A 57,671-nucleotide genomic window follows, 5' to 3' on the forward strand; every position below is an offset into this window, starting at 1 on the left:
CCCGATCAAATATCGAAATCGTGCATTGAGTCTTGCGTAATATTAAAATGTCTAACTTTTTAGTTGCACTTCATTTTGCAATGTACCAATTTTTATGCCTGTTTTCTGTTCGGCTTCTAACCAACTAGAATATTTTTTGCCAGCAATTACTATTTGATGAGATTTAGTTGAATCAATTTTTATGCCTTTTTTATCTAAAAATTCAGTTAATGATGGACGATTAATAACCTTTTGATTACTTTGGTTGATCAAAAAATTATTAATACGTGAAATAGTTAGGCTTTTATCATTGGATGCAGCAACAACATTTTTAAAGCTTATTGTTTTACGTTCTTTGATTAATTTTTGAGCAGCTAAGATAATATCTTTTTCGACCTTTTTTTTTCGATTTTCACGTTCCGTCTGCAGATCAAATTCTTTAGCAAAATCATCAATACCTTTCCAGTACTTCATTATTTGATTAGCTGGGAAATGATCTTTATACATTTCTTTCCAAGTTGGCATACGATGATACTTCTCAATTTCTTTTCTGCCTTTATAAATGACCTCTTGTTTGCTAATAATTGAATTTCCAACAAAAGTAGCATTTATGTGACAGCTTTTTAAGGCAGCCCTCCATGATCCACCTAATCTTCTGGCTGCAGTACGTGAATGTTCATATTGATTTTCTTTAGGAGGATAACCTAGTCTATGATATAAGTCTTGAATTTCTGAAATCAGTTGTATGGTTGAAATTCCACGATCACAGTGTTTGATTACACCTACCTTGTAGTCATCCATTGACTGTAAAAAGTAACGATATAAGCCATATTTTTTGATAATAATGGTTTGAGAACTAGTAGATAAATCTTTCTTCAAAGGAATTCTTTGAAGCTTTTCCTTTATTTCTTTATATTCCATAATAGCCGTATTTAAAGTCTTTTCTTCCATCTGTTTTTCCTTTCTAATTAGTCACAATTTAGCATTTGCTTTTTAGCTAGAATAAAATGTAAAAATTTTAAAAAAACTAAAAACAGGTGATGTATTATAATATTTTTAATATTTATCAAATAAAAAAGCCCAGTTATTTAAACTGGACTTTTTCTTTGAGCGAAAAAATTTTGATCTTGTGAATTGATCATAAACAAATATAATAAAATAATTACTAATTCTTCTAAAACAACAATAATTTGATTGAAAGATAAAATCAAAAAAATACAATAAATATTGATTTTATCCAATCATCTAATCTAAAACAACTTTTTTAAAGTCTTATCATAATAAAACCTCCATACTAAAAAAGATCAGTTATGCTGATCCTCACTTGTAGTATTCAATTTTCTTATTTAACTCAACGCAAAAAAGGCTTTAAGTACATACTTAAAACCTTAATTTTAGTTAGCGATAAACAATAAAAATATCTTACGATAGTGATAAACAATAGACGAATTTCAACAATGAAATTCAACACCAACGCTTAATGATAAATCAAAAAATCAAGCAAAATTAAATGAATAAAAATAAAATTTATTCACATGATTATTATACAAAATTTTTATCCAATAGTAACCCTAGATTATCTTGAAATATTATATCGTACTTGATAATATTCCAAGATTTTCCTACATATTAAAACTATCAGGATTTCCAAATTGGTCTTTTAAAACCTCTGACCAATTAGAAATATCATCAATATGATCGGGATATACACTTAATAAAGTTCCAAGTAATTGTATGAAATAATTTGAAACAGAGCGCTTTTCATCAGTGCTTACTCTAACTAACCGAGCAGGGCCATTAGCAGCTTCTGCAAATACGCAACGAATGTTAGAATAATTGATCTTTTCTTGAATAAGACTATCAATAGGTAGAACTTTTTTTTCTTTAACTGTATTTTTTTTTGTTAAATAGACTGTATTGGAGAAGGCATCCCATTTTTGGCTTGGATAAAAGAAATAATTAAGTTCTTCACCTTTAACATTTTCAAAGAACTTATTATAGAACTTAATTGCACCAGGTAACTGTTCTGGATATTTAGTATAAATTGCTTGATTTAATGATTTGAGACCTTTAAAAGTATCATCATAATTTGAATAAGTTAGAGATAAGAAATTGGTGTGTCTAGTACCCACGAAAAGGCAATGCCAATCATATGACTCATTCTGAATGTATTGTGCAACATCTATCACGTCTTGTTCCACTTTGTGTTCACTTAGAGACCTATCACAATCATAAGTGCCAAAAGTAGATAATCTTAATAATAAGGAATTAGTTTGGCTTCGCCAATCTGCACTCCTAAATAATAAATGTGTCCGCAACGTTCTTGCTTTTTTTTCAATAGCTTCCAAATATTTAATAGGATCCAAATTATAAGTACAACAAAAGCTAAAGACTAAATTAGCATATTCAGATATATTATTGAATGATGATTCGTAATACATAGTATTATTGTCATAATTTACAAATAAAGTATAATCAAGAATTTCATCATTCTTTTTTAGAGTCTTAAGACTAAGATTTAAATCCTCAAGTTCCTTTTCAATTGATTCAATTTTAGAAATATTCATATATTTACCGATGTGAGTAAAAGTATCAGTAAGCTGAATATAATCAAAATCTTCATTAATTTTCTCTACAGGATTTTTTCGATAGCAAATATCTTTAATGCCACTAGTTATTCTCTCAAATAGGTAATCTTTTTTAAATTGAGATTGTAGTAGCAAGTTAAAAATCAAATCTGATTGTCCCTGCATAGAATTACCACAAGTAAAATTGGATACAGCTTGGTCTTTATAATATACTGTGATTAATCCTGAGTAACAAGTTATATCATCTAATTTTTCTACCATGTTTTTAATTTCGTTAATTTTCATGTTGTTCTCCATCTGATCTATAATTAATTTCTGATTCACTTTCAATTGTACAAAAATTTATTTGCCCAAAACGAAAGTTAAACATCCAAGAATTATTAAATATTTATCTTTAAAAGCATAATTTTTTCGATGCTGAGAAGGCGATTTTAAGACCAAGTTCAGTTAATTTAATTAACAATGACACAGAATGCTTAAAAATAGCAAAAGAAAAAAGCCCTTTTTTGAATGAAAAGAGCCTTTATAAATTTAGAAAATTAAACTCTATTAAAGTTAATTTGATCTAGTAATGCTTCCTTACGTTCTTCTTCAAAACCTAAGTATCTGAAAGTCATTGCTTCGCTACTATGATTCAACAAGTGAGATACGAAACCAATATTATGTCCTGTCTGTTCGTAAATAATGAATGCTCCAGTCTTTCTCATAGTATGTGAACCAATCCAATCAACACCTAATTTAAGTCCAATTTTGTGACAGATACGATAATAAGTGTTCTCTGCAATCGGCTTATTTTCACCTAAGTATCTTGAACTTGGAAATAACCATTCACTAGATGCTAATTTTTTATAGGGATGCTTTTTTTCATAGTCTTGCAACCACTCATAGTAGTCTTCCAATACATCTCTTACTGGAGTGAGATATAGTCTGTTCTGCTTTTTTGTTTTCTTATCTTTGGTAAAGACTTCTTTTTTTACTCTGCCCCTCTTATCGAAAACTTGATCTTTTTTTAAAGCCAAAACATCACTTACTCTTAAGCACGTAACTTTACCTGTCTGAAAAATGGCATAGTTCCTTTCTCCCATTTCTCCTTCGCTTTTTAATTTGTCTAAAAACTTTTTTAGCATAATTGAGTCCGTAATTGGTCGTGTATCTTTATGTTTTCTCGGCATTTTTTGTTCCTTACTTTATGTTATCTTTTAAAGCCTTGCTATATGGTTATTTTAACGTATTAAGTAGAATAATTCTATTATATTTATTTATTCTACATAGTTAAATAGCTCAAAATTTTACTATCAGTAAGAATGCACCTTTTAGCATACTATGTAGAAAAAGTATCTTTTTCTACATAGTTTAAATTTGAAGATGTTTAATCAAAACAAAATATACGGCTAAGTTTATTAATTAATAGTCAAAAAAGATGAACTAGGCCTTAGAATCGCTCTCTCAGCATAACAAAAAACAGAAGCAAGGTATAAACTTACTTCTGTATATTTAATCTGTAGAAACCTTTTTCCGAAAAAGTACAATATCTTTTAAGTTATAAGGATCATAATCTTTTATAAAAATTGGTATAACCTTCCAAGGACTATTAACCAAACATAAATATTATTTTTCTTGCAAAATTGCATTAGTCAATAAAGATGAAAAATTCAATTTTAATTTTTTCGCTTTACGATCAGCCCACTGGGGAATGGTTAAAGTCTTTTTTACCAACTTATCGTTGTCTAAGTACTTTGATACATTTGCTCTAATCAAAGTTGCAAAAGAACCATCCGGGACTTTCAGCTTATCTATTTTTGAAGGAGAGTTAATTGAGTCACCACTTTCAATATAGTCCGCCAAAGTTAATCCTAGTGCTTCCTCAGCCATCTCAATTCCATAAGAAATATTATCAGTATTGATTCCAGTAAAAGCACCTTGAATGTCAGGAAATTCGATTAAATAACCGCCATTAGTTTCTGGTGTAAAAATTGCAGGATAAACTAAATAAAGCTTAGTTTTTTTACTCATAAAGCATTCTCCTTTGAAAAACGCAAAGTGATTAAATTATCAACTTTGCGTAAAATTTCAGGGCTTTTTAAGCCCTGCTTCCTTAAGAATTTTACGCTCAAGGCCATTACCAAGATCTTGATTGCCATGAATAGGTACCGTTATTCTTACACCATCTTTATATAAATGATGATGTGAGCCAGCAACTCGACGTTCAATCCAGCCATTTTCGAGTAATAGCTTGAGCATCTCCTTTCCTGTAAGTGGCATGTATACTTACCTCCTTACGTTTTTAATTGTAACACGTATTACACGTGTAAACAACAAATAAATTAGTTAGCGTCTTTTAGTCACTAGCCACTTCATTAATCCTAGAATACTAAAAAGCAGTTAGAGGGATGTTTACGTGCATCCATTGAATAGAGCCATCATTCAACCTAAGAGAAGTTGTCAAGAACTTTATAACTTAGCACAATACTTACCTAAGAAAAATTTTTCAAACCAGCTTTAGTCAAACGAAATATCATTAGAGCTTTACCGCAATTTAATTAATCGTTGGCGTCCTGGAACATACACCTTACCTGTTATCAGTCATTTACCATTTGAATTTATCTAACAGCAGGCTTAATTTGTTTTTAAAAACTATTAGGTAGTCGAAACAAAAAGAGAGCTTAAAGCTCTCTTTTTTACGTATTTAGACTTGCTGATATTAAGACGGTATGAATTCTATCCTATCCTTACCTTTTGCTTAGTTGCTTGGGCAATTTTACTCAATAACTTTGTGGAAGTATTCATTGAACCACTCTTTATCCGTACAATTGTTGATTGTGGCTTATCTATTAGTTTTGCAAATTCTCTTTGGCTTAAGCCAAGATTACTTCGTAAATTCCTTACCTGAACAGCAATTTCAAAATTTATATTATTTTGACTAACTTCTTTGGCAAATTCAGGATCACGCATACTACGTTCACGTGCATATTCATAAATTTTTACCTCTTTTCAAATTCAATCTTCTTTTCTTTGCCTTACTTATTTCTTTGATTGGTGTTTTTTGTCTTTTTTATTAAAACCATGTGTCATAACATAATGCCCATTTTTAAGTCGTAATTGTTTTAAGAACCTCTACGATAAAGAATATGAACTAACAAAGTTTGCTACCTTTAATAATTAAAATGGTATTATACTTCCTTTATAGCATCTTTATTATCATTTATAATAGACATATAAAGATTTGGAGATGAAACTACTTGGATGCAAAACAATATTCAAAATTAATTGATAAGGAATTACAAAATTTACCAATTTATGTGTTTTATTATTCACAACAACCTAATCTTTCTTTGACTACTGTTTACCAATATTGTCTAGCTGTCCAATTATTTAATATAGCCCAAATCTATTAATTATGCATACTCTCAAATATTTACTTATCAGTTATTGTGTCCTGACACATGAACTTGTTGGTTATTAATTTTTGATCTAAAATAAAAAGTTAGCTTGACAATCACTTATTTCATATAACTGACTTCCTTGTTAATGCACTTTTTCAACACATGGACCCTAAGTGTCCAATACTTTTCAAACAGATTTAAGCAAGGAAATAACGAAGCTGCCAATTTTTATAACGACGTTAATTACTATTAGGATAAAGCGTAAAAAATGCTTACAACTCAAACCCACTTTAGCACAAAACAAAAGTGGTAAAGGCAAAATTGAGCTAGCCTCATCTCCATCACTAACGTTAGAATGTTTATATATAAAAAATCATAATGAGACTAGTGTGCAAGAGAACCGTTTAACTGGTAAAGACCACACTGCTATCAAAACCTAATCAATAACCTAAGTGTGAAACTTGTGTTAACTATCATCAAAAAAATTTATACTTAATTCTTGACATACTTCATATTTTTACTTTTGATTTTCACTGTACTTAACAATTTAATCTTAAAGTTTTATTTTCAAGTACATAGTGTGTAAAATGTGCATGTTTAAATTCAATATCGTCATAATAATGAGCAACCTCAATCACTGTACAATCTAAATTTTGAATAATTTTATTTATTTTGTCCGACATTTTTGGATCTAAACTAGAAGTTGCTTCATCAATTAAAATAATTTTTTTATTAAAAAGAAGAGCTCTAGCAATTTCGATTCGCTGCCGTTGTCCACCAGATAAGTTTTTCCCACTTTCACCATAATATCTATTTAAAGCATCGTTACCTAGTTCATTAATCAATCCTACTTTTTCAAGAACAAATAAACAATCTTTAGTTGAGAAATCCTCGCCTAAAGTTAGATTAAAACGCAAAGTATCATTAAATAAGTTGGGATTTTGTCTTATATAAGCAATCCTACCAGATTCGAGAATATTGTTTATTTTACTATTCTTTTCCCTCAAATAAATTTTTCCGCTACTTGGTTTAATAGAACCCTGAATCAAATTAAGTATTGTCGATTTACCAACACCAGAAGCTCCTGTAATCAAAATTTTTTCTCCAAAAGTAATATTTAAATTCAAATTATTGATAATCTGTTTACCATTTGAGTACGTAAAATAAACATTTTCAAAACAAATTTTTGGCTTAATATCTTTCGATATTTTTTTAGGAGCTTTAAATTCAATCATATGTTCACTATAAGATTTTCGAATTTCTTGAGTAGTTTTTATCTTACTAAGATACTCTGAAACTGTTCCTAATGGACCTACGACTCTGTCACTAGCCATAAAAATACCAATCAAAGCTGCAGAAGATATCTTTCTTTGAATAACTAAAAGCAAGCCAATACCAATAGGTAAAATATAACTAACAACTGAAAGAATTGAAGCGACAAAAAAAGTAACAGCTTGCCAGTTATTCATAAGTAAATAAGAATTTTCGGATTCATTTAAATACTTATCTGTATCATTGTACATATACTTTTCAGCTAAATAAGTTTTGATAGTATTGGCTCCATTAAATAAATCAGTTACCTTACTTAAAAATCTACTACTATCTTCCTGCCACTTTGAAGAAGTGGCAGTTAATTTTTTACCAAAAATCTTTGGAGTTATCATAGGTAATAAAGAAAATAAAATAAACAAAATTCCAATAGGTATGCTTAAACTTAAAATATAAATTCCAGAGATTAATGCCATTAACAAAGACGCAAATACTTCAAACATCAGACTAAAGTAATCTGTTTCAACCAATTTAAAATCATTAAATATTTTTGAGACATTATCCGCAGTATCACTACTAAAAGTTGAAGTATTAATTTGCCCATAAATAAAATTACTTTTGAGCTTTACATTAAGCTTTTTTATTGCTAAATTTATTAACATTTTTCTTAAAGTCATTGAAAAATACACAATAGCCATTGCTGAAAAGCTTTTGACAGCATAAAACATTACTTCTAAAAATGTTGAGTTATGATTAAAATTTGCTATAGAAGAAAGTACCTGTGCCAAAACTACTCCATCAAATGATGAAATAATTGTTGTTATTATTATTGAAAATACGAGCCAATTAGGTAACCATCTAATTATGTTTTTTATTTTCATTTTTATCACCGTTGTATATTAAATTAATATATAATACTTAATTGATTGATATTCTATTTTTGGAAAACAAATACCAATACCACCACTTTTCAGGAGTCTTAACTATTATACTGTTTATCAGTCTGTGAATATTATTATTAATCTGTCCTACTGTCATATCTTTTATATTTATCTTGGAATAAAATCTTAATTCATAATGAGGAAAATCATCTATTCTTGTAAAAGTAACTGGTTGTATATTTGAATTATTTCGTTTAGCTAAGGCTGCTAATCCGTACGCTACGGGAAAGAAATTATCTAAATACTTAGTACGATACTTGGGTTTAGGACCTAATGTATATTCTGGAAATTCAAGTATATTTTTTGAATTTTTTAATAAATTATCCAACTTAAAAAGAGCATTAACTGGGTTAGATGTGTCTAAAACTTCTGTTATGTACTTTTTTAAGCTCGATAACATTACATCTAAAATGGACCGCATATGCTCCCCTTCATCACCATTAGCTAATGGAACATTTTGAATTCTTAAACTCGCCAATATTATTGGTATAGAATAAAAATCTCCCCAATGTGGACTAAAAATTATCGTATTTCCTCTCTTAATATCATTTAATTTTTCTTCATTTATAATAATTAAATTATTTTTTAGAAAACACTTTGTCTGAGAAAATAAATAAACAAATATAGCATCAGTTTCTTGAAACAAAATATAGTTAGCCCATTTTTTGCTCAGTGACTCTTGGTTTTTTAAATTAGTAAACTTCATGGCTTTACTTGCAATTGTCACAAGGTCTTGAATATTTTCTTTTTTTTCGTTTATTTCAATTTGTCTAATTAAAGAAATTTCTTTCCAAATCAAATCAAGTTGATTACTTTTTTTTAATACTTGGAAAAGACGTTGATCATCTAGATCACTCAAATACATAGAAAAATCATAAATCATTCTGTTGACTCTTTTCTTAAACAATCAAATCTTTTTCATTAACAATATTACCAATCATGTTTACATTTGTACTATGTCCACCTACTTGTACAATGGAATCTTCCGTACCTAAAAATTGTGCAATCGCATGTTCTAAATCTTCATGAATTTTTAGCTCTCCTCCTAATAGCCTACTACCAGACACAGATGTTCCATACTTGTCTATAGCAACTTTAGCAGCTTCTTTTACATTACTATCACCATTTAATCCCAAGTAGTTATATGTAGAATAATTTATATATGTTTTGCCTCCTTCATTTATATAATTAGTAGGCACTCCTTCATCCTAATAAAATATGGCACCTTATCTCCATACTTCTTTTGTATTTCGTCAAATTTAATTATTTCAGGAAATGAATTTATACTTGATACGTTTTTTTCATATTTTGATACATTAATACCTAATTCTTTCTGAATTATACTCCAAACCTCGCCTACGGTAATTTCCTCACTAAGTTCTTTATAATCAATGGATTTTTCAGATAATCCATATTCAAACTCAATTGTCTGAATTAAATCAATCATCATTAATGAGTCAAAATCCATATCAACAATTAACTTATCACTCTTTTTTATTGTTTCTTTATTTTCTCCAGATATCTCAGAAATTATATTGAGCAACTTACTGAATTCTTTTTCCATAGTTAAATCCCTTCTAAATAAATTTTATTTAACACAATGATTATAACATTTTTATTATTTATATTAATAACAGTTAATGTTAATTGTTAGCGTCAACTTTTTGTGTGTAATAAACTTTTAGCCCTTACCTGCTGCTAGTTGCAGGTTTCACTTTTTAAATTATTTGCTCAGATAGTTCTAATATTTTACCGCCATTAATAATTCTTTGATGCCAGTAATGTGTCTTAACTGCTTCGTCAAAGTTTGCTTGAAAATGCTCATAATACTACATTTTTTACCTTAAAGTGCTGATCTTCACGCTTAATTTGCTACTCTTTAATAATTTTTATTTACTTTTCAAGCAAATACTTAGTTATATTACCACTTATATGACCTTCACCGCTGATAAGTAGTAGTCTGCGTATTTAAAATAGCTTGCCAGTTGCCTAAGATATAAGTTTTGACCTTCTTTAACATCTCGATTTGGGTAATGTTAAAGCTCGATCACTATAACGCGTTTTAAAATATAATTCTACTTTGTCGCGTTGACTGTTTAAAGCCCCAAGTGATATAAACAATAAGTGGCGGCTATTTTAGTATTAACAGCAGCCTTACGACAATATTTCAATAAGTGAAAGCAATTTAAAACAAGCTTACAATTAGGTAATATTTAACCCTTTCTCTAATCCAAGGTGCATCATCACTAGAAAGATAAAATTGCTTTGCTTGTGGCACAGTACTTGATCTGGTTGGTTAGGCAGCCGTCGAGCTTTGAGGTGCACAATATTGGCGTAGCTGCTACATAAATAAATCATCAAATAATGCAATAAGCCTTTTTGCTTGTCTTCTTTCCCTTCTTTCGTCATCTTAGTAACTATCCTTATTTTAAAATTGAATTGTTTTTATTGTCCTATGCTATTAATTTAAGAAATAAGCTGTTTTCTGCTATTCAAAGTATCGAAAATTATGATGATGACTTATCACCTAATGATTAATCATAAACGTGTCCAACGCTTAATGCGTGAGAACAATTTAGGAGCTAATAAATATAATCTGAGAGCCGATAAATATGATTCTTCAAAGGGTCCACAAAATAAGAAAGCTAAGAATCGGTTCCATCAAAAGTTTAAGACTGATAGACCATATCAAAAGGTCGTAACTGATATTAGTGAATTTAGATATGGTAACATGACTATCCGTGATCGTGTATATTTATCGCCATTTAAGGACTTATTCAATGGTGAAATTATTAGTTATACGATCACCGATCGTCCATTAACAAGATATGTTCTAGAAGGATTAGAGGGAGTGTTTACTGCAAGACAAAAGCTATTAAATTATCGAATGATAATCCATAGTGATCAAGGAATTCAATATTAATCTAATCCATATCGACATGCTTTACGAAAACATAAAGTATTTCAAAGCATGTCACGAAGAGCTACATATCATGATAATGCAGCTATGGAAAGTTTCTTTCACATTATGAAAGTTGAAATGAATTATTTTACACATCACTTTGATACTAAGAAACAATTGGTTAAGGCAATGAAAGAATGGCTAAGTTATTACAATGAAGATAGAATTCGGCACAAACTAAAAGGCTTAACTCCGATTCAATATCGGAATCAAGCCTTAAGTAAAATGATATAAAACTAACGTCCAGTTTTAGGGGTTAGCTTCAGAATCTGCTGTTTTTATTATTTGATATTTTGAAAGCGATCAATGTCCCTAGATTGAATAACTGCAACAGTTCCTTTTTTAAATGATAATTCAAATTGATCTTTATTAGGTAAAAATTCATTCGAACTAAACGAGACAGGATTATTCCCGCTAAAATCTGTTAAATTATATTTAGCTCCCGTAATTTTTAAATTTTGAACAGCTGTTAATGGTATTACTCCAAAATATTTATAAGTTGGTAATTTTTCTATCAAATGTTGTCCGTTATTGTAGAATCTGATTGAATTTTGTTGGTCAATAAGTTCGATGCTTTCAGCAAACTGGTTAAATCCAGGTTTAAGAACCATAAATAAATTAGATAGAAAATGATCTAATCGCCCTCCAGTTGCTCCAAAAAGGCTTAAATGAGAAGCATGATAATCTATAAAAGCACATCTAATAACCATTTCAGCATCCGTCAAGTCTTTTTCTGGAAGAGAATACCTGATATCATTAACATTTTTTTCAATTGCAGCTAATTCATTTTTTTGCAATGAATCAAAATCTCCTTCAGCTAAATCGGCCTTTATACCCATTTCTTCTAAAAGATAAGTCCCACGATCAACTCCGATTATTAAATCGCCGTTTTTTTTGGCTGCTAAAAGCTGCTTTTTAAGATCATTAGGCCATAACTGTTTAGGAGCGCCTAGCAACGCCCATGCTTTCATTCTAATATACCTTTCAGTTCAGCAATTTGTTGTTCAACACTATTTTGACAAAAAAGGTATGATCCAGCTACAAAAATTTCTGCTCCTGCATCTTTAGCTTTTTTAGCAGTTTGTCCGTTGATTCCTCCATCAACTTCAATAGGAACTTTTCCATTTACTAAATTTGATGCTTCTTTAATTCTAGAAAGAGAATCTGGAATAAATTTTTGTCCACCAAAGCCAGGAAAAACTGTCATTAATAAAATTTGATCTATTTTAGAAATAAATTTGGAAAGTACAGATACGGAAGTATCAGGGTTAAGAACCACACCAGCTTTAACTTGATTTTCATTTAAATAATCTAACCAGTAATTTAGTTTCTCTTCAGTCATTGCTTCATAATGAAGCAACATTATTTGAGCACCGGCCTTAGTAAAAGCTGGTACCAAATCATCAGGATTGTTACTCATCAAGTGAATCTCGGCCACAATAGATGGAAAAGCTTTTTTGAAATCTGAAACAAGTTGTGGCCCAAAAGATAAATTAGGTACGAAATGCCCATCCATGATGTCAATGTGAAATCGGTTAATGCCTGCATTCACAGCTGTTTGAATGTCTTTTTCTAAATTTAAGTTATTAATATTTAGTATTGATGGTGCTATCACTGTATTCTCCTTACTTTAAATATTCTGGTAATTTGCCATTTTCTATTTCTTTGCGCAATAACAAGTAATCATCATAGCGGCTTTTTTTTATTTCGCCTGTTTCAACTAGTTCTTTTACTCTGCACTTGGGTTCATTAAGATGTTGGCAACCACGGAATTTACAGAATTTACTTGCTCTTCTAAACTCAATAAAATAATTGCATAATTCATTTATTTTAATTGGAGTTAAATCAATTGCTGAAAACCCTGGTGTATCCGCAAGGTAACCCTTACCTAAAGGAAAGAGGTTTACTGTTCTTGTTGTGTGCTTGCCACGATTTAAGGAATTTGAAATAATCCCAGTTTCTTGGTGCAGACCACTTTTTAGTGAGTTAATTAAAGTTGATTTGCCCGCACCTGATTGGCCTGCTAAAGTCCATATCTGCTCGGAACCAATGTCATTAGGTAAATTACTTGCAACTTCTTTTTTACTATAATAGACCTTATAGCCTACTTCTTGATAATAATTCAAATTTTTTTGAATTTTATCTAGGTCGGATATACCAACTAAATCTCTTTTCGATAAAAAAATACTTACAGCAATGTTTTTCCAAGAAAAATAAGTTAGAAAGCGATCTAGCAATTGTAATGAAAAATCTGGTTGTACAGCAGACATTACGAGTAAAATTTGAGTCACATTGGCTACAGCAGGACGACCAATCAGGTTTTGGCGAGGCAACACTGCAACCAAATAACTTGTGCCTTGATCATCAATTTGAATCTTAACGTGATCACCAACAGTAGGTTTTAAATTATTTTTACGGAAAACCCCTCTGGCACGGGTTCTTATTGTATCAGTGCTCGTCTGAACGTCATAAAAGCCAGCAATCAGACCAGTAACAATTCCCTGATCTTCTTTAATCATTTTTGACCTTCTCATTCAAAATTGTCTGCCCGTCACGCACTACTTTCAGCTGACCAGGACCATCCTTAAGTTCAAATGGTATTGAAAAATTCATATCTTTTTTAATGTAAAGATCCCGATAAATATTGTTAATTGAATGATTATCATCTGAAACATAAATTTGAACATGATTCCCCCGCTTGTCATCTGAATCATCTTCATCATTATCTTCATAACTAACTGTGAAGTTTTTTATAGCTGTTAGATCACGCTCTTTTTTTGCGCCTTCAGAAACATTAACTGAAATTGTACTTCCCTTTGGTACTTTAGTACCAGCTGCCGGACTCATTGAAATAATCATACCCTTTTTAACTTTATTTGAATACGCAGAACTGACTTGCAAAGTTAAACCATGCTTATGTGCAAATTCTTGCGCTTCCTTCAATGAATAATTAGTTAGATCCGGTAATTTAGTCATATGATCTTTTGCGCGATGATTCTTTCCTTTTGACACAGTTAAAGTAATGGTTGTTTGGTCTGGCTTTACCTCCACATCAGCTGCAACACTTTGAGAAATAACATGATCAGGTGGAACGTTATAAGAAAATTGGTTTTCGCGAATTATTTCAAAGCCCAATTTTTCTAGCTTGTGTACTGCTATTTCATATTCGTCTCCAGTGACATCAGGTACTCTTACCATACCTGCTCCATCTGATATATAAAGATCAATGTATCTGCCTCGTTTTATTTCTACTCCTGCAGTAGGTGAAGTTTCAATTACTTTACCACGATCTATACTGTCAGAACTCCGGTGTTTTATTTTGCCTACTTTCAAGCCTACCATCTCAAGCCTATTTCTTGCGCTTCTTTCGCTCATATTTGTAACGTCTGGAATACGTACATCTTTATGATTGTTGCTGTTTAAAACAAAAAACATTAATCCAACGATTAAAACCGCAGCAATTCCAACAAAAAGCCACCACCATTTATGTTTACGCAAAGCCTGTGTAAAACTGGAATGATTTACTTTGGACTTATCACCTGATTCATCATTCTGTGTTCTGCTTTCTTCATCTAATCTATTGCTATTTGGATCAGATTTGAAATTAGGTAATATAATGGTTTCGTCATCATTATTCCCATGAGTTGGCTTAAAAACCGGTTCATTAGCCCTACCTGGCTCTAAACTACTGTCGAGATCATCTTTCATTTCTTTGGCTGAATCATATCTGTCACGTGGATCTTTAGCAGTAGCTTTTAAAACAACATTTTCTAAAGATTGGGGAATGTTTGGATCTTGTTTTCGTATCGAGGGAATTGGCTCTTGTGCGTGTTTTAAAGCAATTGAAACAGCTGAATCTCCGTTAAATGGAACATGACCAGTAATTAATTCATATAGAATTATGCCTAAAGAATAAATATCAGACTGCTTGGTGACGAGTCCTCCCCTCGTTTGCTCAGGAGACATGTAATGGACAGAACCAATCGCTGAGTTAGTTTGGGTAACTGAATTCTGATTAAGAGCCACAGCAATGCCAAAATCGGCAATTTTTATATTTCCATGCTTATCCATTAAAATATTTTGCGGTTTTAGATCTCTGTGAATAACATTATGTTTATGAGCCAGGGACATTGCACTTAGTATTTGGTCCATAATGCGGATAATATCTCCTAAATGCAAAGGAGAATTTGCTCTAATATAGTCTTTTAAATCTGGTCCATCGACATATTCCATTACCATGTATGGCAGTCCATGATCAGTGCCAACATCAAGAACCATTACTATATTAGGATGGCTCAGTTCGCTCGTTGCCAGTGCTTCTCTTTGAAAACGAGCCAAAGTTTGCGGTTCTTTTTGCAAATCAAGTCGCAAAATTTTAACCGCAACTTTTCGCTGTAAAATTATGTCTTCAGCAAGATAAACATTTGCCATGCCACCTTCACCCAAAGTATCGATTATACGGTAACGATCGCCTAACAAATAGCCCTTATTTATCATTTACCGTCACCGCCTTCGTTTAGAATTAAGCAAGCAGTAATATTATCCTCACCACCTAAGCGGTTAGCTTCATCAATCAATTTTTGACACCGATTCTTTAATGATAAATCTTTTGTAGCAAGAATTTGCTGAATCTGTGGGTCACTTAATGAGTTTGTTAACCCATCGGTACAAAGCAAAATAATATCGTTATCATTTAAAGTTACTTGTTTAAACTCTGGATCAATTGTACTAGAAACCCCCAGTGATTGAGTAATAATATTTTTTTGAGGGTGATTTCTAGCCTGTTGCTTCGTAATTTGTCCTAATTTTACTAACTCATTAACAAGGGAATGATCTTCAACTAACTGGATGAATTTACCATCAGAGTAACCATATGCTCTTGAATCCCCGAGATGTGCAATTAAAGCTTCGTTGTTAAAAATAGCAGCCAGGACAATAGTGGTACCCATACCATTTAGATCTGGAAAGCGATCTGCAGTTCTTAATATAGTTTCATTTTCATTACTTAGCTGGACGTTTAGCCACTTGCGTGCGCTGTCAGAATCGTAAAAGTCAGTAACGCCAAAATTATGACCCAAATGACTTACAGCCATAGTTGAGGCTACATCACCTCCCTGATGTCCACCCATACCATCACAAACTATGGCCAACAATGCGTTCCTTTTATTTTTGAAAACCTGGACAGAATCCTGATTACTCTTGCGTATTCGCCCGATACTAGATGCAAATGCTGTTCTAATCAAAACTTTAACCTCGCATTTTAAACTTAGCTATAAAAAAGCCGTCACTACCATAACTATCAGGTAAAATTTTCAGCATCCCTTGTGTTGCTTTAAGTTTACCCGCAGTGAAAGGTTGTAATTCAAACTGAGTATGACTTTTTAGAAAAGCCTTAACAACGTCTTCATCTTCTTCTTGAGTAATAGTACAAGTAGAATAAACCAATTCACCATCTCGACTTAACAACGTACTTACATGGTCTAAAATATCCAATTGTATTTTTTGTAATTTGACTAAATCCTGTAATGTTTTAGTATAACGAATTTCTGGTTTTCTTCTTATAAGACCTAATCCAGAACACGGAGCATCCACCAAGATTTTATCAAATTGTCCTTTTTTAAATGTTTGATCAGCTTTTCTGGCATCCATCGTTTTAACGTTTATTCTTGATTCAACTTTCATTCTTTTACCATTTTGCTTAACCAAACGCAGTTTGTTTTTGTGAATATCAAGAGCAGTAACATAACCATGTTTTAGCTTTTCAGCAATTTGAATAGTTTTTCCACCTGGTGCACTACATGCATCAAGAACTTCTTCATTACCTGCAAAAGTGAAAGCACTTACTGCCAAACTAGCAGCTTCGTCTTGAATTGTCAATTTTCCTTCTTTAAATAGGGAAGTTTTAAAGACACCACCACGTGCTAAAACCAGTTCATCATCAGCAATTTGAGATTCATTAGGAAAAAATCCTAATTTAGTTAATTCTTCTTTGATCAAATTATAATCAGTTAAACCTGAAACTCTAACAGTATTTTTTGCTGGTTTATTGATACTTGACAAGATAGAAGCTGTTCTGCTCTCACCCCAATTATTAATAAGGTACTGAACTAGCCACTGGGGAGTACTTTCTTTAACACTTAAAAAAAGCACTTTACCTTTATCATCAGGTAAAATCTGTCCCCTTCTTAAGAAAGCACGTAAAATACCATTAACAATCTTAAATCCAGCCGAATGCTTTCTACCAAATTCCTTAGCCAAATTATTAGCTTCGTTTAGAACGGCTCGATCTGGTATGCTGTTCATAAATAAAATTTGATAGGCGGACATTAGTAGCAATGGCAAAAGATAATCTTCTTTAAGTTCAGTTTTTAATAAACCTTGAAACTGATATTCCAAATATATTTTTTCCTGAATAGTGCCATACACGATTCGTGTCGCCAAATTTTGGTCAGCCTGAGACAGCTTCGTTTCCTGCAAACTATTGTTAAAACTGATATTTGAATAAGAGCCATCACGAAATACTCGAATCAAGGTTGCAAGTGCTACCGAACGTGCACTTTTATGAGCTGACAATCTTATCACCTTTACTGAAGTTTTTACCCTGACCGTTCAAAAAACTTTTAATTACCATTTTTTTCTTACCAGAAGGCTGAACTTCAAGTAAATTCAAAACGGTATGATTAGCAAAACTGATTGCAAATCGTTTTTTATTATCAACAACAACTCCAGCAGGAAATGCAGTCGTATCGCCAGCAACTTCAGCTTGCCATATTTTAAATCTTTTACCATCAATGAGCAAATAAGCTCCTGGATCAGGATTAAGACCTCGAATTAAATTATTAGCCTCAGTCGCGGTCATATTTAATTTTATTTGTTCCTGTTTTTTGCTGATATTTGGTGAAAAAACCACTTTATTTTCATCTTGCGCTGTCTTTTTCTGCGGATCAGCAATAATTTGCGGCAAAGTTTGGATTAGCAAGTCACGACCTAAAAGAGATAGTTTTTCAAATAAGGTTCCTGCATTATCTTCTTTTTGAATATCTATTGCTTTTTGGGCATAAATACCACCAGCATCCATTTGCTTAACCATTTCCATAATGGTGACCCCAGTTTGTTGATCACCGTTAATAAGAGCATATTGAATTGGAGCGCCACCACGATATTTTGGTAATAGAGAGCCATGAACGTTAACAGCAGCAATTTTTGCCGATTGCAGAAATTTACTAGGCAAAAACTGACCATAAGCAGCAGTGATGATTAAATCAGCGTGCATTTTTATTAAAGCAGCTAATTCAGCTGATTTTCCCAAATGTTCAGGCTGAAAAACGGGTAAATTCAGTTTCTTAGCTAAAATCTTAACCGGAGTTTCAGTAACTTTTTGTTTTCGTCCAACTTTTTTATCAGGTTGAGTAACCACGGCTTTTATTTCAAAATCATTCTCTGAAAGAGCCTTTAAAATTGGTACAGCAAATTTAGGAGTTCCTAAAAAAATTATTGATGTCATTAATCATTTCCCCTTTACATTATGCGCTCTGGTTCATTATCAATATAAACAGACAAACCATATTTTTTAACCTTTTGCGCTGAGTCTTGAATTTGGTGTAATAACTTGTTTAAATTATCCTCTTTTTTATATTTTACCAGTATTTGATAATAATATTGATTTTTTAAGCGAGAAATTGCACTAGGGGTTGGACCTAAAATTATTGTTGACTTGTGTAATTTTGGTTGTAACCATTTTTTGATTTTAAAAGCTTCTCTAGCAGCATTTTGTTCTTTTTTTTCCGCAACAGAAATTAACACTGTATAAAAATAAGGCGGATAATTACCGGTATGTCGAACACGCATCTCATATTGATAAAACTGTTCATAATCCTGAGTTTCAGCTAACTTAATGGCATAATGATCAGGGTTAAAAGTTTGAATAATTACTTCTCCTTTCTTTTGGGCCCTTCCAGCCCGGCCTGCAACCTGTGTTAACAACTCAAACGTTCTTTCAGAGGCGTTGTAATCTGGTAACCACAGACCCGTGTCAGCATTAACAACACCTACTAATGTCACATTGGGAAAATCCAGTCCTTTTGCAATCATTTGCGTACCAAGCAGGATATCTGCCTCATGATTGCCAAAGCTGTCTAAAATTCTTTTAAATGCTCCTTTTCTTCTTGTAGTATCAACATCCATACGCAAAATACGGCAACCAGGTATTATTTTTTCTAATTCTGTCATAACTTTTTGTGTACCAGTACCTAAAAAGCGGATTTTTGTGCTTTGACAATTAGGACATTTTTCAGGAATGGCAGTAGAAAAGCCACAATAATGACACTGCATTTTATTTGTATCTTTATGCATTGTCAAAGAGAGGTCGCAATTTGGACATTTCATGACGTAACCGCAATCACGACACAACATAAAGTTAGCAAAACCTCTCCTATTTAACATTAAAATAACTTGCTCTTTTTTCGCAATTCTTTTTTTTATTGCCTCAACGAGTTGAATGGAAAGGTCAAATTGTCCACCACTAAAATGCGCTTTTTTTAAATCAATTAAATTAACTTCTGGCAAACTTTGCTGGTTAGCACGATGTGGTAGTTGTAACAGCTGGTATACACCTTTTTGTGCTCTGGCTCTGCTCCCTAGTGAAGGTGTTGCACTGCCCAACACAAGTGGGCAGGAATTATAGTTGCTGCGCCAAATTGCGACATCTCTTGCGTGATAACGTGGATTATCTTCTTGTTTATAAGAACTTTCATGCTCTTCATCGATTACTATTAAACCAATATTTTTTAAAGGTGCGAAGACTGCGCTTCGTGCGCCAACAACAACGCGAACTTCGCCACGGCGTATGCGACGCCATTCGTCATACATTTCTCCTTCAGAAAGCCCACTATGTAAAACAGCTACTTGCTGGCCAAAACGATTTTTTACTTGACCTACCATTTGCGGAGTTAAGGATATTTCTGGAACCATCATTAAAGCATTTTTTCCAGCCTTTAAGGTAGTACTTATAGCATTTAGGTAAACTTCTGTCTTACCACTGCCAGTAACACCTTCTAATAAAAACGTACGTGACTTTTTTGCAATAATTGCTGGCTCTATTTCAGCTAATGCTTCCTTTTGTTCAGGGTTAAGTTTGATTTTTTTATCTGCTTTTTTCTCTTTATCATATATTGTGAGTGGATTACGATAAATTTCTGACTCCCGTTTTTTGAGCCAGCCACTTTTAACAGCATTTGTTAATGAAACAGTATTAACATGCGCATTGTTTTCAATTTCTTTTTGCATTTGGGGAAATTTATCGTAGTTTTCAATTATATACATTATGAGCTGCTTTTGTTTAACAGCATTCTTTCTCAAAGTTTCATAAATATTTATATAGCCTTTTTTAGTATTCGATAATGAATATTCGTTTTCAGTTTTGATCCGAGCTCTATTTTCAACAACATATTCAATTTTGGCAACATTTGTTCGTAATAATTTGCGAATTTTCGCAATTTGGTTATTATCCGTAATTTTATTTAAATCTAACGGTTCACCTTGGAAAATGCTCATTTTTTTAGCTGTTGAAGATTCTGGTACCAAAATTTTACGATAATTAGCACGCATGACTCTAGGAAGCATAGTTTTCAGAATAGTGATTCGATAAGAATAAACATGATCAGCCAAATTTTTTGATAATTTAATTAATTCCGAAGTCAGAGGTGGCATTTCATCAACTACCAAAAGCAAGTCTTTTAATTTACCCTGATATTGACTTTGGTTACTTAAACCAACAACGAAACCCTGTAACTTGCGTGGGCCAAAAGGCACAAAAACTCTAGAACCAATTTCTACTTCTCCCAATTCATCAGGAATATGATATTCAAAAATGCGATCCGTTTGCTTGGCTGCAACATCAACAATAACCTGTGCAATCATTTAATCACCTTTAAAAAATGACCTCCATCTCTCTAAGGATGGAGGTCATAAAACTTTATTAATTACTGATTAACCTCACGATGTTTGGGATCAACGGTAACTTTGCCAGCTTCAATTTCTTCTAAAGCTTTGCCCACTGGTTTTTGTGATTTATAACTTTTTAAAGCTTCAGGTTCACCGTCTTCAAGTTCATGTGCTCTTTTCGCTGCAAGAACCGATAAAGAATATCTAGAATCAACCTGAGCCAACAATTTATCAATAGATGGATACGTAACTCTCAATTTAATCCTCCTTAACCATTTTGCGATAAGTATTAATGACACGTTTAACACTCACATGTTCAGCTTCAACAATCGCTTTTATATGATCAACTGCATTTGCTACAGTATCATTAACCACCGCATAATCATAATCCTGCATGACCAGAATTTCTTGACGAGCCTGTTTTATTCGACCCATAATTACATCCTCGGATTCAGTACCCCGATTTTCCAGCCTGGTATGCAAAGTATGTAAATCAGGTGGCGTTAAAAATATAAAGACGCCATCAGGCATTTGTTTTCTAACTTTCTTAGCACCATTGACATCAATTTCCAGCAAGACGTCTTTACCTGCGTCCAGCATCTTTTCAACAGGAGCCATAGGAGTGCCATAAAAATTATTTACATATTGATTATACTCCAAAAGTTCATTTTGATTGATCGCCTGCTTAAATCGCTCTTGACTAACAAAATAATAATCCTTGCCGTTTACTTCGCCTGGCCTGGGCTTTCTTGTAGTCATTGATACTGAATATTCAAACGGAAATACTTTATTTTTCACTATTGCACTTTTAACGGTTCCCTTACCAACTCCCGAGGGACCAGAAAGGACAAGTAACAAACCTTTTTCTGTCATGCCATACTCCCTTAATAAAAGCTATTGTATTTAGTTTGCACTAAAATGAAAATATTTTCAAGTTATGTCTTTTTAATAAATCAAAATTCTCCTAAAAAATTTTGATTAAATACTTGTTTTTTGGAACAAATGTTCTTATAATATTATTTGTCAAACAAATGTTCGGTCAACTCTAAAGGGGTGGTTTGATGAAAAACTCGCTTAAGAAAATTTATCACTATTTCTTCGATTATGATGAAGATAAATTAAGTATTTACAGCCAATATTACTATGAAATATTAACTGATCTTAATAGTGCCCTACTACACCGCTCCTATGTATTGGTAAGTTATCAGGATGGAACGAGTGAAATCGGGCAAATCATAAAACGCATTTCTGCAGGTCGTTTTATTTTGCGTTTAGCAAATAAAAAACTAATTAAAATAGTTGATATTGATACTATTTTTAGAGTCGATTTTGCATAATTAGTCTCATAAAAAATCATAACCAAGAATCAATTTGATTCTTGGTTTTTTAAATAAATAGTTTCACTCAGGATCTTGAATCCAGCATTCAAATAAACATTGATAGCTGCTCTATTTGATACATCAGCATTCAAGGCAAAAACTTTGCTACCTTCTTCCTGCAAAATTGCAATCATCTTTTTGATAAAAAAAGTACCAAAGCCTTGTCCGCGAAATGGCTTGTCAATAAACAATCCGAAGAAATAGTCCTCATTTTCACCTTGATCCACAGCGCAATAGCCGACAACTTCATTTCTTTTTAATAAGATAAAGCTTTTGGTATCTTTATCCAACAGAGAATTTTTAATGTATTTAGTAGATGTGGCAATAGCATCTCCAAAAGCATTACTGTGTGCTGCAGCAACTTGATCAACATAGTTCATTGTTAAAGGCTTAACTACTAAAACTTGGTTTAATTTGTCAGTCTTTTCAATTAGTGATGGTTCTGCAGTTCGCATGTAATAATCAGAATCTTCCGGAACAATCTTTAAACCCACTTTTTTCAAAAAGCCTGGATTTTTTTCTAAAAAAACTTTTTCTGACACAAACTCCCATTTGGAATAACCATACTGCACCATGATTTTTTTCGCATGCTCAAACATTCTTGTAGCAATTCCTTGTTTGCGAAATTCAGGATCAACTTCTAAGTTGACTTCCACTTCTTCTTCAGGTTCCTCATCTGCGTATAGCATAGTTAATCCAACTAACTTATTTCCATCATAAGCCAAAATAAAAGTTGGCATATCTTGAAAATAATTAAATTGATTGCTCAAATAAAAATCTGAATATGTTTTATCAGCTTTTTTGACTCTTTCTGTTAATTCATTCGCCTGCCTTTGTTCTTTTTCATTTAAGTTTACTTTTTCAACGATTATCATTTCTTCTTCCTTTTAAAACTTTTCATTAGATCCTTGGCATTTTGTTTAGCTGCTTGTGTTACATCACTACCTGCCATCATTTCGGCAATTGCAGTTACAGTTTCTTCTTGAGTTAATGGACCTATTTGTGTGTATGTAGCACCATCTTCAACTTTTTTGGCAACTAGGTATTTTTGATCACTGGCTGCAGCAACCTGTGGTGAGTGTGTTATAGCGATTACTTGTTTATTTTCACCGATTGAATGTAATTTTTGACCTATTGCTGCAGAAACGCGACCGGAAACGCCAGTATCAATTTCATCAAAAATCATTGTTCCTACAGGTTCAACTTTGCTAAAAATTGCTTTCAATGCCAGTATCAGCCGTGACTGTTCACCACCAGATACGATCTTGACCAGAGGCATTAGTTCTTCGCCGGGATTTGGTGCTATTAAGAAGACAATATTATCAGTGCCTTTATTACTAAAAGTTTTCGTAGTCGAAAAATCAATACTAAAACGGGCTTTTGCCATGTATAAATCTGATAGTTCCTGCTTGATTTTACTTTCAAGTGTTGCAGCTACTTTTTTTCTTGTCTCATGGAGATTTTGTGCTTCAGTCTTCAGTTTATCTTCCAGAACTTTAAACTGCTTTTGCAACTTTTCTTCATCAAGTCCACCTGTCTCATACTGACTCAATTCTTTTTGAATTTTGGCATAAAATGTGAAAACATCTTCTAAAGAAGGACCATATTTTTTCTTTAATGAATTAAGTAAATCTAACCTGTTTGAAACGTACTGAAATCTTTCCTCATCAAAGTCCATTTCATCGAGTACATTTGATAATTCGCTTCGGGCGTCACTTAATGCAAAAACTCCATCATCTATAGTTTTAGCAATATCTTTGAATTTAGCACCATATTCTGTTAACTCATTTGCTGCACTTTGGGCATTATCCAATAAAGTTTCAATGCCATGGTCTTCATCGTCATATAATTGCATTAAATAGTTGGCTGTATCGACGATTTTTTGATAATTATTTAGTTCGTTATATTCTTCTTCTAGCTGTTCATCTTCATGAGGATCTTGCAGATCAGCTTTGGACAATTCATCATTCTGAAAAGATAATATATCTTGCTTTTGAGCTAGTTCCTGGGCATCTTTATGCAAATGATTAATTTGAGAAGTTAATTTTTGCCATTTTTTAAAATTATCCTGATAAAGATTAAGTTCCTCTTTAAATTCTACAGGAGCATAATTATCGACCAGATCGATTTGTCGATCTTGATCCATCAATATTTGTTGATCATTTTGACCATGAATATCAACCAGAAAATTACCTAATTCTTTCAATACATTAATTGTAGTTAATTGTCCATTTATTCGAACAATATTTCTTCCCTTAGCAGCTATTTCCCGGCTGATAATTAATTGCTTATCTGCATCAGGTATACCGTACTTTTCGCAAATTGCATCAATTTTTTTAGATTCATGATCAACATCAAATAAGCCTGTAATGACAGCCTTTTTTTCACCACTACGGATCATTTCTTTTTGACTGCGACTTCCCATTAATAATGAAACTGCATCGATAATAATTGATTTACCCGCACCAGTTTCACCTATTAGCACAGTCATATTTTCTTGAAAGCGAACCTTCAATGCTTTAATAATTGCAAAATTTTTAATATCCAGTTCAACTAACATTTCTTTCTCCTAAAGATTGGCAACAGCCTGAGCAACTATATCTTCTGGGTTCCCAGACCATATTAATTTACCACCATCTTTTTCGTCCTTCTGTAAATGTATCAAAAACTCAATATTGCCTTTACCACCTTTTATTGGTGAATAATCAAGGTTTAGAACGTTAAAGCCATCAGCCCTTGCCTGATCAATGGTATGTCTGATAACGGCACAATGGACATCATGATCATGTACTATACCATGTTTACCGACATGTTCCGGACCAGCTTCAAATTGAGGCTTTATCAGACAAACAGCTTCACATTTATCTTTTAGAATCTGAAACATTGGTGGCATAATTAAATCTAAAGAAATAAAGGAAACATCAGTCATTGCAAAATCAGGTTGACCATGAGTAAAATCTTCAGGTTTGCTATAACGAAAATTTTGTTTTTCCATTACTACAACGCGAGGATCATCACGCAATTGCCAGGCAAGTTGATTGTAGCCTACATCAAGAGCATACACCATCTTAGCCCTGTTTTGTAAAGCAACATCAGTAAAGCCTCCAGTAGAAGCGCCTATATCAAGACAAATTTTACTGGTCAAATCAATTTGAAAAGATTTTAAGGCCTTTGCCAGTTTAAAACCACCCCTTGATACATACTTCTTATCCGATTTTTTTACAAAAAACTTTTCATCAACCGGTAAGTTAGTACCACTTTTATCAATTCTCTGATGATTATGATCTGATACTAAGCCTGCCATGATCGCCCGTTGAGCTTGAGTTCGAGAATGAAACATGCCTCGTCTGACTAATAATACATCTGCTCTTTCTTTGACCATTTACAATACCTTTTTATATAAATCAAGAAATCCAGCTAAAACATTCGCATCAACAGATTTTAAGCACTTTTGAGCATCAATCATTAAGTCAGTCAGCTCTTTACGACTTTTTGAAATACCAAGCAAAGTCAAAGTATTATTTTTGCCGCTCTCTAAATCTTTATGGGTTTTTTTCCCAGCCTCTGCAGAAGTTTCAACCACATCTACTAAATCATCATAAATTTGATATGATCGTCCAAAATCTTCAGCAAACTGAATTAGTGTCTTTTTTTGAGAAGAATCTGCATTACCGTATTCAACTGCCATTGCGACACAGGCTTTAATTAAGCAACCTGTTTTTAACCATTCCATTTTATTAATAAATGCGGAATTATTTGCGACGCTGTCATTATTAGTAGAATCAATATCTAAATATTGTCCACCAACCATGCCGTTAGGGCCAACAGCTTGGGTAATTATTTTAACTAATTTGACTGAATCACTGCCATCAGAAATCCATTCAATACCCATTGGTAATAAAGCATCTCCAGCAAGGATAGCTTCAGCTTCACCCCATTTTTTGTGACTTGTTAATTTTCCTCTCCGATAATCGTCATTATCCATAGCCGGCAAGTCATCATGAATTAACGAATAAGTGTGAATCAGCTCAATTCCACTTGCAATCCTGACTTCTTCGTCATTTATTTTTACTTTTAGTGCGTCAAGCGTTGCCAAAAAAAGTAAAGGACGTAGCCTTTTGCCTCCAGCCATTACTGAATAAGACATAATCTGACTTATTTCCTTGTCAGAAACTTCGCTTGTTAAATGCTCTTTTAAGTAATCATCTACTACCGGAGTCCATTTTTCCTTAAATTCTTTAAAATTCATTTCAAATCATCTCTATTTTTCTGGGGCAGCAGCATTATTAGGATCAAGCTTATGTTCCGTTCCATCACTATCAATTAATTTAGCTACTGTTTCTTCAGCTTCAGTTAATTTTTTATTTAAATTACGACTTAATTTGACTCCAGCTTGAAATTGTTCAAGAGCGTCTTCTAAAGGAATATCTCCATTTTCCAAGTTATTCACAATTGTTTGTAATTCAGTCAATTCCTCTTCAAAATTATTTTTCTTGGTTACCATTTTTTTCTCTCCTTATTGAACTGATAATTGCTTTTGTCAAACCATCTTTAAAATGGATACTAATTTCATCTTTTACTTTAATTTGACTTACAGAACTGACAGTTCTATTATTCTGGTCTTTTACATATGCATACCCTCTATCTAAAGTTTTAAGAGGACTGTAATCATTAAGCTGTTGACCTGTTTGACCTAAAATATTACGTTTTGCTTGTATAAAATGCTCTGTATTAGCAACTAATCTCTGATAATAAAAATCTGTTTGCTGCAAAAATGACAAAATTTTTTTATTAGGACTGACTGCAACAAGGCTTTGTTTTGCCAACTGATAATTTTGCCTTTTGCGTTCCAGCTGACGAACCATATTCTTATGAAGTCTGTCTCGTAAAAGATCTATAGTTTGTGCCTGCTCATCATATAGTCTTGCGGGTTCTCTCATGATAACAGAATTATTAATGCGATTTAAAGCATCACGACGAACCCTAATAATGTTTTGTATACTTGAAACAAGGCTGTTTTGCATTTGGCGAATATTTATCAATTCATCGGGTAAATTAGGAGTGGCATATTCGGCTGCAGCAGTTGGAGTTGCTGCTCTTACATCAGCAACTAAATCACATAGTGTAGTGTCAGTTTCGTGGCCGACAGAGGAAATAACCGGCATTTTCATATCAAATACTTGTCGTACTACGCTTTCCTCATTAAAAGGCCATAAATCTTCAAGCGATCCACCACCTCTACCAATGATCATAACGTCATATTTGTCTTTAAACTGAGCTATTTGCTTCATTGACGCTATTAATGAATCAGCAGCAGAATCTCCCTGAACTTGAGCAGGAAACAAATCTACTTCTGCATGAGGAAATCTCCTATTAACAGTTACTAAAATATCATGGATTACTGCACCAGAAGCACTTGTTACAACAGCAATGTAATCTGGATAATGGGGAAGTGGTTTTTTAAATCTCTGATCAAAAAGCCCCTCACTAGCCAGCTTTTTTTGCAGTTGCTGTAATTGTTCATATAATGCTCCTAATCCTGCAGGCTCCATAGATTCGGCATAAAATTGGTAAGAGCCTTGTGGCCCATATACGCTAACGTAGCCAGTTACATATACTTTCATGCCTTCTTCAGGCTTAAATTTCACTTTATCAAAATATGACCGAAACATGACAACATTTATCTTCGATTTTTCATCTTTTAGTGAAAAATACTGATGTGAATTACGTCGATAGCGAAAATTAGACAATTCACCTTGAAGAAAAACTTTATGTAAATAAGGATCGTTTTTAAATTTTTGGGTTATATAGTAATTTAAATCCGAAACTGTTAGGTACTTACTACTTTCCATTATTTCTCCTCGTCAACTGAACAACTTGCTCCATAAGAGACTCAACCGTAAGAGGACCTATTCCACCTGGAACTGGAGTTATGAAACTCGCAATTGGAGCAACATGCTCAAAATCAACGTCTCCAACTGTTTTGCCATTAAATCGACTTATCCCTACATCTATAATAACTGCATTTTTCTTAATCATATCAGCAGTTACTAAATTATGTTCTCCTGTTGCTGAAACCAAGATATCTGCTTTTTTGGTATACTCGGTCAAATTCTTTGTTTTTAAATGCAATATTGAAACAGTCGCATCTTTCTCAAGCAATAATGCAGCTAAAGGTTTCCCAACAATGCTGCTTCTACCTATAATAACTGCATTTTTCCCTTTTAAGTTAATATGATAGTAATCTAATAAAGCCAAAATACCGTGTGCAGTTGCGGGTTCAACAAAATGATCTCCTTGCCACAAACGACCTACATTTGCTGGTGTAAGACAATCAACATCCTTATCTGGATCAATAGCAGCTAGAGCTTCATTTAAAATGATTTGTTTCGGTACTGGCAACTGAATCATAATACCATTGACATCCTTTTCATTATTTAGGCGATCAATTAACTCTAACAAATTTTTTTGTGTCACAGTAGACGGTAATTGAAATAATTTTTGCTTAATACCAATTTGATCTGCTCTTCTTTTTTTGGTTTTTAAGTAGATTTTGCTACTTGGATCATTACCAATATTAATTACGCAAAATTGAGGTTGTATGCCTGCCTTCTTCAAATTTAAAACTTGTTTTTGAAGAACGTCAGCGCGAATATTAGCTAACTGCTTACCGTCTAAAAGTTGACCCATTTTTATACCCTTTTCTAAAAAAATAGTCGGCATAAAGCCGACTATAAGTTATTTTTAGATAAAATTTGCCAACATACCATTAATAAATGGCTTATCTTTAGGATCAGCAAACTCATCACATAAGTTCAAAGCTTCATTTACCGCAGCTTTTGGCTCAATTTCTTTACTGTATTTAATTTCATACAAAGCAACTTCCAAAATGGCCAACGAAATTTGATTAATACGATTAATTCGCCAGTTCTTTTTCAAATAGCTGGCGAGTTCACCCTTTAATTCGTCTCGTTTATTTATTACACCTTCAATTAATTCCTTTGAATAGGCAGAAAGCACTTTTAAATCAAGCATTGCGACAGTTTTAGCTTCAACTTCATTAGCCGTATATTTTAAGTCTTGATTAGACAAATAAACAGCTTGCATTGCAACTCTACGACTCTCGTGTTGATTCATTTTTACCCTTTTCATCTATGTCGGAAAATAACTTAGAGGTTCCGCTGCCGTCCTCATTATCATCGTCTGGAAATTCAAGTCCTGTAACGTGCACATTAATTTCACTAAGAGTTAAATCGGTCATCTGTAAAACCTGTTGCTTTAAAGACTTTTGCAAATCAATTGCTATTTCAGGCACATTTTTACCGGCTTCAATACTGACATAAACATCTGCAATCAAGTTATGCTCATCGTCAATATTAACAGACACGCCTCTGCCACGATCTTCTCTTCCTAAAACACGGTTAATTCCGGACTTGACGTCACCGTGCATTTCGGCAACTCCATCTACTTTTTCGGCAGCGATGCCCATAATAACTTCAAGAACACTAGGATCAATTTCAATTTCTTCGCCGTTATTTTTATCATCTAAGACAATTTTTGAACTATCTGCCATTTTTTTACCTCGAAAATTTATTTATTTGCGCGAGATACGTATGTACCATCGACAGTATTAATTACTAAAACGTCTCCCTCATTAATAAAGAAAGGTACGTTTACTACAAGGCCCGTTTCCATAGTTGCAGGCTTTCCACCACCTGATGAAGTATCACCTTTAATATTAGGCTCAGTTTTGGCAACCGTCAATTCAACAGTATTCGGTAATTGAATTCCTAAGGTTTTGCCATCATGCATAATTACACTTACATTCATATTTTCCTTTAAAAACTTGGCTTCATCTTTTACTTGTTCATTAGGAATTGCCAACTGGTCATAAGTGTTAGTGTCCATAAAAACGTAACTGGCGCCATCATTATATAGGTACTGCATAGATTTTGTTTCTATTTCTGCAGTTTCAACTTTTGCAGTAGAGCGGAAAGTATATTCCTGTACAGCACCTGTGTTCAAACTCTTTAGCTTTGAGCGAACAAATGCACTACCCTTACCTGGTTTAACATGTTGAAATTCAACAATCCGCCATAAGTCATTATTATACTTGATAGTCAAACCATTTTTAAATTCATTTACTGAAATCATTGTCATATTGAGTACCTCATCTCCATAATATTATCTTACCAATTAGTAAGCGATTTTACTATAATTATTATTTATCTTTTATAAAGAAATTAAGTTGTCTTTAGGTAAAGTAGAAAGTGTCTCAGGGGTTTGATTATGAATTAAAATGTCATCTTCAATTCTGACACCGCCTTTATTTGGCAAATAAATTCCTGGCTCAACTGTATGAACCATGTTATTAACAAGTTCTTGTTTGCCAAAAGGTAAGGCAGGTTGACATAATTCATGTATTTCTAATCCGATGCCATGACCAATCCCATGACCAAAATACTCTCCATATCCTTGTTCTGTAATGTAACTTCTGGCTGCTCGATCAACATCGCTGCCATGATTGCCTGCAATAGCAGCTTCAATACCACGCCTTTGTGCTTCATGCACAATTTCATAAATTTTGTGCATTTCCTGGTCAACTTTGCCAACAGCAACAGTTCTGGTAATATCAGCAGCATAACCATGGTAAAACGCGCCAAAATCAATTACAACCATATCGCCATCTTCAATCATTTTATCGCTGGCAACACCATGAGCCCATGCAGAACGCACCCCTGAGGCAATAATAGTATCAAAGCTAGGACCATCACCGCCATTAATTTTAAAGTAGTAATCTAATTTTGCTCCGATTTTTCGCTCAACAGCACCTGGCTTAATCAAAGGCAATATTTCATTAAAGCTATCCATTGAGATATTAATCGCTTTACGCAACGTTTCTAATTCAAGTGCGTCTTTAACATTACGGACTTGTTCGACTAATTCCTCGCATATTTCGAAATCGATACCAGGGTTTAATCTTTGCAAGTTGGCAAACTCAACTGCAGAAACGAATTCACCTTCGATTAAAACTTTTTTTAAATTTGCCTCTTTTAATTGTTTAGAAATTTCAAGGTCTTGACCTTCTTTTTTCATTACCACCTTAATTTCGCCGGGGGCCTCGGCTTTAATCTGATCATCAAATCGTGAGTCAGAAAGTAAAATTCGATCTCCTTTTGAAGTTAAAATCAATTGAGCTTCTTCACCAGTAAAATTAGTCAGGTAACGATAATTTGCTTGGTTAAAAATTAACAGTCCATCGGCATTACGTTTTTTAATTAGTTCAGTAACCTTATTTATTCGTCTGTTAAGCAGCGTTAATAGTTCTTCCTTCTCAGTCATACCCATAATCTCCTGTATATCAATCTTTAACTTAATTTTAACCCTAAAAAGAGATACAATACTAACTTATTTTTACTAAATTAAAACAGAAAAAAGACGAGAAGCATATGCTTTTCGTCTTCTTGTTTAAGAACTAAATTACTTAGCTTCTTCTTCAACCGGAATAACAGAAACTTGTTTTCTGTATTTATCTTTCCGCTCAAATTTAACTACTCCATTTACTAAGGCAAATAAAGTATCGTCTCCACCTTGACCAACGTTTTTACCAGGGTGAATCTTTGTACCACGTTGACGATAAATAATTGAACCAGCATGAATGGTTTGGCCATCTGCAGCTTTAGCACCTAAACGACGACCAGCTGAATTACGGCCATTGGCAGTAGAACCTCCACCCTTGTGGTGGGCTAATAATTTAAGATTTAAAATATTCATCATTACTTCACCTCTAGTTTAATTCAATTTTTTCAACTGTAACCTTAGTATAAGGTTGACGGTGACCATATTTTGAATGTGAGTGCTTCTTAGGCTTGTACTTGAAAGTAACTACTTTCTTTTCCTTGCCTTGCTTTTCAACTTTAGCAACAACTTTAGCACCTTTAACTAACGGTGTACCAACTTTAACATCTTTGCCATCGGAAGTAAGAACTACTTCATCAAAAGTAACTTCTTTGCCTTCTTCAGCATCAAGCTTTTCAACAAAAACACTATCGCCTTCAACAACTTTATATTGCTTGCCACCGGTTTTAATAATTGCGTACATTTACTACCCTCCAAAATTTACTTAGACTCGCCAATCGAGGTGCTCCGTGAAAGACTTATTACCCCGAAATGTGCGGTTGCAGATGTAGAGGAATCCACAAATACAACTACTACATAATACTACTCTTAAGTCTAGTTGGCAATAAAAAATGCCCTTTTTATTGGACAAATTGACATTAAATCTGCCATTTGCCACCGTGAACTTTAGCAATATTTTCTGTGACAATAAATGCTTCACTGTCAATTTCTCGGGCTTTGGCAACTAATTGACCATATTCATTAGTATCAACAATTATTACTAACTGTTGCTTGTCCTGGTCACTGTAACCACCTACAACGTTATAAACAGTCAGGCCGTCATAATCCTGTTGCAGCATCTGCCTAATTTTATCAAGTTTGGTGTTACTCATTATGCGCACTTGATATTTTTTATCAAAACCAGTTTCAGTATAACGCATGGTAATTGTAGTAATGACCTGAGAAAAAGCTGCCAGTAAAAATGCTTCTGTTCCATCAACAAAAATATTCAGTACAATGACCGACATATCAATAACCATGAGTGATATAGCTGGGTCAACATAAAAATATTTTTTAATAATTAGTGGCGGAATTGTGGTTCCGCCAGATGAAGCATTAATCCGATACAGCATTGTAACGCCAATGCCCATTAAAACCCCTCCATAAATTACCGCCAGCATATTATTTGAAGTCAGTTTAAAGCTCGGGGTTATAGCCATTAAAACAGGTACTAAAAGACTGCCCAATGCAACTTTTTTTAAAGTTTGTTTACCTAAAAAGACTGCAGCTAAAATTAGCATTAAGCCATTAACCACAAATACTGAAATTGAGCGGTTAATACCCCAAACAGCATCAATCAATATTGAGATCCCGGTCGAGCCGCCAGCAGCAACATTTATTGGAGCATAAAAGAAGTTAATTGATATTGTTATTATTTCCAGACCAGCCAAGAAAAAGAGCCAGTATTGCCATGTATGAGTTTGCTTTTGTGTGTCCATCTCATCTTCCTTCCATAAAATTGTTATTTTACATTTTACAGGAAAGCAGCTAAATTATGCAAGGAATATGGGTTTTTGATATGTTCGAACACTCTTAAAAACGCATAAGCTATAACTCAAATGAAGTTATCTTAAATTATTAAGAAATTATAAATATTACTCCTTGGCAATGTCGTAACTAATTGCTTGATTCCCCTCATATGCTGGTAATCCTTTTTCAGCCCGGTACAATGCTCGCTCAAACGCTTGATAGCCTTTACTTGAACTAACAGCAAATTTGATGTGGTATTTGCTGGCAAATTCGCTTATATTCCAAGTACTGTCATGGGCAGCATAAGATGTCACCAAAATCACGATATCCAGATCTTTGATTTGGTTTTCAATTACTTTTTTCTTGCCCTGAAAAGCATCAATAGGAATTGGAATGCCACCATAACGATTAACTATTCCTTCAAGCATAGCCTCATTTTGATTATTACCAATGGCAATTCCAACTCTTTGATAGTGTAGGTCCATTGCTAATTTAGGCAAATCAGCTTTCTTTGATTCAGTGTCACTCTTTTTCTTTTTATTTGCACTAGTTTGCCTTGACTGTTCAATTTGATAAACCCACCGAATTTGAATAGCCTCAGACGGATTCTTTTTTAGACGCACATCCCCATTATACCATGCTAAGTCGACTATTGAACCATCAACTAACTTAATATTTTCGTCCCAATATTTACTTGAATCAACTGGTAAAAGAACTGCTTTACCATGAACTCGTAGTTTCTTGCCTTGAGCATTACGAGAAATAGCCAGATGTCCGGTTCTCCCTTGCACCACTGCATACTTAAAAGTTGAAATGGAATCAACATCCATACTGGGGAGACCACGATAACCAACAATCCTTAAAATAGTCGCTTCATAATGAGAACTTTTTTCTTCTGGCACAGCTTCAACAATATCTCCGCTTTTCAAATTTAAGGAATGGATCTGTGATTCTTTTAACGTATAAACGGTTCTATTACTATCATTAATCAAATCACAGCCTGACAGTAATCGAACCACTGTATACCGCTTTCCTTTACGGTAATCTCTCTTAGGAGCTTTTGGAGTTTCAAGTGCCTGTTCAAAAACTTTTTTATCGATTAAATCTTTTGGAGCCTGAATAGATTTAATTGCTTCTTTTAAATCAACTAAATTTTGACGGTACTCTGTATTGATGCCTTGAGCTAGCGTTAATTTTTGTGCAGCCGAGAGAGCTGTATTTTTGGCAGAAATGTTTGCCGGATCTTTAATTAGATGAATTAGACCTGTTAATAATAAATTAAGCTGCTGTAAATCGACTTCAATGATATTTTTATCTTTTAGGGTTGAATTAGTCTGTTCTTCACTGTCAGTCATACCTAAGATCAGTTTTATTGCAGCCAATCCATTCTTAAGGCTCTTTTCATCTCCGGCAGTCTGATTAAGAATTCTTTTTAAATTATTGCGATAATCGAACATCTTTTTACCTATCTCTTTTTAATTTACTTAAGTATAGCAAATGCAAAAAAGCCTAGCTTAATGCCAGGCTTAAAGTCAGAAATTAGAAAGCTCCACCACCGGATCCTCCACCGAAGCCACCAGATGAACCACTGGAAAAGCTGCTTGAGCCAGTAGATATACTGTCGTTAAAGCAAGAATCAAAGTTGGCAGAAAAGCTATCTTTGCCAGTATTAGAGGCAAAACCATAGTAAAAGTAATCACTCTTTGCCAATTCTTCTTGACTAAATTCAATTTTTAGCTGTTTCATCACTTTATTAGCTAGACCAAAAGCAACAGCATAAGGCATGATATCTTCCCATAAAATGATGTCACCAACATCCTTCATCTTAAACTTACCGATATCTTTTAACATTTTCTTGAAACCACGTATCTTTTCGGTTTCAATCTTTCCTTTTTCTGAATAAATACCTGTCTTCCTGATACTGAAAATCAGCGCCAGTAAACTCAAAATTAGGATCGAAGCTTCGCCAAAAACTATCACTAAAATAAACTTAAGTGAGCTCATTAGTGCTACTACAGAAGCAGCAAAACTGATGACCATCATTAAAATTATGATAGCAATATTTTTATTTTTTCGATTTATTAATGAATCAGGCAAATAAACTTGCTTTTCTTTGCTGTCAAAATAATCTCCTGCCCAAAAATCAAAGTCGCGGCCTAGTTTTTTTCCATGATATTTCTTTAGGGCTTGAGTGGTAAAACTAGTTCCGTCCCCAATCTTGTTAAAGAGAGTTTTCATTAAGCGGTTCTCCTCAACTACATTTTCGTCTATTGCGGTTATCCGATAATAAGTTTTAAGATGAGCTTTATAATCTTCAATCTTAATTTTTTTTGCGCTGCCAGTTCCATCAAATAGGCAGTAAACGCCCGATTATCCGGTTGCTTTGCAGTATCCAAAATTTGAGCTAATATTGGATCCACGTCAGGTATTTCATAGTTATGAGCTAATTCACGACTCTTGCGGGGCATGAAACCAATTTTTTTGGCCCTAAAACCCTTTATGATACCTAAAAGTCCTGCAATTAAGCTCAAAGCAATTAGCCAGAGACTTCTTTTTGTCCTTTTTTGTTGATTTAATAAAGTATCCTGTGTTAATTTTTTCTCCTGTTTTATCACTGCTTGGCGGTGATTCTTATTTTTGACGTTTTGATTATTGGCAGTGATTTTAGGAGGAAAAATAGTATGCACTTCAATACCGGTATCGCCAGCAAGATTTTCAGCTGTCATGATTATTTTCCCTTTTTGAGGATTAACTTGTAGATGTCCATCGAGTGGTCCGTGTGCCCATGCTTTTAAACCTTTAACAGGTCCTGGAAAAATCACGCTTGCTTTAACATAGTCTAAGTCGGTGTCCCAACCGTCGCCAATAATTTTAAAATTAAGTTCGGCTACATCACGGTAATTGGTAATGGCATTAGTGATACGGTAAAAATAAGTAACAGTAAAGCGACTATTATTCTTTATATTATGAAATACTTTAAAACGGTAGCCCTTTTTATTTCTTTTAAGATCATAATCATCAGTTTTGTGACCCTTGTCGTTGCCATCTGCCACTTTTACTGACGCATCAGCGATTTTCTGATTCGATTGTAGATTTTGGCGATAAAAAACTCCATGTGCAGAACTGTTGAATTTATACGTAATTGCCCTTTTCATCGTCAACGAGCCGTCTGAGTTAACTTTAGCTGTAGTGATGTTTTTAGCAATATCATAATCAACATCGGCTTTTACTTCTTGTCCAGAAACAAAACAAAATAATAGAACTCCCAGTAGAGATATCAATTTTATAATTTTATGTTTCATGCTATTTCCTATCTTTCGTTCTTCGCTTTTCTTTATTATACAGATTATGAAATACAATTAACAAATCAATTTGTACTCCTTTCTTTATTATCTATTTGACTTTAAAAATAAGTTGGATAAAAAAGAAATTTCCGGTTGCAATTACAAAAACTTTTCTCTATAATAGTTAATGTTCTTGCGCAGGAATACGCAAAACTGTCGGTCTGGTAGCTCAGCTGGATAGAGCAACGGTCTTCTAAACCGTGGGTCGTGGGTTCGAATCTCACCCGGATCATTTTAAATCGTTTTTATCGATTTTTACTAATTATAAATCCTGTTATATCAACAATTTTATTTTTATTGATTATTGTTAAGTTTAAAGTTAGCTAACATTTTGGTTAACATAGAAATTGCCCTAGCAATTAAGCTAGAGCTATTTTTCTATTTCCTTTATAAATATACATTATGGGATTTTTAAGATCTCCAAATGTTAAAAAAGTGATCAATTATTTTGTTTTAGCTCTTCTCTTCTTATCTTGATGTATTCTAATGTTTTGTCTAAATCTTCTTCATCTGCATATTTAAGAATGAAATTTTTAGAATCTGATCTTCTCCTAATATAATTCATTCTTTTTTTATGCGCATCATTCCACTTTTTATTTGCTCGCTTTTGAGCCTCAGTTAGTTTAGCCATTTGATCACTCCTAAAATTAAAACAATTACCATAACTGTAACTAATATTGTTTTACAGAATGTTTTGAGTCTTAAGTCAATCTTTGTTTTAATTGTCAAATTTCCTTTTTTAGTTTCAATGTTATAAATTTTATTCATTGTTACAAATACTTTTCTATAATATAATGTTTTTATAAAAAGCAAAGAAGAGAAGCCTTTTCCCTGTTTTTCATCTTTTATAGATGATTTTAAAAGCTATTATCCCGAGATTTATTTTGAAGTGGAGCTCATAGTAGCTTTTTATTTTCTCTTTTTTTCTTCATCTCCTTACCTCCTTACATATTATGTAATACATTCTTTAGGGTACAACGCAAATAATGTTTTGCAATTTTTTCTAAAAAAAGTTAATATTAATTTAGAAGTTACTTTCAAATTTCTTTTACTTTATAGCTCCCATTTGGGAGTTTTTTTATTTAAAAAATTAAAAATAATTATAATGATCAAATTTCATTTTTTCTTTTTCAATTTTTTGCTCTTTTTTATTTCATCAATAACATATTGATACATGTCAACTATTGGAAAATATAGAGTTGCAAATGTGGTAATAAGTTTCAAAAGAAGCAAAAAAGTACTATTCAAGCTGTTAGATATTTTTATTGAAGAGGCATAAGAGGAGACGGCTGTCCAAGCTGCCGTAGCCAGCAAAACTTGACAAATAGTCGTAAGGATCGCTGTGGACTATATTCCCCAAATTATGTGTTACCCAGTTGTGCGTTTTTACACCTTCTTTTTGTTTTTATTTTGTGGCGATTTAATAACATCAAGGCAGAAGCTAAAAGTATAAAAAAGAACGATGAAATCATCGTTCTTTTTTCGTGGTCTGAGAACTAGTTTTTTCCCAGACTCTTTTAAATAATTAGCCATTTTAATCAAAAACAGAATCTCTTCTACTATTTAACCAGCTTGCCACTAATTTTTCTTGATTTTTGATATCAACACTCTTTGCCGTTTAGGATTTAACCGGTAATAACCTGAGAAAATTCCCAAAAAAGTTAAAACAACTGTTCCGATAACCAGCAATAAAATGCTGTCTTCATGAAGTTCTCCGATAAATTCATATAGAGAAGATACCATCTTCAACCAACCACCAAGAGAGACAAAATACCAGGCAGTAGCCTTATCAATAAAACTCATAGCTGTACGCAAATCAGATTCATTTTTGATAATACTACCTAAAATCTTGACTGCACGCCGTTTTTCAAGATAAATTTTTACAATAGGTATAATCCAGTACAAAGGAGAAATTTTTGGTTGTGCTTTACTTGATTGGTTAAATTCCTTCAAAAACCATTCATAATCATAAAGCTCCATTAATCCTTGATAAAGAGGAAAGGCAAACAACAACCAATCTCCTAAAAAACTGATGCAATTAATAAACAGTGAGATAATAAACACTTCTTTCTATATTTTTTATTACAAAACTGAATTATTATTTTTACTTGTCATTATTTTAGTCGTTACCAACCAGTTATTCAAAAAAGTTATTCAAATTTTTGCAAGCTATTTTGCTAATTGAAAAAGAAAAAATATTTTTTTAATAATTAACTAACTTTTTCTTTCCCAACAAAAAGACTATTAGATTCTTAAAGCTTGATATACCAAAGAATTTTTTTCTTTAAAAATTCTCTTGCTTTTTTTATGCTATTAAGTTATGATATTGCTTAAATATTTATGAGAGGTAAAGATTATGACGGCAATTAAAAAAATTAATCAACCGCAAGTTAAATATTATTTCTGGTACTTCAGCTATTTGATCTGAGTGCCTAGTTTGTCATTGTCTTAGACACACAGTTCAATCTTCATGACAATTGTGTGTTTTAAAGATTTAAGTACTTTCTTCTCTGAAGACTCACACAGTTGTCGTCATCTGTGTGAGTTTTTTATTGGGAGAGTAAAATGAATACTTTAAAAAAGATTACGTTAGATACACTAAATGGCTTATCAACAGGTATAGTAGTAGCTTTAATTCCTGGAGCATTAATTAACCAGTTGGTAAAAGCATTGCTGCCAAGCATGCCCCAATTAAGCTTTATTTTAGCTTTAACCACCTTTGCTTCGGCATTGTTGCCAGCAATCAGTGCTGTCTGTGTAGGTATGACTGGTAAATTAACACCAATCCAAACTTCATCTATTGCTTTAGCGGCAACAGCTGGAGCTGGCAACTTTGTGATGAACAAAGGCAAGGTTGCGGTTATGGGTAGTGGTGATGTCATTAACACTGCTATAACTATTATGATAGCTTACGGCTTAGTTTTGTTTTTTGGTAAGAAATTAAAAGCATACACAATTCTTTTAGTTCCACTGCTTGTTCTGCTAATAGCCGGAGGAATTGGCTGTCTTACCCGCATACCTGTTGGTAAATTAACCAGTTTGATTGGTGTCGGAGTTGAAAAATTGACGGCATTGCAACCAATTATTATGGGAATGTTGATGGGAATAGTATTTGGATTACTTATCGTTTCTCCTATTTCTTCAGTCGGTATCGCTACTGCGATAAGTATCTCTGGCATAGCTTCGGGCTCTGCCAATTTAGGTATCACAGCCGTTGCTTTCTCCTTAGCTGTTTTTGGTTGGAAAGCAAATAGTTTTGGTACATCAATTGCCCACTTCTTGGGTTCTCCAAAAATGCAAATGGCAAACCTAATGACTAATCCCAAGTTGCTAATTCCACTTTTAATTAACGCTGGTATAATGGGCGCTCTAGGTGCAGTATTTCAAATTCAAGGTACACCAATGAGTGCAGGATTTGGCTTTTCGGGATTAATTGGTCCTATTGCCGCCATGGCAAATCGCCCAGCGAATCTTTTTAATATTTTACTAATTGCAGTTCTTTTCTTTGTATTACCAATTGCATTAGGTATAGCAATGAATTACCTCTTCAATAACAAAGTTCATCTTTTTACAAGTAAAGACTTTGAACTAGATTTCAGTTAGTTTAAAATGCTCTACTCTTCTTGTTTATCTGCCTTATTGCTATAATTAAAGTAAAGGAGAGTATGAAAATGATAAAATTCTATGGTTACAAGCGTTGCTCTACTTCAAGAGCTGCTCAGAAATGGCTTACGGAACACAATGTTAAGTTCGATTTTCAAGATTTAGTCGATGAGCCGCCTAAGAAATCTGATTTAATTAACTGGCTTACTCAACACGAAGATCGTGGCTTAAAATATTTTTTTAACACTCATGGTCAAGATTATCGTAAATTACACATTAAAGATCAAATTGCAGATATGTCTATTGAGGATGCCGCTGACATGATGTCCAAGAACGGAAAACTAATAAAAAGGCCTCTTGTTGTTGAAGGTAAAAAATTGACCTGTGGTTTTAATGAAAAAATTTACGAAAAAGTTTGGCTATAAAATTTAAAAAGGAGGTATTGAAAACAGTACCTTCTTTTTTATTAATCAGCTTTCTAATATCAATGTTTACAGGTAAAATAATACAAAAAGGAGAATTTTATGAAGTATAATCAATATGCTTATGTGAAAACTGATTACAAAGAAGAAGTTAAAGAATTACTGCAAATTAAATTTTTACCAATAGATTATGAAAAACGTTCTTTTTCAAATCTTTTAGAAGAACTTACCGCAAATGCAGTGGCAGTGATTGATCCACGAGACGAAAGTGCCCGCAAAGCAAAATTAGCTGAGTTTGCAGTTTCAGATGTCCAACCTTTTAATGCTTTTTTAGATACCAATCCCGAGGAAATTACTTCTAGCCAATTTTATAATGTTGCATTGCAACTTCTTGGCTACCATGTTGGCTATGATTATCAACCAAATGACCCTTTGGCTTTTATGGAAAAGCAGGCATTACCTTACATTGAGAAAATTAACGACAAGAAATCTCTTATTCAAGCTTTTTATCGTTTGCTTAATACTCGTGCCAAAAATGGACAACTGCTAATAGATGTCATGGCTGGTCAAGGCTATTTTTACAATAGAAAAACGGAATTTGCGCCCAATGAGTTTCTCTTTTTTAATGGTAAAAGCATGCCTGTTTTTGATACCAGCAAAGTGATCAGAGAAGTCGTTTATGTTGAAAGTGATTTGGATACAGACGGTGATGGGAAGAGTGATCTTTTACAAACAACAATTTTTCGTCCAATTGAAAGTGAAACTTTACCGGTTCCTGCTCTTTACACTGCTAGTCCCTATTTTGGCGGTATCATTGATAACGAAAAGCGCAACCACAACGTAGATGAAAATTTGACTGATGCCACTGAGTGGACTAACCCACAATATCAGGCTTCTGCAATTGTTAAAGCCAAAAAGCCACTGGATAGTGAAAACTCATCTAGGCCGGTAGAACAAGCCACCGGCAAATCTTCCTACGGTCTGAACGAATATATGCTGGCTCGTGGATTTGCCAGTGTTTTTGCTGGCGCTATCGGGACACGAGGCAGTGATGGTCTTAGAATTACTGGTGCTCCGGAAGAAACTGAAAGTGCAAAGGAAATAATTGAATGGTTGCACGGAGATCGTATTGCTTATACTGATAGAACAAGGCAGCACGAAACTAAAGCAACTTGGTGTAATAAAAATATTGGGATGACTGGTCGTTCATATTTAGGCACATTGCAAATAGCCATTGCTACTACGGGTGTTCCTGGGTTAAAAACAGTTATTTCTGAAGCTGCCATTTCTTCCTGGTATGATTATTACCGTGAACATGGCCTGGTAATTGCACCAGAAGATTGCCAAGGTGAAGATTTGGATATGCTTGCAGAAACTTGTCAATCGAACTTGTGGGATGCTGGAGATTATTTAAAAATTAAGCCAAAGTTTGACGAAATGCAGAAGATTTTATTAGAAAAGGCCGATCGCAAGACTGGTCAGTATTCAGATTTTTGGGAAAAGCGCAACTACCGACATCATACCGATAATATTAAGTGCTCCTGGATTAGCGTTCATGGTCTAAATGACTGGAACGTCAAGCCTAAGAACGTCTATAAAATTTGGCAAAAGGTCAAAAACCTTCCTATTGCACATCACCTTTTCTTGCATCAGGGACCTCATTATAATATGAATAATTTGGTTTCAATTGATTTTACTGATCTAATGAATTTATGGCTGGTTCATGAACTCTTGGGCATTGAAAATAACGCATACAAGCAGTGGCCAACTGTGCTTATTCAAGATAATCTAAAAGCAGATAAGTGGCACAAAGAAAAGGATTGGTGTAATGACATTGGCAGGGAAACTGTTTATTTCCCTAATTCAGATAATGAGTTAACCAAAGATACTAGTAGCAAGCAAAAACTTTCCTTTACTGATGTAGGCGGAACTGAATTTAAAAAAGCAAAAATTTCTGAGAATGACTGGCAAAACCAATTTATTTGTGGTAAAGAAAAATGGTCAAAAGCCAGTTTGCGTTTTACTACAGATGAATTTATTCATCCCGTAACTATAGTTGGTCGACCAGAAATAAGAATGAGTGTTTCATCAAGTCTTACCAAAGGACAAATTTCTGTTGCTCTGGTAGAAATTGCTGATCGCAAACGGTTGACTGCTACCCCGAAAATTTTAATGTCTGGCGGACAAGAACTGGGTTTTCATTTTCAACTTGACTCTTTGCAAGAGTTCATGCCTGACAAGTTAACTCATGCTAAATTAATTACCAAGGCTCACATGAATCTGCAGAATTACGCAGATATGAAAAAGCCACGTAGTATTAAAGCCGGCGAGTTTTACGACTTACAGTTTAAATTACAACCAACTTATTACACATTGCCGGCAGGCAGCAAACTTTGTTTAATTATTTATTCTACTGACCAGGGAATGACCAAAAGGCCTCTTGAAACCACAGATTACACAATTGATCTTTCTGAAACTGCCATTAAATTCAGTATTAAATAAATTAAATTTTATTTATGCCAGTACTTTTCAAAGTTGAACATAAAAAGCAACTGTTTTAAAAACACAGTTGCTTTTTTAATTTAAAAATTCTATTTTATGTTTATTGTAGCAAACGACCTGTTTTCTAAAGCAGTCAATAATGCACGTGCAGTATCCAGGCTTGTAATTAACGGAATATTTTGCTGAATAGCAGTCTGACGAATGACAAAGCCATCAGATGTTTTAGCCAGATCATGTCCCATAGTATTAATTACCAAATCGATTTTGCCAGTTTTCAATTCATTTAAGATATTTGTGTCAGTGTCTTCATGAATTTTATCTACCAAAGCAACATGTAAATGATTTTGTTTTAAAAATGTTGCTGTGCCACTGGTAGCAAAAATACGGTAACCGATTTGGGCAAATCTTTTGGCAATAGGCAAAATTTCTTGTTTATCACGGTCTTCGATTGTTAATAAAATATTGCCGCTGTCAGGAATATGCATGTTTGCACCTGAGAAAGCTTTGTAAAGTGCCTTAGGAAAACTAAAATCACTACCCATGACCTCACCAGTTGACTTCATTTCCGGCCCTAAGTAGCTGTCAACATCAGAAAGCTTGCTAAATGAGAACACTGGGGCTTTAACACTAATCATTTTGGTTTCCGGTGCCAGGCCATCATCATAACCCTGCTCCTTTAAACTCTCACCCATAATTACTCTTGTTGCCACTTGCGCCATTTCAATAGAGGTAATTTTACTTAAAAAAGGTACAGTACGACTAGCACGAGGATTGACCTCAATAATATAAATTTCACCATTGCGCTCAATTAACTGCAAATTCATTATTCCGCGACAATTAAGCTTTAACGCTAACTTCTTAGTAATGTCGGCTATTTTTTGTTTAATTGCGGGAGAAAATGTTTGAGCGGGATAAACAGCCATGGAATCTCCGGAGTGAACTCCAGCATGTTCTATATGTTCCATTATTCCAGGAATAAGGACCCTTTCGCCATCGCAAATCGCATCGACATCACACTCGCGCCCATCAAGATAATCATCAACTAAGATTGGATGACTGCTTGCAATATCCACATGATTTTGCAAATAGTCTTCAAGTTCTGGCTGATTATAAACAATTTCCATTGCTTTTCCACCCAAAACATAACTTGGTCTAACTAAAACCGGATACCCCAACTTATCTGCTGCTTTGATAACACCATCATGTGTAGTAGTCGTAATTCCTTGCGGTTGCTTCAAGCCCAATTCTTTTACTACTTGATCAAATAATTCGCGATCTTCAGCTCTGTTCAGGTCTTCCACACTGGTACCCAAGATTTTAACGCCATGCTTTTCTAACCCAGCTGCCAAATTAATTGAAGTTTGACCACCAAACTGGATAATTACACCTTCAGGTTGCTCAAGATCACAGACATTTAAGACATCTTCTAAAGTAAGTGGCTCAAAATATAATTTATCAGAAACAGAAAAGTCGGTTGAAACGGTTTCTGGATTTGAATTAATTACAATGGCTTCATAACCCATTTTTTGTAATGCTTTGACACAATGAACAGTGGCGTAGTCAAATTCCACACCCTGACCAATACGAATTGGACCTGAACCAACAACTAAAACTGATTTTTTACTATTCTTCCGACTCTCATTTTCGGTATCGTAAGTAGAATAGAAATAAGGAGTTTGTGAGATAAATTCTCCAGCACAAGTATCTACCATTTTATAAACTGGCACTAAATGGTTCTGCTTGCGCAAATCTCGCACTTGGTCTTCATCCTCATACCACAAATTTGCGATAGTATGGTCACTAAAGCCATATTTCTTAGCATTTTTGAGCACAGCCAGATCATCTGGATTAGCCGCAATAGTCTTTTCTAGATCAACAATATGCTTAACAATATCTAGAAAATAGAAATTAATTTTGGTTAATTCATGTAAGTCTGACATTGCATAGTCTCTGCGAAAAGCCTCCGCTAAATAAAAGAGACGGTCATCCTGAGCTTTAACCAGTTTATTTTCCAGTTCTTCATCACTTGCATCATGTGCTTCAGCTGAATAAAAGTCTTTTTGGTCAATTTCCAAAGAGCGAACAGCTTTTTGAAAGGCTTCTTCAGCTGTTCTGCCTATAGCCATGACTTCTCCAGTCGCTTTCATTTGTGTGCCAAGTTCACGATTTGCTTTGGCAAATTTATCAAAGGGCCAACGTGGTATTTTGCAAACAACATAATCCAGAGCTGGTTCAAATTCTGCAAAAGTAGTGCCCGTTACTGGATTCTTTATTTCATCTAAAGTAAGACCCACCGCGATTTTAGCAGCCATCTTAGCAATGGGATAACCCGTGGCCTTTGAAGCCAAGGCAGAAGAACGGGAAACACGCGGATTAACCTCAATGACATCATAATTAAAACTATTTGGATCAAGGGCTAACTGAACGTTGCAGCCACCTTCAATTTTTAACGCCCGAATAAGTTTTAAAGAACAGTCACGCAACATCTGATATTCTTTATCAGATAATGTCTGAGACGGTGAAAAAACAATTGAATCTCCCGTATGGATACCGACAGGATCAAAGTTTTCCATACAACAAACAATCATGGCATTATCGTCATGATCTCTCATGACTTCAAATTCAACTTCCTTGTACCCTGCTATTGACCGTTCAATTAAACACTCAGTAACGGGAGATAATTCCAAGCCATTTTTGGCGATTTTAGCGAGTTCATCCCTGTCATTGCAAATGCCGCCACCAGTTCCACCCATAGTGAATGCCGGGCGAACAATGATTGGATAACCAATTTTGTCTCCAAAATCTAATGCTTCTTGCACTGTCTTTACACTAGTTGAAGGTGGCACTGGCTCTCCTAATTTTTGGCACAATTCTTTAAACTTTTCTCTGTCTTCGGCTTGTTCAATTGAATTGAGCTTTGTTCCCAATAATTCAATGTTTAGTTCATCTAAAATACCACTTTTAGCTAATGATAAAGCCATATTTAAACCAACTTGACCACCTAAAGTCGGTAAAATAGCATCAGGAAATTCTTTGCGGATAATACGTGATACAGATTCTACAGTTAATGGTTCAATATAAACTTTATCGGCTATTGTGGTATCAGTCATAATTGTGGCAGGATTAGAATTAACCAGAACCACTTCATAACCTTCTTCACGCAAAGCAAGGCATGCTTGTGTACCGGAATAATCAAATTCTGCAGCTTGACCAATAATAATTGGTCCTGAACCAATTACCATTATTTTTTTAATATCAGTTCTTTTAGGCATGATTTTCAACATCCTTTCTTTGGTCAATCATTTGCATAAAGTAATCAAAGATACCTTCTTCATCGTGAGGGCCAGGTGTACTATCAGGGTGAAATTGGACGGAAAAGGCAGGATATTTCTTGTGCCGCAAACCTTCGATAGTACCGTCATTAACTTCAACATGAGTAACCATTAAAATATCAGGATCAATTGAATCTCGGCTAACAGCATAGCCATGATTCTGTGAGGTAAAGCCAATATTTCCTGTGGCTATTTCACGTACAGGATGATTAAATCCCCGATGACCAAATTTCATTTTATAAGTATTCGCTCCATTAGCTAGAGCAAATACTTGATGACCCATGCAAATTCCCATTAAAGGTACATGCTTTTCTACTTCTTGGACCATTTTGACTGGACCCTGCATTTCTAAAGGATCTCCAGGTCCATTAGACAGCAAAACGCCATCCGGATGAAGAGATAAAATTTTTTCAGCTGAAGTAGTATAAGGCAAAACTATACAGTTGCAATCTCGTTTGCTTAATTCACGCAAGATACTATTTTTTAGTCCGAAATCTACTACAACAATATTGCGCTTTGAGCCCGGCACAGGATAAGATTTTGTAGTCGCAACTCTTTTAACTACGTCCTTTGAAAGTTGACTTGCTTTTAGTTGCTCTGCAATCGCAGCAGAATTTTCCTTAGAATCACAAATTTGACCCTTCATTGTACCGTAGGCACGTAATTTTTTAACCAATTTTCTGGTATCTATTCCTTGAATACCAGGTACATCTAATCTTTTTAAAAAATCTGGTAAAGTGGTTTGCATGCGCCAGTTATCAGGATATCGTGCTACTTCATGGCAAATCACCCCTTTTATGCCCGGCTCAAGTGATTCATAATCTGCCAGCGTGATCCCATAATTGCCAATTAACGGATTAGTAAAAACTAAAATTTGATCAGCATACGATTGATCAGTAATTGCCTCTTGATAACCTGTCATTCCGGTTGTAAATACGACTTCACCTTTAGTCGCTTGACTTCCACCAAAGCCTTCGCCCGCATAGACACTGCCATCTTCTAAAATTAAATATCTCATTTACTTTCCTCACTTTGAAAAACAATCTGGCCATCAATCATTGTTAAAACCGTTTGACCGTAAACTGCATCATTATTAAAAGGAGTATTATTCCCTTTTGACTTAAAATTAGCTGAATTAATAGCTTCTTTTTTCTGAAGATCGAAAATAGCAATATCTGCCGGTTGACCTAAAGCTATTTTCCCAGCTTTTTTCAAGCCAAAAGCGTTAGCGGGAGCCAAAGTGAGCCAATTTAATAACTGCTCAAGAGTAAAAATACCAGTTTTAACAAATTTAGTGTAAAGTTCGCAAAAAGCCGTTTCACTACCAACAATACCAAATGCAGCCGTGGCAAAACCATTTTGTTTATCACTTGCAGTATGAGGAGCATGATCAGTAGCAATCATGTCAATTGTGCCATCAAGCAATCCAGCTAAAAGTGCTTTTTGATCTCCTTTAGTTCTCAAAGGCGGATTCATTTTAAAATTAGCATTATCATTGATAATATCTTCTTCTCCTAATAGAAGATGATGAGGGGCAACTTCACAAGTAACATTAATACCTTTACTTTTAGCAATTCTGATCAGTTCAACGCCTTTCTTAGTAGAAACATGGCAAACATGGTAATGAACGCCAGTCTTTTGAGCCAATAATAAATCTCTGGCAATTTGAGTTGTTTCAGCTAATTCAGTAATTGGAGCTAAATTAAATTCACTTGCTTTTCTACCTTCATTTATGACACCATGATTGAACAACGTATCATCTTGAGCATGTTCAGCAATAATTAAATTATTTGCCTGCGCCCTTTGCATTGCCAAATACATCGTGCCGGCATTCTGAACACCTTTGCCATCATTGCTCAGTGCAACACAACCAGCTTTTTTTAGAGCTGCATAATCAGGAATTTCATTAGTATCTTCATTAACCGTAATAGGTGCATATTGCAAAATATGGACTACACCATTTTCACAATTGTTTTGTACCATTTTACTCATAAGTTCTGGTGTATTGGGTACTGGTACTACATTCGGCATTGCGCAGACAGTAGTGAAACCACCATGTGCTGCTGCCAGCGAACCGGTCCTGACATTTTCTTTATCAGTTTGTCCAGGATCTCTGTAATGAACATGTACATCAACAAGTCCCGGGCTTACTAATTTATTTTTGGCATCAATTATATTTTCTGCTTTTAAACCAGTACCAATTGCTGAAATTACACCGTTTTTAATTAAAAGGTCACCATGTACTATTTCTCCACCAGTATAAATATAGCCGTTTTTAATCACAGTTGTCATCAAGACAAGCCCCCTAATTTGCGACCACGCATAACTGCTTCAATCATTGCCATTCTCATAAAAACGCCATTTTCCATTTGCCTTACAAACCGACACTTTGGAGCTTCAACTAAGTCACCGCTGAGTTCAACATCATGGTTAATCGGACCCGGATGCATAATAATGGCATCATCTTTCATTTGCTCATATCGCTTTTGATTAATTCCATATTTTGCATGATACTCTTGAGCATCAAATTTTGCTTCGTTAGGATCACCAGCGTGTCGTTCGTGCTGGACTCTTAACAACATCATTACATCCATTTTATTAATCAAGTCATCAATTGGTTTATATTCACCATACTTATCGTATTGTGTGTCATACCAATAATCAGGACCAGAGAAATAAACTTTGGCTCCAAGTCTGGTCAAAAGTTCCATATTACTTTTAGCAACTCGAGAATTGGTAATATCACCCACTATAGCTACCTTAAGATCGTTAAAATGACCAAAATGCTCGTGAATTGTCATCATGTCAAGCATACATTGTGAAGGGTGCTGACCGCTTCCATCTCCGGCATTTATCACGCCTATATCAAGGTGTTGGTTTTGCTTTGGGTGTATTAGTTGGTTATAGTATTCATTTTCAGTATGCCTGATAACTTCAAGATCAATCCCAAGAGCTGCCATGATAAGCGAAGTATCGTAAAGAGTTTCACCTTTTTTGGTTGAACTGTGAGCAGGATCAAATGGTATTACGCTTAATCCTAATTTTCTTTCTGCCATTTCAAAACTCGTGTGAGTTCTGCTAGAATTTTCAAAAAACATGTTTGTGACAGAAACTGGTTGTGTTAGATGTGGACGGGCACCACCTTTTTTAAAGTACTCTGCTCTTTCAATAAGCGCCATTACTTCTTCAACTGTTAAGTTTTCGACACTTACAAATGATTTTAGGGTAACAAGATTAATATTTTTCATTTTTACTCTCTTCCAAAAAAATAAACCTAAAGCTTTTCAGCTCCAGGTTTAGCAAAAGGGTTTTTAGTATAGTTAGAGACTCAATAAAATGAACTCAAACCCTTCTGACCCTCTCTGGAGCCAATTAAACGGTTGAATTGATTTTTTATTGCGGCAATGGTTTTAATTCTACATTGTCTTTATTATCAATTTCTACTACATGAACAGCTATCTCTTCATGTGATGAAGTTGGAATGTTTTTACCAACGAAATCTGCTCGAATTGGTAGTTCGCGATGACCACGGTCAACCAAAGCAGCAACGGCAATTGAACTAGGTCTGCCTTTATCCATTAAAGCATCCATTGCCGCTCTGATTGTTCTACCAGTAAAAATCACATCGTCTACTAATATCACGTGTTTATTGTTAATCTCAACTCCCAGTTCACTTGAATTAACAACGGGATCTAATTTTAATGTTGCATCATGACGATCATCACGATATAAGGTAATATCAAGTTGACCGAGTGGAACATCAACACCTTCAAGCTTCTGAATACGATCATGAATGCGTTGAGCTAAATATACACCACGAGTTTTTATTCCTACCAGAACCAAATTCTCCGTGCCTTTATTTCGTTCAATGATTTCATAAGTAATTCTTGTTAACGCTCTTTTCATTGCTGAGGCGTCCCAAATTTCTTTTGTCATTTTTTTCTCCTGTAGTACATTGCCCATGAAAAAAGCACTTAATCTATTTGAGACTAAATGCTTTGTAAAAGTCAATACTTAATTGAGCTTTCCTTGCTAGCCTCACGGGACTAATTTTAAAGGACATCTGTTTAAATATACTGTTTCAAATTCAAATTGTCAATAGTAAAGTTGGACATTGCAGATGTTAGCTTTTTAATTATATTCAACTTGACCAACTAAATCTTTAATATCATTGACTCCTAAATTATTCAAAACCTGCGGCAAGTCATGGACAATATGCGAACAAGCTAAAGGATCCTTAAAATGGGCACTACCTACTGCAACAGCATTAGCACCAGCAAGCATAAATTCAACCACATCTTCAGCCGATACAATTCCCCCCATACCGATAATTGGCAAATTAGTAACCCGTCTTACCTGATTAATCTGATATAAGGCAATGGGCTTCACTGCAGGACCAGAGTAACCACCAAAATTATTTCCAAGCAGAGGTTTGCGAGTCTTTATGTTAATCCTCATACCAGTTACAGTATTTATTAAAGATAAGCCATCAGCACCACCTGCTTCAGCAGCCTGCGCTAATGCAACTATATCAGTTACATTAGGTGTCAACTTTACAAAAACGGGCAAATCAACTGTATTTTTTATTGCAGCAGTCAGCTTCTCCACCAGTCTTGGATGAACACCAAATGACATTCCACCTTGAGCTACATTAGGACAAGAAACATTAATTTCAAGAGCATTAACCATTTTGGAATCTGACAGCTTTTGAGCAACTTCAATATAGCCTTCTTCACTTTCACCGCCTACACTGGCAATAATCGGTAGTGCTGGATATTGCTTTTTTAAATTAGATAACTTTTCGCTGATAACTTTATCAATCCCGGGATTGGTCAAACCAACTGAATTTAATACACCGTTATCTAAAACTGCAATTTGTGGTTGAGGATTTCCTAAACGCGGATTCGGAGTAGCAGTTTTAATAATTAGCGCTCCCAGTTCGTTCAAATCAAATTTTTTTGCCGCTGGCACATCTGCGAAACCGAAAGTACCACTAGCAGGCATCACTGGGTTTTTCAAATTAAGTCCAGGCAATTTTACACTGATGTTTGTCATTTTACCCTCCAAAAATGTAAGCTCACTGTCAATACAATTATTTTTGGATATATTTTACACAATTTCTTTACTTTTTAAAAACAAAATTTTTATTGTATTTTATAAACAAAAATGGTAATCTCATTAATGATAAACTTTAAACGGTACAGAGAGACCGCAAGTTAAAAACAAGACTTAAATTAAATAAAAGGTCTATTTTGATGCACTCTCGTACCAAAATAGGCTTTTTTTGTGGAGGTTTTAATGGAAAAAGCAGTATTTGTAGCTTTGGACTTTGACAACCAAAATGATGTTCTTGAATTGCTAACAAAGCTAGGTCATCCCCAAGAAACATACTTAAAGATTGGTATGGAACTTTATTATCATTATGGATCAGAATTTGTAAAGAGTTTAGTAAAACAAGGATATCAGATTTTTTTAGATCTTAAATTACATGATATTCCTAATACAGTTTATCAAGCTGCAAGACAGATTGCTCAATTAGGTATTTTATGCACAACAGTACATGCTTTGGGCGGAAGTGAAATGATTTTAGCCGCAAAAAAGGGCTTGATAGATGGAACACCAACTGGAAATGAAACTCCCAAATTACTAGCAGTTACAGAATTGACCTCAATTTCAGAAAAAATTTTGGCAAATGAACAAAACTGTTCATTATCAATGGCAGAGCAAGTAGTTAGTCTGGCACAAACTGCAAAAAAAGCAGGTGCAGATGGTGTGATATGTTCGCCACTTGAAGTGAAAAATCTTAAAAATCAGGTTGGCTCTGATTTTTTATACGTCACACCAGGAATCAGATTGTCAAATAGTACCACTGATGATCAAAAGCGTATAGCCACACCACAAAAAGCAAAAGAATTTGGTTCAAGTGCTCTTGTAGTGGGTCGACCAATTACGCAGGCTGAAGATCCCGCTTTAGTTTATCGAGAAATTAAAAAGGAGTTTGAGTAAAATGCATCAAGATCAAATTATTAATAAGTTAGTTGAAGAAAAAATTATTACGATATCACCTGACAAACCCTACACTTATGCAAGTGGCATGCTTTCACCAATTTATACTGATCTTAGATTGACTGTTTCCTACCCTGACTTACGTGACTGGATTGCTTCAGATTTAGCAGTCCTTATTAAAGAAAAATTTCCAGGTGTAAGCGTGATTGGAGGAGTTGCTACGGCGGGTATTCCCCATGCAGCATGGGTGGCTGACAAACTGAATTTGCCAATGATTTATGTACGCCCAAAGCCAAAAGATCATGGTAAAGGTAAACAAATTGAAGGCCGCTTTAATAACAACGACAAAATTGTACTAATCGACGATTTAATTACAACTGGTGGCTCAGTTATTAATGCAGTAAAAGCAACTGAAAAAGAAGGCGGCAATGTAATCGGCGTGAGTTCAATATTTACTTATTATTTAAAAGATACTAAAGCTAACTTTACTCAAGCTAACGTTGACTATAGTCCACTATTAACATATCCTGAATTACTGCAAAAAGAAAAAGAGATGAAATATATAACTTCAACAGAATATGAAGCTTTAAAAACTTGGCACGAAGATCCTTGGGAATGGGGTAAAAAATTCCAATAAAAAGCAAAGCCGATTATTTTATTAGATATTAAAAACTGACTAATCTTTACTAAAACGAGATTAGTCAGTTTTTCTTTTATTTGAAAAAGGTTTAATGATGCCTAATTGCACCGTTCAGACGAACACGATAATGGAAATAGATCAATATCATGAAAGGTATTAAAACTAATTGCACTAAATAAAAGTATTTGACTGGTAATAAGTCATTTATAAATCCCATGATTATTGGACCAAAAGCCATACCAATGTCAAGTCCTAAGTAAAACGTGCTACTGGCTAAACCTTGCTCACTTATGGGAGCTAAAAGCATTGCAGTTGACTGTAAAACCGAATACATCAAGCCATAGCCAATAGCCATAAATGCAGCTGCAAGAGCCATTATCCAGTTATTTTTCATTGTTGCCAGCAAAATCAGGTAAATCATAGTAGCAACAACACTATACCAAAACCAAGTGCCAAATTTAACAGTATCAAAGAGGTTTTTTAAAGCTATTCGAATAAGCAATAGTACAACAGCATATATCAAAAAATAGGAGCCTACATTTACACTCAAATGACGTTCTTCAACATAAGTAACGAGATCGGCTTGTGTAGCAAAATAAGGAAAAGCAAATAAAGTGGTGAGCATTGCTATAGGCAATACATTTTTCTGAATAATTTTGATATGTAAAAATGATTTCTTCTTTTCGCTATACTTAATTTCTTTTGGTTTTGCTTTATTGCCAACAAATTGAATTATAATGACCATTAAAAAGGCTGAAACAGCAGAAGCAATGATGGCAGTTCTGTATCCTGTTTTTTGATAAGTACTAATGGCCAGTGCCGGAGCAACAGCCATCGCAAGTGCATTCATCAGACCGTAAAATCCCATTGCTTGACCAACGTGAGCACGTGGTACCAAAAAGGCAAGCCAAGTGGTCATGCAAACGGTGCAAAGAACATAACCTGAACCGTTAATTAAACGAAAAAGGAGCAGCCAATTGCTTGCCGGTGCTATTACGTAGCCGGTTACACCGACCACTATGAGAATTCCGCCGATAAAAGATAAACGGTATTTCGAAAATTTATCTGTCAAATTACCTGCAATTGGCCGCAAAAACATTGCTGCTATACTCATAATTCCAACAATCAAGCCAGCAAAGCCACTACTAGCTCCCAAACTTTTAGCGTAGCCATTAATCAAAGGGTTCACAAACATGGTACTAAACATAAAAAAGAATGAAGCTGCCATAACTAGTATCACATCTTTAGTATAAATTGCTTTTTCTTTTGTCATTTTTACCTCACTTACTTAAAACCTAACTTATCTATCATATCACTTAAAAGTTGGCATATTAGAATAATAAAATGAACTGAAAAACAATTTTAGCTGTCAAACATGCGATAGTATTTGACTGAGAGCTATATATAATGCTAGACATTCCTTTTAAAGTTATACAATTCGGCCAAAAAAGGTTGTATGAAATTTCCGTACAACCTTTAAGTTAGTGTATATGTGATTTTAAGATATTTATCCATAGAAAATTTTAAAATTAAATCTAATTGCTTATAATTATTTTTTTAGTTTATCTAAAACATAAATTTAAACAACTATAAACTTCTTTCTGTGGTATCATTAAATCTAGTAGTGAGTTTAATTGACCTTAATTAATTTCTCTCACTTCTAATTTTCTACGTTAAGGGCTAATTTTATCTTTAGCATAGTGAGACACTTTAAAATTCATCCTTAACAATATTGTAAGCAACTTCAATTGATAATTATATTGAAGCTGCTTTTTTATTTCTTAACATTTCCTTTCTTTAAGCGATTGATAAAAAAATATCTTTTCAAACAAGTTTCCTGACTTATTTTAAATAACACTACCTCTCCCAAAAATTTATCTAATATATAGTTGACATGATTAGATAATATAATCCTAATAAATGTGGTTAAAATTGTCAATAAATTATTTAATTTTAAAAACACGTTTTTATTATAAATTATTATAAATATATATAATTTAAATTTAAATAACACACTTTATTATGATTGCAAAACATCTGTAAATATAGAATGTATTTTATCATAATTTAATTACAGATATTTTTTACATATAACAGTAATAATATTATGCTTAATTATAGAAATTAAAATACTATTTCTTTTAATGAAAGTATGAGCAGCGATCTATATAACCTGTCAACTATTATTTTATTTACATTAATTTGGAAATAAAATTTTAAAAATCTCTACTTAGCAACAACTTACCAAATTTATATTTTGTTATTAAATAGAATATAGTTAGCTTTTTAAAATATCAAAATTAATTCATACATTTACCAAATTCAAGAAAGAATAATTATAATTATTCTTTCTTGAATATTGTATGAAATTTATAGTCCCTGAAACCTTGCTTATATTTATTTGTGACGCTAAGATCATTCTCTGCCGTCTTACTTATTCGTTTGGTCTTCAAATTGAAAATAAACACATTTCAACTTAATTTTCTTTCGATACTATTAAGATATAAAACCATAATATAATTATAGCTACATTGTGAGCAGAAAAGACAACATTTGGTAAAGATAGCACATCTTAGCAGATAACAGAAAAAAATATACATTTAAAATTGTAAGAATTTAGTATCAAGATGAATGATTCTTATTACTACTATAGCTCCCTCAGCTCTTAAGTCATTGCGCTCCGTAACAACTTTCTTTAAACCTAATTTATCAATAGCTCTAATTAAAAAGCGATCCTTTATAACCTTTTGTTCTATTTTCTTTTCAACTTTTTCATCTGTTTTAAAATTTAATCACTTTTTGTAGCCAAAAGAAGTATTGCTTATATTTGTTTTAAGAGAAAATTAATTATTTGATCTGAGTAAAAAAGTAACTAATGACGAATTGGGCTATGTTAAAAACGTTTCTAAAATTAAAATGTCAAGCTGATTTACAGCTTGACATCAAAATTATTTTAAAATCTATTAAACACTTGTAAAAAGAGTAAATTAACCAGATCGGTTTAGTAACCCATATAACGATTTCTTTCCCAGTCAGAAACAGTTTGAGTATATTGAGACCATTCTAATTCTTTAGAATCAATAAAGCTCTGGGTTAAATGCTCACCTAAAGCATCTTGAATTAGTTTATCCTTCTTAAAAGCTTTTAATGCATTGTGCAACGTTGAAGGAAGTGGTTTGATTCCCATTTCATTAAGTTGATCTTCACTTAAATCAAACAAATTGCAAGTTACTGGATCCATAGGCATTTTTTCTTCTTTAATTCCAGCCATTCCTGCACTTAGGCATGCAGCTAAAAGCAAATATGGGTTAGCAGTTGGATCAGCAGAACGCATCTCAAGTCGAGTATTTAATTCTCCAGCTGAAGGTACTCTAACCATAGGAGAACGATTCTTTGAAGCCCAAGAAATATATACTGGAGCTTCAAAACCGGGAATTAAACGCTTGTATGAGTTAACAGTCGGGTTGCCAACTGCTGTAATTGCGCGAGCATGCTCTAGAATACCATTTAAAAAGTACAAAGCTGTTTTGGATAAATGATATTTATTATTTTTATCATAAAACGCATTTTTATTGCCTTTGAACAAAGACATATTGGTATGCATCCCGTTACCAGCTTGACCTTGTAAAGGCTTTGCCATGAATGTAGCAAACAAACCATGTTTCTTAGCTATTTCACGTACAATCATTTTAAACATTTGCACGCGATCAGCAGTTGTCAGGGCATCATCAAATCTAAAATCAATTTCCTGTTGGCCATCTCCTACTTCATGGTGAGCGGCTTCAACTTCAAAACCAATGCTTTCCAAGGTTTCAACAATATCTCGGCGGCAACTTGCACTTTCATCATTCGAAGTCAAATCAAAATATGATGCATGATCTGGAACTTGAGTAGTCCAATTACCGTTTTCATCAAGCTTTAGTAAATGAAATTCGGCTTCAAAACCGATATCAAAAGCAGTAAATCCCAAGTCTTTCATTTGGCCAATAACTCTTTTTAGATTATTTCGTGGATCACCTGAAAATGGCTCACCATCTGTATTATGAACAGAACAGGTTAAACAACCGATCTTACCACCTGCGCTGTCATCCCAAGGCAAAACGGACCAAGTAGAAAAATCAGGATATAATATCATATCACTTTCTTCCAAACGAACAAATCCGTCAATTGAAGAACCATCAAAGCGCACATCATTACTTAAAACTTTGTCTAGCTGACTATTTGGAACTTC

Annotated in this window: 56 protein-coding genes, 1 tRNA gene and 1 other annotated feature (1 of these 58 running past the window's edge); of the genes, 9 read left to right on the top strand and 48 right to left on the bottom strand. The window is 33.9% G+C overall.

Going from position 1 to position 57,671, the window contains the following annotated elements:
- Window positions 1–51: 51 nt before the first annotated feature.
- The 11 genes from LDM90_RS06600 to LDM90_RS06650 form a co-directional block, all read right to left on the bottom strand.
- On the bottom strand, window positions 52–930 hold the full coding sequence (locus tag LDM90_RS06600; RefSeq protein ID WP_034981263.1) for a homing endonuclease associated repeat-containing protein: 879 nt from the start codon (window positions 928–930) through the stop codon (window positions 52–54).
- Window positions 931–1,601: 671 nt separating this feature from the next.
- Window positions 1,602–2,852, bottom strand: coding sequence for a hypothetical protein (locus tag LDM90_RS06605; RefSeq protein WP_034981266.1), 1,251 nt, complete (start codon window positions 2,850–2,852; stop codon window positions 1,602–1,604).
- A 254-nt stretch (window positions 2,853–3,106) separates the two neighbouring features.
- Entirely contained in the window at window positions 3,107–3,739 is a 633-nt protein-coding gene (locus LDM90_RS06610) for a tyrosine-type recombinase/integrase (RefSeq protein WP_122052530.1), read from the bottom strand.
- A 436-nt stretch (window positions 3,740–4,175) separates the two neighbouring features.
- Window positions 4,176–4,580, bottom strand: coding sequence for a type II toxin-antitoxin system HicB family antitoxin (locus LDM90_RS06615; RefSeq protein WP_034981271.1), 405 nt, complete (start codon window positions 4,578–4,580; stop codon window positions 4,176–4,178).
- Window positions 4,581–4,637: 57 nt separating this feature from the next.
- The gene (locus LDM90_RS06620; protein ID WP_034981274.1) at window positions 4,638–4,829 is read right to left on the bottom strand and encodes a type II toxin-antitoxin system HicA family toxin; all 192 of its coding nucleotides are present in this window, start codon (window positions 4,827–4,829) and stop codon (window positions 4,638–4,640) included.
- Window positions 4,830–5,285: 456 nt separating this feature from the next.
- Window positions 5,286–5,519, bottom strand: a complete 234-nt coding sequence (locus LDM90_RS06625; RefSeq protein WP_052060372.1) for a helix-turn-helix domain-containing protein — start codon at window positions 5,517–5,519, stop codon at window positions 5,286–5,288.
- A 970-nt stretch (window positions 5,520–6,489) separates the two neighbouring features.
- On the bottom strand, window positions 6,490–8,100 hold the full coding sequence (locus LDM90_RS06630; protein ID WP_081945380.1) for an ATP-binding cassette domain-containing protein: 1,611 nt from the start codon (window positions 8,098–8,100) through the stop codon (window positions 6,490–6,492).
- Between the two features lie 37 nt (window positions 8,101–8,137).
- Window positions 8,138–9,043 (bottom strand): LpxL/LpxP family acyltransferase, encoded by a 906-nt coding sequence (locus LDM90_RS06635; RefSeq protein WP_034981289.1) that lies wholly within the window; start codon window positions 9,041–9,043, stop codon window positions 8,138–8,140.
- Between the two features lie 16 nt (window positions 9,044–9,059).
- A complete protein-coding gene (locus LDM90_RS06640) occupies window positions 9,060–9,359 on the bottom strand; it encodes an aminotransferase class I/II-fold pyridoxal phosphate-dependent enzyme (protein WP_223897044.1) in 300 nt (99 codons plus the stop codon).
- Window positions 9,341–9,724 carry an acyl carrier protein gene (locus tag LDM90_RS06645; RefSeq protein ID WP_052059689.1) on the bottom strand — a complete coding sequence of 128 codons (384 nt, stop codon included), beginning with the start codon at window positions 9,722–9,724 and terminating at the stop codon, window positions 9,341–9,343. The genes LDM90_RS06640 and LDM90_RS06645 overlap by 19 nt, the downstream gene beginning before the upstream one ends.
- A 638-nt stretch (window positions 9,725–10,362) precedes the next feature.
- Window positions 10,363–10,569 (bottom strand): hypothetical protein, encoded by a 207-nt coding sequence (locus LDM90_RS06650; protein WP_038524448.1) that lies wholly within the window; start codon window positions 10,567–10,569, stop codon window positions 10,363–10,365.
- Window positions 10,570–10,690: 121 nt separating this feature from the next.
- Here LDM90_RS06650 and LDM90_RS06655 point away from each other — a divergent pair, with 121 nt between their 5' ends.
- Complete coding sequence (locus LDM90_RS06655) at window positions 10,691–11,083, top strand: DDE-type integrase/transposase/recombinase (protein WP_152560586.1); 393 nt, start codon at window positions 10,691–10,693, stop codon at window positions 11,081–11,083.
- 48 nt (window positions 11,084–11,131) lie between these two features.
- Window positions 11,132–11,356 carry an IS3 family transposase gene (locus tag LDM90_RS06660; protein ID WP_081945382.1) on the top strand — a complete coding sequence of 75 codons (225 nt, stop codon included), beginning with the start codon at window positions 11,132–11,134 and terminating at the stop codon, window positions 11,354–11,356.
- A 47-nt stretch (window positions 11,357–11,403) separates the two neighbouring features.
- On the opposite strand, the gene LDM90_RS06665 is transcribed toward LDM90_RS06660, so the two are convergent.
- From LDM90_RS06665 to gmk, 10 genes are all read right to left on the bottom strand, one after another.
- The gene (locus LDM90_RS06665; protein ID WP_109586432.1) at window positions 11,404–12,093 is read right to left on the bottom strand and encodes a thiamine diphosphokinase; all 690 of its coding nucleotides are present in this window, start codon (window positions 12,091–12,093) and stop codon (window positions 11,404–11,406) included.
- On the bottom strand, window positions 12,090–12,737 hold the full coding sequence (gene rpe, locus LDM90_RS06670) for a ribulose-phosphate 3-epimerase (protein WP_187155159.1): 648 nt from the start codon (window positions 12,735–12,737) through the stop codon (window positions 12,090–12,092). Before rpe ends, LDM90_RS06665 begins: the two co-directional genes overlap by 4 nt.
- 10 nt (window positions 12,738–12,747) lie before the next feature.
- Window positions 12,748–13,638, bottom strand: a complete 891-nt coding sequence (rsgA, locus tag LDM90_RS06675) for a ribosome small subunit-dependent GTPase A (RefSeq protein ID WP_373307191.1) — start codon at window positions 13,636–13,638, stop codon at window positions 12,748–12,750.
- A complete protein-coding gene (gene pknB, locus LDM90_RS06680) occupies window positions 13,634–15,619 on the bottom strand; it encodes a Stk1 family PASTA domain-containing Ser/Thr kinase (RefSeq protein ID WP_187155161.1) in 1,986 nt (661 codons plus the stop codon). Before pknB ends, rsgA begins: the two co-directional genes overlap by 5 nt.
- Window positions 15,616–16,365 carry a Stp1/IreP family PP2C-type Ser/Thr phosphatase gene (locus tag LDM90_RS06685; protein ID WP_034981301.1) on the bottom strand — a complete coding sequence of 250 codons (750 nt, stop codon included), beginning with the start codon at window positions 16,363–16,365 and terminating at the stop codon, window positions 15,616–15,618. The genes pknB and LDM90_RS06685 overlap by 4 nt, the downstream gene beginning before the upstream one ends.
- 4 nt (window positions 16,366–16,369) lie before the next feature.
- Window positions 16,370–17,695: a 16S rRNA (cytosine(967)-C(5))-methyltransferase RsmB gene (rsmB, locus tag LDM90_RS06690; RefSeq protein WP_223897046.1), complete on the bottom strand. Its 1,326-nt coding sequence runs from the start codon at window positions 17,693–17,695 to the stop codon at window positions 16,370–16,372.
- Complete coding sequence (fmt, locus tag LDM90_RS06695) at window positions 17,682–18,626, bottom strand: methionyl-tRNA formyltransferase (protein WP_223897048.1); 945 nt, start codon at window positions 18,624–18,626, stop codon at window positions 17,682–17,684. The genes rsmB and fmt overlap by 14 nt, the downstream gene beginning before the upstream one ends.
- Window positions 18,627–18,640: 14 nt before the next feature.
- Window positions 18,641–21,040 (bottom strand): primosomal protein N', encoded by a 2,400-nt coding sequence (gene priA / locus LDM90_RS06700; protein WP_223897050.1) that lies wholly within the window; start codon window positions 21,038–21,040, stop codon window positions 18,641–18,643.
- Between the two features lie 62 nt (window positions 21,041–21,102).
- Entirely contained in the window at window positions 21,103–21,321 is a 219-nt protein-coding gene (gene rpoZ, locus LDM90_RS06705; RefSeq protein WP_034981312.1) for a DNA-directed RNA polymerase subunit omega, read from the bottom strand.
- A 1-nt stretch (window position 21,322) separates the two neighbouring features.
- A complete protein-coding gene (gene gmk / locus LDM90_RS06710) occupies window positions 21,323–21,937 on the bottom strand; it encodes a guanylate kinase (protein ID WP_034981315.1) in 615 nt (204 codons plus the stop codon).
- 188 nt (window positions 21,938–22,125) lie between these two features.
- Here gmk and LDM90_RS06715 point away from each other — a divergent pair, with 188 nt between their 5' ends.
- A complete protein-coding gene (locus LDM90_RS06715; RefSeq protein WP_034981318.1) occupies window positions 22,126–22,401 on the top strand; it encodes a hypothetical protein in 276 nt (91 codons plus the stop codon).
- Between the two features lie 29 nt (window positions 22,402–22,430).
- Here the strand turns inward: LDM90_RS06715 and LDM90_RS06720 are convergent, their stop codons facing one another.
- From LDM90_RS06720 to LDM90_RS09385, 17 genes are all read right to left on the bottom strand, one after another.
- Window positions 22,431–23,318, bottom strand: a complete 888-nt coding sequence (locus tag LDM90_RS06720; protein ID WP_223897052.1) for a GNAT family N-acetyltransferase — start codon at window positions 23,316–23,318, stop codon at window positions 22,431–22,433.
- A complete protein-coding gene (gene recN, locus LDM90_RS06725) occupies window positions 23,315–25,003 on the bottom strand; it encodes a DNA repair protein RecN (protein WP_223897053.1) in 1,689 nt (562 codons plus the stop codon). The genes LDM90_RS06720 and recN overlap by 4 nt, the downstream gene beginning before the upstream one ends.
- Before the next feature lie 9 nt (window positions 25,004–25,012).
- On the bottom strand, window positions 25,013–25,825 hold the full coding sequence (locus tag LDM90_RS06730; RefSeq protein ID WP_223897055.1) for a TlyA family RNA methyltransferase: 813 nt from the start codon (window positions 25,823–25,825) through the stop codon (window positions 25,013–25,015).
- Window positions 25,826–26,692 carry a polyprenyl synthetase family protein gene (locus LDM90_RS06735; RefSeq protein ID WP_223897057.1) on the bottom strand — a complete coding sequence of 289 codons (867 nt, stop codon included), beginning with the start codon at window positions 26,690–26,692 and terminating at the stop codon, window positions 25,826–25,828.
- 12 nt (window positions 26,693–26,704) lie between these two features.
- A complete protein-coding gene (locus LDM90_RS06740) occupies window positions 26,705–26,947 on the bottom strand; it encodes an exodeoxyribonuclease VII small subunit (protein WP_223897059.1) in 243 nt (80 codons plus the stop codon).
- Complete coding sequence (gene xseA / locus LDM90_RS06745) at window positions 26,928–28,295, bottom strand: exodeoxyribonuclease VII large subunit (RefSeq protein ID WP_223897062.1); 1,368 nt, start codon at window positions 28,293–28,295, stop codon at window positions 26,928–26,930. Before xseA ends, LDM90_RS06740 begins: the two co-directional genes overlap by 20 nt.
- Complete coding sequence (locus LDM90_RS06750) at window positions 28,285–29,133, bottom strand: tetrahydrofolate dehydrogenase/cyclohydrolase catalytic domain-containing protein (RefSeq protein WP_034981332.1); 849 nt, start codon at window positions 29,131–29,133, stop codon at window positions 28,285–28,287. Before LDM90_RS06750 ends, xseA begins: the two co-directional genes overlap by 11 nt.
- A gap of 54 nt (window positions 29,134–29,187) precedes the next feature.
- Complete coding sequence (gene nusB / locus LDM90_RS06755; protein ID WP_198212075.1) at window positions 29,188–29,580, bottom strand: transcription antitermination factor NusB; 393 nt, start codon at window positions 29,578–29,580, stop codon at window positions 29,188–29,190.
- A complete protein-coding gene (locus LDM90_RS06760) occupies window positions 29,558–30,016 on the bottom strand; it encodes an Asp23/Gls24 family envelope stress response protein (RefSeq protein ID WP_223897064.1) in 459 nt (152 codons plus the stop codon). Before LDM90_RS06760 ends, nusB begins: the two co-directional genes overlap by 23 nt.
- Window positions 30,017–30,033: 17 nt before the next feature.
- Window positions 30,034–30,603: an elongation factor P gene (gene efp, locus LDM90_RS06765; RefSeq protein ID WP_045928273.1), complete on the bottom strand. Its 570-nt coding sequence runs from the start codon at window positions 30,601–30,603 to the stop codon at window positions 30,034–30,036.
- Window positions 30,604–30,675: 72 nt separating this feature from the next.
- Window positions 30,676–31,785: a M24 family metallopeptidase gene (locus LDM90_RS06770; RefSeq protein ID WP_223897066.1), complete on the bottom strand. Its 1,110-nt coding sequence runs from the start codon at window positions 31,783–31,785 to the stop codon at window positions 30,676–30,678.
- 138 nt (window positions 31,786–31,923) lie between these two features.
- Window positions 31,924–32,217 (bottom strand): 50S ribosomal protein L27, encoded by a 294-nt coding sequence (gene rpmA, locus LDM90_RS06775; RefSeq protein WP_034981396.1) that lies wholly within the window; start codon window positions 32,215–32,217, stop codon window positions 31,924–31,926.
- Between the two features lie 13 nt (window positions 32,218–32,230).
- Complete coding sequence (gene rplU / locus LDM90_RS06780; RefSeq protein WP_223897068.1) at window positions 32,231–32,545, bottom strand: 50S ribosomal protein L21; 315 nt, start codon at window positions 32,543–32,545, stop codon at window positions 32,231–32,233.
- Window positions 32,546–32,558: 13 nt separating this feature from the next.
- Window positions 32,559–32,633: a sequence feature (ribosomal protein L21 leader region), on the bottom strand.
- An 87-nt stretch (window positions 32,634–32,720) separates the two neighbouring features.
- Window positions 32,721–33,560 (bottom strand): YitT family protein, encoded by an 840-nt coding sequence (locus LDM90_RS06785; protein WP_034981348.1) that lies wholly within the window; start codon window positions 33,558–33,560, stop codon window positions 32,721–32,723.
- Between the two features lie 156 nt (window positions 33,561–33,716).
- Window positions 33,717–35,048, bottom strand: coding sequence for a DUF2325 domain-containing protein (locus LDM90_RS06790; protein ID WP_223897070.1), 1,332 nt, complete (start codon window positions 35,046–35,048; stop codon window positions 33,717–33,719).
- Window positions 35,049–35,130: 82 nt separating this feature from the next.
- Window positions 35,131–35,916: a DUF2207 family protein gene (locus LDM90_RS09380; RefSeq protein ID WP_308443176.1), complete on the bottom strand. Its 786-nt coding sequence runs from the start codon at window positions 35,914–35,916 to the stop codon at window positions 35,131–35,133.
- Window positions 35,868–36,893, bottom strand: a complete 1,026-nt coding sequence (locus LDM90_RS09385) for a DUF2207 domain-containing protein (protein WP_238480236.1) — start codon at window positions 36,891–36,893, stop codon at window positions 35,868–35,870. The genes LDM90_RS09380 and LDM90_RS09385 overlap by 49 nt, the downstream gene beginning before the upstream one ends.
- Before the next feature lie 200 nt (window positions 36,894–37,093).
- Between LDM90_RS09385 and LDM90_RS06800 the strand changes: the two genes are divergently transcribed.
- Window positions 37,094–37,167: transfer RNA gene (locus tag LDM90_RS06800), tRNA-Arg, on the top strand.
- A 207-nt stretch (window positions 37,168–37,374) separates the two neighbouring features.
- On the opposite strand, the gene LDM90_RS06805 is transcribed toward LDM90_RS06800, so the two are convergent.
- On the bottom strand, window positions 37,375–37,566 hold the full coding sequence (locus LDM90_RS06805; protein WP_109586450.1) for a hypothetical protein: 192 nt from the start codon (window positions 37,564–37,566) through the stop codon (window positions 37,375–37,377).
- Window positions 37,567–38,513: 947 nt separating this feature from the next.
- Window positions 38,514–38,945 carry a hypothetical protein gene (locus LDM90_RS06810; RefSeq protein ID WP_052060376.1) on the bottom strand — a complete coding sequence of 144 codons (432 nt, stop codon included), beginning with the start codon at window positions 38,943–38,945 and terminating at the stop codon, window positions 38,514–38,516.
- Window positions 38,946–39,500: 555 nt separating this feature from the next.
- On the opposite strand from LDM90_RS06810, the gene LDM90_RS06815 reads away from it, so the two are divergent.
- From LDM90_RS06815 to LDM90_RS06825, 3 genes are all read left to right on the top strand, one after another.
- On the top strand, window positions 39,501–40,538 hold the full coding sequence (locus LDM90_RS06815; RefSeq protein ID WP_198212089.1) for a PTS sugar transporter subunit IIC: 1,038 nt from the start codon (window positions 39,501–39,503) through the stop codon (window positions 40,536–40,538).
- A gap of 68 nt (window positions 40,539–40,606) precedes the next feature.
- Window positions 40,607–40,963, top strand: a complete 357-nt coding sequence (locus tag LDM90_RS06820) for an arsenate reductase family protein (RefSeq protein ID WP_198212091.1) — start codon at window positions 40,607–40,609, stop codon at window positions 40,961–40,963.
- A 99-nt stretch (window positions 40,964–41,062) separates the two neighbouring features.
- Complete coding sequence (locus LDM90_RS06825; RefSeq protein ID WP_034981363.1) at window positions 41,063–43,462, top strand: Xaa-Pro dipeptidyl-peptidase; 2,400 nt, start codon at window positions 41,063–41,065, stop codon at window positions 43,460–43,462.
- Window positions 43,463–43,551: 89 nt separating this feature from the next.
- Here the strand turns inward: LDM90_RS06825 and carB are convergent, their stop codons facing one another.
- The 6 genes from carB to LDM90_RS06855 all read right to left on the bottom strand — a co-directional run bounded on the left by carB (window position 43,552) and on the right by LDM90_RS06855 (window position 51,849).
- The gene (carB, locus tag LDM90_RS06830; protein WP_034981365.1) at window positions 43,552–46,734 is read right to left on the bottom strand and encodes a carbamoyl-phosphate synthase large subunit; all 3,183 of its coding nucleotides are present in this window, start codon (window positions 46,732–46,734) and stop codon (window positions 43,552–43,554) included.
- Complete coding sequence (locus LDM90_RS06835; protein WP_223897072.1) at window positions 46,727–47,812, bottom strand: carbamoyl phosphate synthase small subunit; 1,086 nt, start codon at window positions 47,810–47,812, stop codon at window positions 46,727–46,729. The genes carB and LDM90_RS06835 overlap by 8 nt, the downstream gene beginning before the upstream one ends.
- On the bottom strand, window positions 47,809–49,086 hold the full coding sequence (pyrC, locus tag LDM90_RS06840) for a dihydroorotase (protein WP_223897074.1): 1,278 nt from the start codon (window positions 49,084–49,086) through the stop codon (window positions 47,809–47,811). Before pyrC ends, LDM90_RS06835 begins: the two co-directional genes overlap by 4 nt.
- Window positions 49,086–50,042, bottom strand: a complete 957-nt coding sequence (locus LDM90_RS06845; protein WP_034981373.1) for an aspartate carbamoyltransferase catalytic subunit — start codon at window positions 50,040–50,042, stop codon at window positions 49,086–49,088. Before LDM90_RS06845 ends, pyrC begins: the two co-directional genes overlap by 1 nt.
- Before the next feature lie 145 nt (window positions 50,043–50,187).
- Complete coding sequence (gene pyrR, locus LDM90_RS06850) at window positions 50,188–50,730, bottom strand: bifunctional pyr operon transcriptional regulator/uracil phosphoribosyltransferase PyrR (RefSeq protein WP_223897076.1); 543 nt, start codon at window positions 50,728–50,730, stop codon at window positions 50,188–50,190.
- Between the two features lie 195 nt (window positions 50,731–50,925).
- The gene (locus LDM90_RS06855) at window positions 50,926–51,849 is read right to left on the bottom strand and encodes a dihydroorotate dehydrogenase (protein WP_223897078.1); all 924 of its coding nucleotides are present in this window, start codon (window positions 51,847–51,849) and stop codon (window positions 50,926–50,928) included.
- 243 nt (window positions 51,850–52,092) lie between these two features.
- On the opposite strand from LDM90_RS06855, the gene pyrF reads away from it, so the two are divergent.
- Window positions 52,093–52,800 carry an orotidine-5'-phosphate decarboxylase gene (gene pyrF / locus LDM90_RS06860; RefSeq protein WP_198178897.1) on the top strand — a complete coding sequence of 236 codons (708 nt, stop codon included), beginning with the start codon at window positions 52,093–52,095 and terminating at the stop codon, window positions 52,798–52,800.
- Between the two features lies 1 nt (window position 52,801).
- A complete protein-coding gene (gene pyrE / locus LDM90_RS06865; RefSeq protein WP_223897086.1) occupies window positions 52,802–53,437 on the top strand; it encodes an orotate phosphoribosyltransferase in 636 nt (211 codons plus the stop codon).
- A 91-nt stretch (window positions 53,438–53,528) separates the two neighbouring features.
- Here the strand turns inward: pyrE and LDM90_RS06870 are convergent, their stop codons facing one another.
- On the bottom strand, window positions 53,529–54,713 hold the full coding sequence (locus LDM90_RS06870) for an MFS transporter (protein ID WP_034981388.1): 1,185 nt from the start codon (window positions 54,711–54,713) through the stop codon (window positions 53,529–53,531).
- Window positions 54,714–56,441: 1,728 nt separating this feature from the next.
- Window positions 56,442–57,671, bottom strand: the 3' portion of a protein-coding gene (gene glnA / locus LDM90_RS06875; protein WP_223897088.1) for a type I glutamate--ammonia ligase. It continues 108 nt past the right edge of the window; the window shows 1,230 of its 1,338 coding nt (coding positions 109–1,338); its start codon lies off the right edge, out of view; the stop codon is at window positions 56,442–56,444.

The sequence above is a fragment of the Lactobacillus huangpiensis genome (assembly GCF_019972815.1).
Taxonomy (GTDB): domain Bacteria; phylum Bacillota; class Bacilli; order Lactobacillales; family Lactobacillaceae; genus Lactobacillus; species Lactobacillus huangpiensis.

What these genes read in the sequence shown, in the direction of transcription:
- LDM90_RS06600 (WP_034981263.1), bottom strand. Translation starts at nt 930, where the DNA reads ATGGAAGAAAAGACTTTAAATACGGCTATTATGGAATATAAAGAAATA.
- LDM90_RS06605 (WP_034981266.1), bottom strand. Translation starts at nt 2,852, where the DNA reads ATGAAAATTAACGAAATTAAAAACATGGTAGAAAAATTAGATGATATA.
- LDM90_RS06610 (WP_122052530.1), bottom strand. Translation starts at nt 3,739, where the DNA reads ATGCCGAGAAAACATAAAGATACACGACCAATTACGGACTCAATTATG.
- LDM90_RS06615 (WP_034981271.1), bottom strand. Translation starts at nt 4,580, where the DNA reads ATGAGTAAAAAAACTAAGCTTTATTTAGTTTATCCTGCAATTTTTACA.
- LDM90_RS06620 (WP_034981274.1), bottom strand. Translation starts at nt 4,829, where the DNA reads ATGCCACTTACAGGAAAGGAGATGCTCAAGCTATTACTCGAAAATGGC.
- LDM90_RS06625 (WP_052060372.1), bottom strand. Translation starts at nt 5,519, where the DNA reads ATGCGTGATCCTGAATTTGCCAAAGAAGTTAGTCAAAATAATATAAAT.
- LDM90_RS06630 (WP_081945380.1), bottom strand. Translation starts at nt 8,100, where the DNA reads ATGAAAATAAAAAACATAATTAGATGGTTACCTAATTGGCTCGTATTT.
- LDM90_RS06635 (WP_034981289.1), bottom strand. Translation starts at nt 9,043, where the DNA reads ATGATTTATGATTTTTCTATGTATTTGAGTGATCTAGATGATCAACGT.
- LDM90_RS06645 (WP_052059689.1), bottom strand. Translation starts at nt 9,724, where the DNA reads ATGGAAAAAGAATTCAGTAAGTTGCTCAATATAATTTCTGAGATATCT.
- LDM90_RS06650 (WP_038524448.1), bottom strand. Translation starts at nt 10,569, where the DNA reads ATGACGAAAGAAGGGAAAGAAGACAAGCAAAAAGGCTTATTGCATTAT.
- LDM90_RS06655 (WP_152560586.1), top strand. Translation starts at nt 10,691, where the DNA reads ATGATTAATCATAAACGTGTCCAACGCTTAATGCGTGAGAACAATTTA.
- LDM90_RS06660 (WP_081945382.1), top strand. Translation starts at nt 11,132, where the DNA reads ATGTCACGAAGAGCTACATATCATGATAATGCAGCTATGGAAAGTTTC.
- LDM90_RS06665 (WP_109586432.1), bottom strand. Translation starts at nt 12,093, where the DNA reads ATGAAAGCATGGGCGTTGCTAGGCGCTCCTAAACAGTTATGGCCTAAT.
- pknB (WP_187155161.1), bottom strand. Translation starts at nt 15,619, where the DNA reads ATGATAAATAAGGGCTATTTGTTAGGCGATCGTTACCGTATAATCGAT.
- fmt (WP_223897048.1), bottom strand. Translation starts at nt 18,626, where the DNA reads ATGACATCAATAATTTTTTTAGGAACTCCTAAATTTGCTGTACCAATT.
- priA (WP_223897050.1), bottom strand. Translation starts at nt 21,040, where the DNA reads ATGATTGCACAGGTTATTGTTGATGTTGCAGCCAAGCAAACGGATCGC.
- gmk (WP_034981315.1), bottom strand. Translation starts at nt 21,937, where the DNA reads ATGACAGAAAAAGGTTTGTTACTTGTCCTTTCTGGTCCCTCGGGAGTT.
- LDM90_RS06715 (WP_034981318.1), top strand. Translation starts at nt 22,126, where the DNA reads ATGAAAAACTCGCTTAAGAAAATTTATCACTATTTCTTCGATTATGAT.
- LDM90_RS06720 (WP_223897052.1), bottom strand. Translation starts at nt 23,318, where the DNA reads ATGATAATCGTTGAAAAAGTAAACTTAAATGAAAAAGAACAAAGGCAG.
- recN (WP_223897053.1), bottom strand. Translation starts at nt 25,003, where the DNA reads ATGTTAGTTGAACTGGATATTAAAAATTTTGCAATTATTAAAGCATTG.
- LDM90_RS06730 (WP_223897055.1), bottom strand. Translation starts at nt 25,825, where the DNA reads ATGGTCAAAGAAAGAGCAGATGTATTATTAGTCAGACGAGGCATGTTT.
- LDM90_RS06735 (WP_223897057.1), bottom strand. Translation starts at nt 26,692, where the DNA reads ATGAATTTTAAAGAATTTAAGGAAAAATGGACTCCGGTAGTAGATGAT.
- LDM90_RS06740 (WP_223897059.1), bottom strand. Translation starts at nt 26,947, where the DNA reads ATGGTAACCAAGAAAAATAATTTTGAAGAGGAATTGACTGAATTACAA.
- xseA (WP_223897062.1), bottom strand. Translation starts at nt 28,295, where the DNA reads ATGGAAAGTAGTAAGTACCTAACAGTTTCGGATTTAAATTACTATATA.
- LDM90_RS06750 (WP_034981332.1), bottom strand. Translation starts at nt 29,133, where the DNA reads ATGGGTCAACTTTTAGACGGTAAGCAGTTAGCTAATATTCGCGCTGAC.
- nusB (WP_198212075.1), bottom strand. Translation starts at nt 29,580, where the DNA reads ATGAATCAACACGAGAGTCGTAGAGTTGCAATGCAAGCTGTTTATTTG.
- LDM90_RS06760 (WP_223897064.1), bottom strand. Translation starts at nt 30,016, where the DNA reads ATGGCAGATAGTTCAAAAATTGTCTTAGATGATAAAAATAACGGCGAA.
- efp (WP_045928273.1), bottom strand. Translation starts at nt 30,603, where the DNA reads ATGACAATGATTTCAGTAAATGAATTTAAAAATGGTTTGACTATCAAG.
- LDM90_RS06770 (WP_223897066.1), bottom strand. Translation starts at nt 31,785, where the DNA reads ATGACTGAGAAGGAAGAACTATTAACGCTGCTTAACAGACGAATAAAT.
- rpmA (WP_034981396.1), bottom strand. Translation starts at nt 32,217, where the DNA reads ATGAATATTTTAAATCTTAAATTATTAGCCCACCACAAGGGTGGAGGT.
- rplU (WP_223897068.1), bottom strand. Translation starts at nt 32,545, where the DNA reads ATGTACGCAATTATTAAAACCGGTGGCAAGCAATATAAAGTTGTTGAA.
- LDM90_RS06785 (WP_034981348.1), bottom strand. Translation starts at nt 33,560, where the DNA reads ATGGACACACAAAAGCAAACTCATACATGGCAATACTGGCTCTTTTTC.
- LDM90_RS06790 (WP_223897070.1), bottom strand. Translation starts at nt 35,048, where the DNA reads ATGTTCGATTATCGCAATAATTTAAAAAGAATTCTTAATCAGACTGCC.
- LDM90_RS09385 (WP_238480236.1), bottom strand. Translation starts at nt 36,893, where the DNA reads ATGAAACATAAAATTATAAAATTGATATCTCTACTGGGAGTTCTATTA.
- LDM90_RS06805 (WP_109586450.1), bottom strand. Translation starts at nt 37,566, where the DNA reads ATGGCTAAACTAACTGAGGCTCAAAAGCGAGCAAATAAAAAGTGGAAT.
- LDM90_RS06815 (WP_198212089.1), top strand. Translation starts at nt 39,501, where the DNA reads ATGAATACTTTAAAAAAGATTACGTTAGATACACTAAATGGCTTATCA.
- LDM90_RS06820 (WP_198212091.1), top strand. Translation starts at nt 40,607, where the DNA reads ATGATAAAATTCTATGGTTACAAGCGTTGCTCTACTTCAAGAGCTGCT.
- LDM90_RS06825 (WP_034981363.1), top strand. Translation starts at nt 41,063, where the DNA reads ATGAAGTATAATCAATATGCTTATGTGAAAACTGATTACAAAGAAGAA.
- carB (WP_034981365.1), bottom strand. Translation starts at nt 46,734, where the DNA reads ATGCCTAAAAGAACTGATATTAAAAAAATAATGGTAATTGGTTCAGGA.
- LDM90_RS06835 (WP_223897072.1), bottom strand. Translation starts at nt 47,812, where the DNA reads ATGAGATATTTAATTTTAGAAGATGGCAGTGTCTATGCGGGCGAAGGC.
- pyrC (WP_223897074.1), bottom strand. Translation starts at nt 49,086, where the DNA reads ATGACAACTGTGATTAAAAACGGCTATATTTATACTGGTGGAGAAATA.
- LDM90_RS06845 (WP_034981373.1), bottom strand. Translation starts at nt 50,042, where the DNA reads ATGAAAAATATTAATCTTGTTACCCTAAAATCATTTGTAAGTGTCGAA.
- pyrR (WP_223897076.1), bottom strand. Translation starts at nt 50,730, where the DNA reads ATGACAAAAGAAATTTGGGACGCCTCAGCAATGAAAAGAGCGTTAACA.
- LDM90_RS06855 (WP_223897078.1), bottom strand. Translation starts at nt 51,849, where the DNA reads ATGACAAACATCAGTGTAAAATTGCCTGGACTTAATTTGAAAAACCCA.
- pyrF (WP_198178897.1), top strand. Translation starts at nt 52,093, where the DNA reads ATGGAAAAAGCAGTATTTGTAGCTTTGGACTTTGACAACCAAAATGAT.
- pyrE (WP_223897086.1), top strand. Translation starts at nt 52,802, where the DNA reads ATGCATCAAGATCAAATTATTAATAAGTTAGTTGAAGAAAAAATTATT.
- LDM90_RS06870 (WP_034981388.1), bottom strand. Translation starts at nt 54,713, where the DNA reads ATGACAAAAGAAAAAGCAATTTATACTAAAGATGTGATACTAGTTATG.